We start from the raw sequence: 57671 nt of genomic DNA on the forward strand, positions 1-57671 counted from the left end.
ATGATGGATAGAAAAGGCGATATCGTTTTCTTGTAATTTCATTTCTAATTCTAAAGGTAAAATTAATTGATTCATGTTATAATCTTTAAACATAAGGACCCTTCTTTCTGGTTGAATTTGTTGTGGTGACTATATTTTATCAGAAGTGGTCCTTATTTTTATGGAAAAAATAAAACAAAGCCGTGAAATTTTACTCATCGTAAAATTTCACGGCTTTTTTCATCTCAGAGGAGGGTTTTGTCCCAGCCTCTTTCTTTGTTATCGTACCTCTACCCAGCCGTTTTTAATTGCTACAACAACTGCTTGCGTACGGTCGTTTACGTTCATCTTTTGTAAAATATTACTTACGTGGTTTTTAACTGTTTTTTCACTAATATATAGAGCTTCACCAATTCCACGGTTACTCTTTCCATCAGCTAAAAGTTGCAATACTTCACACTCACGACGAGTTAGTAAGTGAAGCGGGCGGCGAATCTCAATTGGCTCATGTGGATATGAAGATGATTGACCTTGAGCTGCAAGTCGACGGTATTCTTTTACTAGGCTATGCGTTACCTTCGGATGTAAGTAAGATCCACCCTCTGCTACTACTTTAACAGCTTCAATTAATGCATCTGCATCCATTTCTTTTAACAAGTAGCCTCGTGCTCCTGTTTGAAGTGCATGAGTCACATATGTTTCATCATCATGAATCGATAAGATGATAACTTTCGTATCTGGGTTCATCTCTACTAGCTGCTTTGTTGCTTCGACACCATTTACAGCTGGCATGTTGATATCCATGATTACAACGTCAGGCTGATGTTCTTCAACAAGACCAATCGCTTCGTTACCATCGTCACCTTCTGCTACTACTTCAAAATCTTTTTCAAAATCTAAAATACGTTTTACTCCTTCACGGAATAATTGATGGTCATCAATGATGACAATTCGTGTTTGCATATCTGGTTCCTCCCCAAATCCAACAATGAATAGTTTTTACTATATTAATTCGATGTTATTGTATTCTTATTATTTATTTAGAATCGGTACTTTAATCATAACAAGCGTACCTTGGTTTAATTTTGAATGAACAGAAATGCTTCCACCCAACAAATCTACTCTTTCTCTCATTCCAATTAAACCAAATGAGTTTTCTTTTTTTTGATTTTGATCAAAGCCACAGCCATCATCTTTTACAAGTAAAACTACTTGTTCATTATTAAACTCAATTTTCACTTGAACTTCCGAGGCATCCGCATGCTTTAAGGCATTCGTAACAGCTTCTTGTACAAGTCGAAATAGCGCTACTTCCAGCTTTGACGCAGTACGTTTTTCTTGTCCAATCGAAATGAAGGTAATGCGTGGTTTACCGTCATTATAGTCTTCAATTGTATCTAAATATTTTCGAAGCGTTGGAATTAATCCTAAATCATCCAATGCCATTGGTCTTAAGTCGTAAATAATTCTTCGCACTTCATAGAGTGCTGAACGCACCATTTTGCGCAAATCTCGAATTTCATCCATCGCTTCCTGAGCACTGCGCTCTCGGTAAATACGTTCAATTAATTCCGACCTCATCATCACGTTAGCTAGCATTTGCGCTGGACCATCATGAATTTCACGAGATAACCTTTTACGCTCTTCCTCTTGCGCTTCAATAATCCGAAAACCAAAATATTCTTTTTGAATAGCATCTTCAACAATTTCTCCAACCTGCTTCAAATCGCTGGTTAAATAGTTTAACACCACTGAAATCTGCCCCACCAGATGATCTGCTCGCTTGATGGTTTCTTCCAACGATATCAATCGACGTTCAAGTTCATCTCGCCTGCTTCTAAGCTGATGTTCTGACTGCTGATTCATTAAAAGTTTTGTCTGTAATTCATGAGCTTTTTCGTAGGCATCTTTTACCTCTGGCTCAGAATAAATTTGAAAATGCTTGCTTACCTCAGCTAAGCGCTTTCGTGCTAAACGCGCCTGAGCCTCTAGGCGATCTCCTTGCTCAATAACCTGCAAAACTTTGGCTTTTAAGCCTTCTAATTCTTCTTTTATCTCTTCGTATTCCTGTCGTGCACTTTCAGATAAGCGATATACTTCATCTTTACTATTTCCAACTGTGCCAATGATTTTGTCTAATATTTCATCTAACATTTTACTTGTTAATTTATGTTTTGACATTTATTCACCTCAAGCTTACACTCACATTCGAAGAAATGCCAATACGTTATTACGCTTTCTCGTACGACTTACTTGAATTGCGAGGAAATCTGGATCTGCTCCAGTTTACATGATTAAGACAGCATCTATAGAGACAGCATGGCTATAGAAAAACATATGAGATACCTTCTTGTTTTTCTTATATTAGAATAGGATAAGTTCTTTTGGTGTACATCTTTGCTCACTACTTTTCTCATGCATGATATACACTCTACTCCAAAAGACTACCATTTCTATCTCACCATTAACAGGGACAAACATCCTGTTTCGTTTAACAATTACATGTCATTCGTAACATTTATGTGATTATTTTTTTAAAACTTTTGGTTTAGTTAGCTTGTCCATTATCATTGATAAATACTTTACAACACTGTAACAATTCAAGGCTCCAAATTGATGTATCAGTTTTGAAGCTTTATAATAAGTGAGATAAGAAAAAATTGCTTTTATTCTTAATTTTAATTACCTATTACCCACTTTTTTAAAATAAACACATAAAATCATATAAACAGGAGGCATTTTATTACATTGTTACCTCAATATTATACTGTAAAACAGTCTGGTGCACATGAAATTGTGATTCAAAAATCACGCTTTATCTGTCATGCAAAGCGTGCAACAACAGAAAAAGAAGCACAGGACTTTATTCAAAAGATAAAGAAAGAACATTGGAGCGCAAACCACAACTGTTCTGCTTATTTAATTGGAGAGCGCGATCAGTTTCAAAAAGCCAATGATGATGGTGAACCTAGCGGTACTGCCGGTGTACCAATGCTTGAAGTGCTGAAGCGAAAAGAACTAAAGGATACTGTTGTGGTAGTAACGCGTTATTTCGGCGGTATTAAGCTTGGGGCTGGCGGACTCGTTCGTGCATATAGCAACTCAGTATCTGAAGGGCTCACAAACATTGGTATCGTAAAGCGTACACTTATGCAAATCATGCATACAAAAGTTGATTATACGTGGCTTGGCAAGCTGGAAAATGAATTACGCAATTCACCTTACGTCTTGAAAGAAATTCATTATGCAGATAACGTAATCGTGGATACGTTTGTGGAAGAGAGTCAAAAAGATGCGTTTACAGCTTGGATGACGGAACTTACAAACGGCCAAGCAGACATTTCAGCAGGCGAAGTGACCTATTTAGAAGAAGAGATATAATGAATTATTTACTGTGAATTAAAAACATTGTAAAATAAAAGACAGCGCACTGATGCCACAGTGCGTCGTTCTTTTCCTCACTAAAATATAAGGTAATATTGAACGCATTCCGTTTAATTTGAATTCCAATAACAAACAATAAAAATATGTAAAAACTTACTAAACTAAAGGAGAACGTATATGGCTCAGCATAGGCGTTTTGAAAAACGAGTAAATCGAAAAAAGCGGAAAAGAAGATTGCTTTCTTTTTTTCTTCTGCCAATCTTAATCATTGGATTATCCGCTACGGCGTACGGCTCTTATTTGTTCGCTAAAGCAAAAAGCGTTGCATCTGATTCATTTCAAAGCTTAGGAGATCGTGACTCTTCACCGATGCGCGATCGAAAAATCGATCCTAAGAAAGATAACATCTCCATTTTATTTATGGGTGTTGATGACAGCGAATCGCGAAATTTCGGGAAATCGGCTCGTACAGATGCACTAATTTTAGCGACGCTAAACGAAAAAGAGAAAACGGTGAAGCTTGTGAGTATCCCTCGTGACTCTCGCGTATATATTCCAGAAGTCAGCAAAAAAGATAAAATTACGCATGCTCATGCATACGGTGGACCGAAAGCCACGGTCGAAACGGTTGAAGAGCTATTCGATGTTCCCGTAGACTACTATGTAAAGCTTAATTTCCAAGCTTTCACTGAGATTGTTGACTCTTTAGGAGGCATCGAATTTGATGTACCTTACGACTTAAAAGAAAAAGATTCTAGTGATCATCATGAAGGCATTGTACTAAAAGCTGGTAAACAACACTTAAACGGTGAAGAAGCACTAGCAATTGCACGGACAAGAAAACAAGATAGTGACATTGAACGAGGTAAGCGACAGCAGCAGCTTATGCAAGCCATCGCTAAGGAAGCATCGTCAATTGGCTCTATGACAAAGTATGGTAACTTAATCGAAGCTGTTGGTGACAACATGAAAACAAACTTAATGTTTGGCGAAATGCTTTCGTTCTATGATTACGCTTCGAAGAATATTGATATTGAAACATTAAATCTTGCTGGGACAGATGATACAATTAACGGCGTTTATTATTATGAATTGGATGATATAGCCGTTCAAGAAGTAAGCGATACGCTACACGAACATTTAGGTCTAGACAAAGAAAGCACGGAGTAGAAAAAGCCTGTCGACTTCAGAGCCGACAGGCTTTTTTATTTATATCGTAGCGCTTGAAACATATTGAGTAGTGGTCGATATGTTTTATCTACCAGACCAATTTTCTCCACAATGATTTCAATTGCAAAAATTAAAATGGCGAGAACTAGGAACGAACCCCACATGGTTTGTACCTGAGAAAAGATAACGGCTGCTAAACCAAAAATCGCACTCATACCGTAAATAATTAGCACCGTTTGGCGATGGCTGTATCCTAAGCGCAACAGGCAGTGATGCAGATGCGACTTGTCAGGAGCCGAAAGCGGCTGATTTTTAACGATACGGCGAATAATTGCAAAGAACGTATCTGAAATTGGTACACCGAGGATAATAACCGGAACGATTAATGAAATTAACGTAACATTTTTAAATCCTAACAGAGATAAAACCGAAATCATGTACCCTAAGAAAAGTGCTCCTGTATCTCCCATAAAGATTTTGGCTGGATGAAAATTATAAAGCAAGAACCCAAGCGTACTTCCTAACAGGATAAAGCCCATACTCGTTACGAACACGTCGTTCATCATAATGGCCATTCCTGAAATTGTAATTAATACAATTGAGGAAACTCCTGCTGCAAGACCATCTAATCCGTCAATTAAGTTGATGGCATTTGTGATCCCCACAATCCAAATAATTGTAAGAGGAATACTCAAAACGCCAAGTTCAAGACTACCATTAAAAGGAAGGTTGATATACTGAACTTGTACACCGCCATATACCACCACGATTAACGCTGCAAGCAATTGACCGCTTAGCTTAATTTTTGCTGAAAGCTCCATCATATCATCTAACACACCCGTAATAATGATAATGAAACTTCCGATGATAATTGCTAAAGCGTAAGGGCTAGTTGGTTGTAAAAGAAAATAACCGATTAAAAAACTAATAAATATTGCTAATCCTCCAAGACGAGGCATAATTTTTTGATGAACTTTTCGTTGATTTGGCTTATCTGTTGCACCTATTTTAAATGCTAATTTTTTAACAAGCGGAGTGACTAAAATAGACGAAATAAAACAAATAAACAAGGTCAAATATAACATGTAGACCCTCCTCAGGTTTATGTTAACCAAAATCGCAGTAAATGTTACTGTTATTTAGATTTGGATAATATTACATATGAGCGAGCTATTGGACAAAATTTTTTGACTAGTTTTCTCCTAAACTGGATTATACCATATTGATTTTACTACTTAAATAAGAATTTGTCTTCATAAACCTTAAACTAACTCTCTCTATGTATCTATCATTTAATATACATCTAATTATGTTTTTCTTCTATCTTTCTCTTACTAACCAACACCCTACCTATTGTATTTAACAGTCTTTGCAAATATACGAACATTCGAATGGATGAATTAATCAACTGCCTATTTACTGCAGCATCTAAAGATAAAAGATGAAAAAATATTATTATTTTTATAAAAAATGAAACTTTTCTATTTTCTGAGCGTATTACCTTTTATAAGAATCAAATGAAGGGAGGTTTTCAAATTGGAACTGCTCTCGGTGCCTATTCAGACAATTTATCTTTACACACTAATTGGTTTTGGTACCCTTACCTTTTTATACATTCTATTCGGTGACGTACTGGATGCATTATTTGAAGGTATCCCTGGATTAAATCCTACGCTCATTTTTTCCTTTTTTACAATCTTCAGTGCAAGCGGCTATATCTTGGAACAACTACAGCTATTTTCCAGTATTTTAAATCTGATTGTCTCTGCAATTATTGCCCTATTACTTGTAACACTACTCAATATCTTTGTTCTTATTCCTTTATCATCTGCTGAAGAATCAATTGCTTTTACAGAGTCATCTCTTCAAGGTCGAATTGGCGAACTCATCATTCCTATTCCCATTGATGGATACGGTGAAGTTGTTGTTAAAGACGTAAGTGGCACTATTTCAAAGCCAGCCATTAGCTTAAAAAATCAAGAAATTTTGTCAGGTACCAAAGTATTGATTGTTGAAATCAAAAACGGAAATGCGGTTGTTGTTACTTACGAACCGACCAACTACACACTACCAAATTCATAATCAAGAGGAGGATATTTATGTCCATTTTTATTATTGCTGGAATCGTTGTCTTTTTATTAATTGTATTGATTGGAGTATTTATTACCAAATATCGTACTGCAGGTCCTGATGAAGCACTGATTGTCACAGGTAGCTATTTAGGATCAAAGAATGTTCACGTTGACGAATCTGGAAACAAAATTAAAATTGTGCGAGGCGGAGGTACATTTGTATTACCCGTATTTCAACAAGCTGAACCATTAAGCTTATTATCAAGTAAATTAGAAGTATCAACACCTGAAGTATATACAGAACAAGGTGTACCCGTGATGGCCGATGGTGTATCTATTATTAAAATAGGCGGTTCTATATCAGAAATTGCTACAGCAGCTGAACAGTTCTTAGGTAAAGCCAAAGAAGATCGTGAAACGGAAGCGCGTGAAGTTCTTGAAGGACATTTACGCTCGATTTTGGGATCAATGACTGTAGAAGAAATTTATAAAAACCGCGAGAAATTTTCACAAGAAGTACAGCGCGTTGCGTCTCAAGACTTAGCGAAAATGGGGCTTATTATCGTCTCGTTTACAATCAAAGATGTACGTGATAAAAACGGATACTTAGAGTCGCTTGGTAAGCCTCGTATTGCTCAGGTAAAACGTGATGCTGACATCGCTACTGCCGAGGCTGAAAAAGAAACGAGAATCAAGCGCGCAGAAGCACATAAGGATGCTCAAAAAGCTGAGCTAGAGAGAAATACCGAAATTGCGGAAGCGGAAAAAGCGAACCAATTAAAAACGGCTGAATACCGCCGTGAACAAGATATTGCAAAAGCTCGTGCTGACCAAGCATACGACTTAGAAACAGCTCGTGCAAAACAAGAAGTAACAGAACATGAAATGCAAATTCGTATTATTGAGCGTCAAAAACAAATTGAATTAGAAGAAAAAGAAATTCTTCGTCGTGAACGCCAATACGATTCTGAAGTTAAAAAGAAAGCCGACGCGGACCGCTACGCAGTTGAGCAGGCTGCTGCTGCTGAAAAAGCCAAACAGCTTGCAGAAGCGGATGCAAATAAGTATCGTGTTGAAACAATGGCTAAAGCAGAAGCAGAACGCGTTCGTGTTGATGGTCTTGCAAAAGCCGATGCTGAGCGTGCTCAGGGTGAATCAGAAGCTGAAATCATTCGCTTAAAAGGTCTTGCAGAAGCGGAAGCAAAACAAAAAGTAGCAGAAGCATTTGAACAGTTCGGTCAAGCAGCTATCTTGGATATGATTATCAAAATGCTTCCAGAATATGCGAAGCAAGTTGCTGCACCTTTATCTAATATTGATAAGATTACAGTTGTCGATACAGGTAGCTCGGGTGAAAGTGGAGGCGCCAATAAAGTAACTGGCTATGCTACCAACCTAATGTCTACTTTACAGGAATCGTTAAAAGCTTCATCCGGTTTAGATGTTAAAGAACTGATTGAAAACTTTTCTGGTAAAGGAAACGTTCGTCACAGCTTAGATCAGTTAACAGAAGAAATCAAAGATAAAAAAGAAGCGTAACAAAAAGGAGAGCCTCCCGTTGCAGGGGGCTCTCCTTTTTGTTATCCTTTTAGCGCTTTAAGTAAGAACTTTGGTAGTGCTAGTTGTCTTTTCAAACGCCATGGCTCTTTTATTAAACGATACAACCATTCTAACCCAAATCGTTGAAAAACTTCTGGAGCACGGTTTAAACGACCAGAAATCACATCAAACGATCCTCCTACTCCTTGGTACACTGAAGGGTATAGATGATCTTTGTTCGCTAGAATCCAGTTTTCTTGAGCTGGACTTCCTAATGCAACAAAAACGATATCTGCTTTTGATTCATTAATAGTTGTTTCAATTACCTGCTTGTCTTTTTCATATCCATCAAGCACGCCAACAATTTGAATACCAGGAAACTTCTCTTCTAACTTGACTTTCGCCTCTCTGGCTATGCCTGGCTTGGCACCATACAAGAAGATTCGCTTCCCTTCTACAGTAGCTGTTTCACAAAGCTTCATCATCATATCAATTCCCGTTACACGCTCGCGTATTTTGCCTTTACGAAGCTTAGAAGCCAAAATAACACCGATACCGTCTGGAATTTGGTATGTTGCTTTATTTAACAACGTACGTAGCTCCTCGTCTTCTTGAGCTTTCATAATTTTTTCTGGATTAATGGCTACAATAAACGAAGTGTTCCGTTGATTAATATCTTCCATTAGCTTTGCTGCTAATTCATCATACGTGTCGTGACACACATCTACACCTAAGATATTTTCTTTCATCAAATCACCTATTTAAAGATACTAAAATTTTGTGTTCGTTCGTAATGAAAGACAGGCTACAGCCCGTCTTTCATTATCATTACCCTTATTATACTTATATCGTAGAAACTTTAGAATCACCTAATAACACAACGTCAAATCCTGCTTTTTTCCATGCATCACGTTGAATACAATTTTTTGTATCAAAGATAGCTTTGGTACGCATTTTGTCTTCAACTGCAGATGGAAGCATTTCTTTAAATTCGTTGTGGTCTGTTAGGATTAAGATTAAGTCTGCATGAGTTACAGCTTCTTCTAAGTCCTGTGTTTGCTTTTCAATTTTATTTTCTTTAATATGTGGATCGAACGCTGTGTAATCAACATTTAGCTTATCTAAATGTGCTAATACATCCGTTGATGGACTTTCACGCATATCATCAATGTTTCCTTTAAACGCTAGACCTAATACCGCAACGCGACCGTGCTGAATGCCTTTTGCATCAAGAATACTTTTTGCTTTTAGCGCCGTGTATTCTGGCATTGAATCATTTGTTTGACGAGAAAGAGAGATAATTTTCGCCAGCTCAGGCTGTAGCTCTGTTAAGAACCATGGATCAACTGCGATACAGTGTCCTCCTACACCTGGCCCTGGTAAATGAATATTTACACGTGGATGATAGTTCGCTAACTTAATCGCTTCCCAAGCATTGACACCGAGCTTTTCACTAATTTTAGCTAACTCATTTGCGAAAGCAATGTTCACATCACGGTACGTGTTTTCGATAACCTTGACCATTTCAGCCGTTGTAGCATCCGTTACGTGAATATTTCCTTTTACGAATACTTTATATAATTCTACTGTTAAACGACTTGATTCTTCGTTAATTCCACCCACAATACGATCGTTATTTACCAGTTCTTCAAATACTTTACCTGGAATAACGCGCTCAGGTGAATGAGACACGAATAATTCTGTTCCAAACGCTAGTCCTGTTTCTTTTAAAACGGGTAGCATCACGTCCTCCACTGTACGAGGAGGAACCGTTGATTCTAAAATAACAAGATTCCCTTTACGAACATAAGGAACGATTGACTTTGTTGCTTCTCTTACATAGTTTAAATTAGCTGTTTTATCATTATTAATTGGCGAAGGCACTGCAATAATGAATACATCCGCTTCTTCAGGTGTTGTACTAACTGTGAATAAACCTTTATCGACTGCTTCTTCTAAGCGCTCTTGTAGTCCATTCTCTTCTATATGAAGCTGTTTATTTTTAATTAAGTTGACTGCATGCTCGTTTACGTCAACGCCGTGAACTTGTAAACCATGATTTGCAAACATAACGGCTGTCGGTAAACCAATATACCCTAAGCCAACTACACATAATTTTTTTGCCATTACAGAAAATCTCCTTTATATGACATACTTTATAAATGAAACCTACATGATATTATATCGAAAATTGTTGCATCATGATAGCTTTTATATAAAAACACCATTCAAATTGTCTTCTTATTTATATTATGCATCAGTTTTGTTTTGTTCATCACCGAAAAAACGATTTATCTTTTTCAGTTTTTTTCTAAACCAAAAGAACTAACGCACTAGTTGCAGTGCGCTAGTTCTTCTACTATAATTATTTATCTTTTACAATTGTTTGAAAGTAGTCCATTAGTTTTTCTTTCAGCTCATCTCTTTGTAAACCAAAGTCCACTGTAGCCTTAATAAAGCCAAACTTATCTCCTACATCATAGCGGTTACCTTGGAAATAGTGAGCTAGTACACGTTGAGATTCGTTTAGTTGTAAAATCGCATCTGTCAACTGTACTTCTCCGCCAGCACCAATTTTTTCTTGACTTAAAATATCAAAGATTTCAGGTGTTAAAATGTATCTTCCCATAATTGCGTACGTAGAAGGTGCATCAGCCGGATTTGGCTTTTCTACTAACGTATTCACTTCAAATACATCGTCCTGTATTGACTCTTCAATCCCAATAATTCCATATTTATTCGTTTCTTGACGAGGCACTTCCTGCACACCTACTACCGTACACTGGTGCTCTTCATAAACATCCATAAGCTGCTTTAAGCAAGGCTTGTCTGATTGTACAATATCATCACCCAGTAAAACAGCAAAAGGTTCATTACCTATAAAGCTTCTTGCACAGTTAATCGCGTGCCCTAACCCCTTTGGTTCCTTTTGGCGAATGTAATGAATATTGGCTAGGCTTGAAATCTCTTGGATTTCTTTAAGCATATCCCATTTTTCTTTAGCCGCTAACGTTTCTTCTAGCTCATATGATTTATCAAAGTGATCTTCAATTGCACGTTTGCCGCGACCGCTAATAATTAAAATATCTTCAATACCAGAAGCTACTGCTTCTTCAATGATATATTGAATCGTTGGCTTATCAACAATCGGTAACATTTCTTTTGGTTGCGCTTTCGTTGCAGGTAAAAATCGTGTTCCTAATCCCGCAGCTGGTATGATTGCTTTACGTACTGTCATTTCATTTACCTCCCATTAAATCCATGGTTGTTACAATTCATATAAATGTATTTTATAATAACCTTATTATAACTGTCACGAAATTCTACATCGCTTCCATTTTGAAAGGATGAGTCAAATGACCGAATTTATTTATAAATTAAAATCAAATTTTATTTCTACTCTTCCCTACAACAATTCAATTTATAAAGCAAAAGCTGCTGATGGGCTCCAATTATATAGACAGATTTCAATCGATGACCTAAAGCAAGACGCAGAGACCATCTCTAACCGCGTAGATGGATTTACCACAACAATTGATAAAAATAACTTACTCAACAGCTCGTGTACATGCAATGACGCTGATTTTTGCCAACATCAATTTGCTTTGGTTTTCTTTCTCTATGCCCAATATGAGCCGCTAACAACGCTATTTGAAGAATGGAGAAGCGCAGAGGCAGAAAACTTATTTATCCAGCAAAAAAAGCGGTCTTCTCTTTCTAACCACTATTCTTTTAAAGCGTGGATCGATCAACTTGATACAGCATACGAGCAATTTTCGCAAGCACAATCCACCAAGAACCTGTCTATTTTTCAAAATCTATACGATGAATTTTTTATATCATTACCAAAAATAGCTCCAGCTGAACCGACCTTACGAAACCTTTTTCTTTTATATGGCGGTCTATATGCTATCTTACAATTTAATAATGAGCTAAAGCACATTCAGCTCTCAGCTAATACGAAAGAATCCTTTTTATATGTCCACCTTTATAAGCTAACCAATAAAGTAAGTGAATTAGCTAAAATCAAGGTGCTAAGTTCCATTCCTCCTACTACGAAGACCCTTATTGAAAGTAGCTTACCGTTTATTCGCTTATTATTAGATGAAAGTGACTCATTACAATATGAACTGATGAAGTTATATGAAGTGGTATGGGCAAATGTATTAAATGATGAAGAATGGATTGGAAAAGAATTAAGGGCTCTTGAATCTGTTACCTCTGTTCATACAGCAATCGCTCGCAGCTATTTATTATTTTTAAAAAAGAAAGATGAAGAAGCGATTTCTGCTCTAAAGCCAGATGATTTAGCAAAGCTTCCTTACTTTATATCGTGGATAAAGGAGCTTCTTTCTCAAAAAGATACAAAGCGCTTATCAATATGGATAAACTACCTTTCAGCTATGATGGGTGAATACGTACGAACCGTTCCGTCTACTTATCAAGGAAGTCGAAACATGGTTTCAATCTTAGTTAACCTGTTTAAACAATATGCACTGCTCATTAAAGAGGAGGGCCCTTATATCAAGTGCCTTCAGCTGTTACTACCGTATAGCTTTATTGAATATAGCCAGTACCTACATAACAAGGGGCATTTAAAAGAATGGATGGAGCTTCAAGTACTGTTAGACTTTGATGACGCCGAACAAGCAAGCGAAATAGCTGAATATGTTATTCAACAGCGTGCAGATTATGCGATTCCAATCCTACATCAAATTATTCGTCACTTTATTTTAGAACGTAAAAAAACGAGCTACGCACTTGCATGCGATTATTTACTAAAGCTAAAAGAAATTTACATAAAAATAAGTAAAGAAGAGCTGTTTCATCGTTATATGCACTATTTACATGGTGAAACAAAATCACTATCCTTATTTCAAAAGCTACTAAAAGAAAGAGGGCTTCATGCTGATGTTTGATTTATTTGAACTAACGCTCCATATTGACGAATACGAAGATAAGCTGTTTGTATACTGCACCGACAGAAACCAAAAGCTCCTACAGCCAACTAAATGGAAAAATTCATTGTTTTTATGGCATTCTTCTTCTTATTACGGTACAACTCTATCTCCTTTTGAGTTGGACAGCAAGAGTGGTATTTTATTGTCAGCATGGGATGGTTTCACATTCTTTTTGTCCATTGAAAAAGGACACTTATTAAAGCCAACGTTTTCAAAAGAAGCGCGGGAATACCTTGATAAAGCTTTAAAGCTAAAAGAGAATCTACTAACAGTCGATACATTAAAACAATCTTTATTAGAAAATAACGATTCAACTTGGGAAAAAAACGTGCTTGAATTTCTCTTTCTCAATCATACTTACCAGCTGCTCGAGGAAGCTAATATCCCTTATCCTCAAAGTGACTATACCGTATCCGTACGATTTGAAGAGCCATTATCTGAAGGTTCTGTTTGGGAAATTCAGCTAGTAGCAATTCCGACAGATAGCGATCAAGACCCTTTTCTTATTCGAGATGAAATGATCCATGAATATAAAAATGGAAAAACAATTTTATATGAGGTTCAACGAATTAAACACTTATCACCTACTTTACGAAATGCTTTATCAAGAAAGTTACCTACGTTATCTGATGAAGAGCTATGGAGCTTTTTAACCAAGGAAAGCAATGAATTACTTCAAAAAGGTGTACATATGCAGCTACCTAGCTGGTGGAAAGAAATTAAAAAAGGCCAAATTCAAGTGCAAGCTGTCCATGAAGATAATCAAACTTCCGCATTTGGCATTGAAGCTCTAACAAACTTTAAATGGTCTGTTTCCATCGATTCACATACGTTAACGGAAAAAGAACTAAACGAGCTAATTAAAAAGAAAAAACAGCTGCTAAAATTAGATGGGCAATGGATACATGTAGACAGTATGCTCATCAAGAAAGCGAAAAAACTGTTAAAAGAAGCGCAGCAGCGAGGCGTTAGTATATATCAAGTATTACGCGCTCACCTAAACCAGCCATTTTCATTTGATAGTGATTGCAATAACGTTTCTATTGAATATCATTTAAATTCATACTCTCAATCAATTGTAAGTCAATTAAAACAAGCTCACACGCTTCCATCTATAAGGCTTTCTTCTGCATTTAACGGAAGACTGCGCCAGTATCAGCAGGTAGGATTAAACTGGCTATTACACCTGCGTAAAATAGGACTAGGCGGCTTACTAGCAGACGACATGGGGCTTGGTAAGACGATTCAATTAATTAGTTATTTTACAAAGGCAAATGAACTAAGCTCTGCACAAAAACCATTTTTACTTATTTGTCCAACCTCACTGATTGGGAATTGGGAGAAAGAACTCGATAAATTTGCACCTTATCTAAAAGTGTATACTCACTATGGTAGAAATCGACTATCGGCAGAAAATACAACAAGCCTAGATGAAGCAAGTGCTTATGATCTAATCATTACAACTTATCAACTGGTTGCTCAAGAACCTGAGCTTTTTCAAACGAGAGCGTGGGATACGATATGTTTAGACGAAGCTCAACATATTAAAAACCCTCATACCAAACAGGCAAAAGCAGTTAAGAAACTGAATACAACTCATCGATTCGCTCTGACAGGTACACCAATTGAAAATCGATTAACAGAGCTGTGGTCTATTGTTGACTTCCTGAACCCTGGTTATTTAGATAGCTTAGACAGGTTCAAGAAAGAATTTGTTATTCCAATTGAAAAAGAACAAAATCTAAAAAAAGCAGAGCAGCTAAAAGCACTGCTTTCTCCCATTTTATTAAGGCGTACTAAATTAGATAAAAAAATTGCTTTAGACCTACCTGATAAACAAGAAGAGAAAGTGCATATTGAGTTGACAGCTGAACAAAAAGTGCTGTACGAAGAGCTTGTTCATTCGACTCTTAACAGCCTTAAAGAACAAAAAGGGATTGAGCGAAGCGGTCAAGTGCTTCAACTTCTAACAAAGCTCAAACTACTTTGTAACCACCCTGCTTTGTTGCTAAAAGAGCCCATTAATAAACAAACGATTACTCGATCACCTAAGCTTGAAAAGACAGTTGAGCTACTGAAGCAAATTAAACTACAAAACGAAAGCTGCTTAATATTTACTCAATACCTTGAAACAGGTAACATGCTAAAACGCATCTTGAAAAGAGCTTTAAAAGAAGACGTATTATTTTTACACGGTGGCTTATCAAAAGCAGAGCGTGACGACATGGTAGCATCCTTTCAATCTGGGCAACATTCCATTTTCATCCTATCATTGCGGTCAGGTGGAGTTGGTTTGAACCTAACGGCTGCAAATCATGTTATTCACTTTGACCGTTGGTGGAACCCAGCAGTCGAAAATCAAGCGACGGATCGCGTATATCGAATTGGCCAACAAAAATTTGTCCATATCCATAAGCTCCTTTCCTTAGGGACAATTGAAGAAAAAATTGATGATATGATGACGAAAAAATACGCGCTAAGTGAACAGTTGGTTCAAAACGACAAGTGGATCACAGAATTGTCACAGCAAGAACTCCAAGAATTGCTTCAATACAATTAATAATAAATAAAGAAAAAGCTATCTCCGTATTAAATTCAAGGCTTGAAGAAGAAAAAAAGGTGTTTTGCGTGACAAAATACCCTTTACTTCTTCTTTTTTTTTAGATTATGATAAAAGCAAGTCGAAAATAGTCTAAAAGATTCATATATTAAGGGGGACCTATTGGTGAAAAAAAAGCAAATCGTCCTGTCTCTAGGAACAATATTAGGAGGAATTGCACTCTTCCACACATCTGCTGACGCTGCTTCTACTTCTGTTCAGGTAAAGACAGGGGATACTTTGTGGTCGATAGCTACTAAATATCAAACAAGTGTACAAAACTTAAAGACTCAAAACAACCTAAAATCAGATGTTATTCATGTAGGACAAACACTCGTGATTTCGTCTAGTGCATCGCCTGCGAAGCCTGTTGACACAGCAAAGCCAACACCTGCTACGCCAAACACTGCTTCTACTTACACAGTACAAAGTGGGGATACGCTTTATAAAATTGCAGCTAAATTTAAAATGAGTGTTTCAGATTTAAAACGTTTGAACTCACTTTCATCAAACATTATTTATGTCAACCAAAAATTAAAGGTGAGTGGACAAGCTACACCTTCCAACCCTAAACCGGAAGTGACGAAGCCACAAACACCTACGGTTTCAACAAATGGTACATACAAAGTTCAGCAAGGTGACACGCTTTCTAAGATTGCAGCTCAGTTTAAGATGAGCGTCTCTGCTCTTAAAACAGCAAATAACTTAAAATCTGATATTATTTATGTAAATCAGGTCTTAAAAGTAACTACATCTGGGGCAGCACCATCTACACCAAATGCTGGAACTCCTCCAACTACAACGCCAACTAATGGACAGCTAAACATTTCTAAAATGATTACTGATGCGAAAAAATATATGGGTGTTCCTTATAAATGGGGTGGTACAACACCATCTGGCTTTGACTGCAGTGGATTTATTTACTATGTAATGAAACAACAAGTGTCAATGCCTCGCTATACAACAATGGGCTTTTGGAATGCTTCAAAGTCTGTGAGTCAGCCACAGCCTGGAGATTTGGTGTTCTTTACTACATATGCGCCGGGACCTTCACATTTAGGAATTTACTTAGGAAATCGCCAGTTCATTCATGCTGGTTCTTCAACAGGAGTAACTATTTCGAGCTTAGATAATAGCTATTGGAGCAAGCGTTATCTAGGAGCGAAGCGTTTCTCAAAATAAAAGTCAAACCCCCTCTATCTGTTATATGCAGCTAGAGGGGGTTTTTCACAAAAAAGAACCATTGATGGGAATTCAATGGTAAAGTGGGGATTATAATAAAGAGAGGAAAGTAAATTTTTCTGATCTAAGGTAAAAGAGATGATGAAACAATTACTCTTAGCGTATATTACCGAAAAGCATCATGGCTGATTTTCAGGTGAGGAAGGCTTACCGCTTAAAAACCGAACGTATTCTGCGATAATATCTGTCACATAAACACGCTGCTGCAAATTGTTTTCAAACGTACGCGTTTGCACACGTCCTACGACTCCTATAATCGATCCCTTATCGCAGTATTTCGTCATGTTTTCAGCATTTTTTCTCCATAACGTAATTGATACAAAATCAGCTTCCACTTCTCCTTCCTGGTTACGAAAGTTTCTGTTCACAGCTACTGTAATATGGGAAAAAGGAATTCCTTCGGATGTATATTTCAGTTCAGGAACTCGTGTCAAACGCCCTACTAGCACTACTTCATTAATCAATTGACCACCTCTTTCTTCGATTTCTACACAACCAAAAGGTTGAATAATAAGAATATTCTTATATCTCATGTTATAATAGTGATATACGAATAACATATTTGTTAAAGGAGGAAACTTTCGCATGAAAACATTTCGATTAGTCGGCCTACAACTAATTGATCATGAAGGAGAAAAACATAACTTAGAATTAAACAAAGGGTTAATTATTAATAAAGAAGACACAGACAACCATTGGATTCTCGAAGCTGTCATTGACCAGCAATTTACAAATTTATTTGAGCTTCCACTAAAAGATCACCAACCTGTACAAATTGAAGCGCTTATCTCAAAACCAACCAATGACCCCGCTTTGTTTTCTGTTCAAGTGGTTTCAGTAAAAGCAATTAACGATAAGCAAATAAGCGTATTAATGAAAGGTACATTAGTTGAAAGAAAACTACACTTTGCTGAAATGATTCTGGCTAACCTTATCGAACAAGGTTTAACAGGCTCTGATTTATTAACACAATTTAAATATCAGCTTCATAATAAAAACCGAAGTACAAAACCTCTTCCTGCTGATGAAAAAGAAAATATAAAAAATACGTGAAGAATAAAAAGTTTGTATTATTTAAAAGGGTGTTGAGTCATACGGTGAAGGTTATGGTTGGAGGGTAAAGGGTTAATAGGCTTAAACTCTCGCTTGCCCAGAAATAAAGGTAAATCATTTGTCCGGCCGCTCTTTCTTTTGCGATGATTAATTTGATTACGTTTCAAGTAATATTTCGTCATTTCTCTACTCCTTTCTCGTTTGTATTATGTATACTAATACATTTTTTACCATGATTCAACAACTTTTTCTTCACTTTTTTTCTTATCAGTTTTTCTTTATTTTTTTTCACCGCTTTTTCCTTCATAAATTTCTATCTTATTTCATTTAATTTAAAAATACACGAATATTATCTTGAATTTTCTGTAATTTTATTGTATTTTTTTAATTAAGTTCGAATATTACCCGTTTTTCATGCCTTTAGACCTAATTCCGAACATAATCTATATGAAGAAAGAAGTGGTACTTATGTTAGAAATTGCTGTTAAGATTAAGATGCTTCGTGCTAATGCAGGTTTGACTCAAGACCAGTTTGCAAAATTACTGAATATTTCTCGCTCCAAAGTTTCAAAATGGGAAACTTCCATTCAATACCCCGATATAGCAGACTGCCTTTTGCTTAAAAGTCATTTCAAAATCAATCTCGATGAGTTTTTGGAATCTACACCTCACCTTAAACAACCTCATAAACTCAACTCTTCACCTGCTACTTATCATGTGTACGACAGCGATGTTCACACTCTACTTATACTCTTTCAAAAATACCCTGATTTAAAAAAGGCTTTACAAAAGCTGCACGCTTTGCCAGAAGGACCTCAAAAAGAGCTATTAAATACCATCACCCCTTTATTTCGGTACCTATATACGCTTTCAAACAAAAAACAAACATGACAACGTGCGCTGACATGTTTGTTTACACTCATTCTATTCATCTTTACGATCTTTATCTTCCATATCCTCCATATCTTCTACTGGGTCTTCTTGGTCATTCTCGTTGTTTTCATCATCGTTTGGATTTTGGTTATCATCCATGTTGTTCATATCATTTTCGTCTTGCATCTCTTGCTCTTGCTCTTCCATTTGTTCTTCTTCTGGTGGCGGGTCTTGTGTATTACAAGCTCCTAATGTTGTAAGTGCAAACACAGCTGAGCCCAGGCCCATAAGTATTTTTTTCTTCATCGTAGCAACTCTCCTTTTACATAAATTAAGTTTACGTACTTAGAATGCCACGTGAAGGTATAGTCTATGACCAAATTTAAAGATAAGATAAAATTTACTAATTTATTCAAAAATAATACGAATAATCAACGTATACTGTTTACAAGTCCCATCATTTGGTCAGCAATTGAAATGGATTGGGAATTAAACTGATAAGCTCTTTGGGTCAATGTCATATCCGTTATTTCTTTGCTCATATCAACATTCGATTGTTCCAAAAACCCTTGTTGAATACCGGCTCCGGCACGTTCATCACCCTGTAAATTTTGTACGCCATTTTCTTGATTTAGGGCATTTGGAACCCTAAATAAAGATGAGCCCACTGCCTCTAGTGACTGGGGACGATTTACTCGAGTTAAGCCAAGAGCAAAGATCTCATTCCCTTCATTACTAACAACGGTTAATTCTCCAGCTTTATTGATTTGAAGCTCACGAAAATCCGTACTAAAGGAAATGGTATTACCTTCACTATCTAAGACTGGATTCCCATCTGTGTTCACTAACTGTACTTCTCCGTTTCCAAGTGGTGTAAGGTGAAAGGAACCGTTCTTTGTATAGTACGTTTCTACTGTACCATCATTATCCTTCTGCACTTGAAAGAAAGTATTTGGGTTGGTTAATGCAACATCTAATTGTCGCCCTGTTTCTTGAAGCGAGCCCTGTGTGGTAACAAGTTTCGTTTGACTAAGAAGCGCTCCTGCCCCTTGACGAATGCCAAGCGGTGTCTTTCTTCCTGGTTCGCTTGCTTCATCCGATTGATTATTAATTTGTTGATACAACATATCACTAAATGATGCATCACGCTTTTTGTAACCAACTGTATTTATGTTTGCTAAGTTGCTTCCAACTAAATCTAAACGCTGTTGTAATTGAGTCATTGTGTTTGTAGCATTAATCATCGAGCGATTCACATATTATTCCTCCAATTGTTTAGTACATTGCTTATCTTACTTTACCAATTTCGTTGGCTGCTTTTTCCATACTACGGTCGTAAGCTTGCATCACTTTTTGATTTGCTTCGAATGTACGATAAGCAGTAATTAGTTCCGTCATAGCTTGTGACATATTTACATTAGAGCGCTCCACAAAGCCTTGTTTAATGTCATAAGAAGCTTCACCGTTTCCAACAGCTGAAGGCAACGGCTGACCGTTTTCAGTTTGATATAGTCCGTTTCCTGTTTTAATTACTGTTTCCATTGAGTTAGCATAAACAATATTTAATTGCCCCGCTACTTCACCGTTAACCGTTACGTTGCCTTGATTATCTACTTTGAATTCCTCATTTTGGACGTTAATTGGTTCATTATTTGTATTGAGCACATATTCACCATTATTAGTGGTTAAGAATCCTGCCAGGTCTACTGTAAAGTTACCATTTCGGGTATAAGAAAGGTTACCTTCAGAGCTTTGTACTGCAAAAAATAAGCCACCTTCCTTGTCTGGCACGCTCGTTTGTAACAGAGCTAGATCTGTTTGGTAATCAGTTTGCTGGACATCTCCTTGCACAAAATTAGGAACCGTTTCTTGTAAGTATACTCCTGTATTTAAGCTCCCAATATTCTCTTGAGAGCGAGTTACGCTTTTTCCGTTTTGCTGCTCTTCGATACGCTGCAGTAACATCTCTGGAAACGCTCGAATGACTCCTTGATCTTCCTTAAAGCCGGGAGTATTTGCATTCGCAATATTATTTGTAAGCATATCCGTTCTTCGCTGCTGGGATAGCATCCCTGCTGTCGCTGTATAAAAGCCTTTAAACAACTTGTCCACCTCACACTTTTCGAAATAATAAAACTCCCCTTGTAATACTTTACAAAGAGGAGTTATCATCTTATTTATGCTTTTCAGAAAAAGCGTATGATAAGAGTTTCATTATTAAATAATACTTCGGCGAGAAAGTCGATCGATATTGTCTAGCATGATACCTGTACCAACTGCAACACAACCCATTGGATTCTCAGCAATCAGTACGGGAACTTTTAGTTCTTCTGCTAGCAGCTGATCTATACCGTGTAGTAAAGCTCCTCCGCCTGTTAAGATAACACCTCTATCTATAATATCGGCAGAAAGCTCTGGAGGTGTACGTTCTAAAACACTTTTTGATGCTTGTACAATGACGCTAACAGATTCTCTTAGCGCTTCCTCTACTTCATGAGATTTTACTGTAACCGTGCGAGGAAGGCCTGACACCATATCTCGACCTCTAATATCAAGTTCTTCTTCTCTTGAGTCAGGGAAAACCGTTCCAATTTTCACCTTAATTTCTTCAGCTGTTCTCTCACCAATTAACAGCTTATATTTGTTTTTTATATATTGTAAAATTTCAGCATCAAAACGATCTCCAGCCATTTTAATAGACGAAGCCGTTACAATATCACCCATTGATAAAACAGCCACATCAGTTGTTCCACCACCGATATCTACTACCATATTACCGCTTGGTTGAAAGATATCCATTCCCGCACCAATGGCTGCTACTTTTGGCTCTTCTTCTAAATAGATTGTTTTGCCGCCACTTTTCTCTGCTGCTTCACGTATTGCCTTTTGTTCTACAGATGTAATGTTCGTAGGACAGCAAATTAAAATACGAGGTTTTGATAAAAAACCTTTCACATTTAGTTTATTAATGAAGTATTTCAACATAGATTCTGTAATATCAAAATCTGCGATTACACCATCTTTAAGCGGACGAATTGCTACAATATTACTAGGTGTACGCCCAACCATTTGACGTGCTTCTTCTCCAACTGCTAACACTTTATTTGTATTTTTATCGATTGCTACAACCGACGGTTCATTCAATACGATTCCTTTGCCTTTTACATGAATTAAGACGTTAGCCGTACCAAGGTCGATACCGATGTCTTTTGCTAACATACCTTAAATCCTCCTTCAGTTTACATATAATTGCATGCATACCATTCTTTTTTCCTAATTTACTATTTTATCACAAATTGTATATGTATGTATTTATTAATAAAAAATTTTCTTTTTTTTACTTTTTTAACCAATATAAATTCCCCTTTCCTACCCTGTTTCTTTGATAGTAAAGGGGAATCGTGCTACTTTACAATTTCTTCTTCTTTTTTGTATTTTAATTTTGTTGCTTCCCCTCCACGCAGATGTCGAATTGATTTATGATAATCAAGTATTTCTTTTACTTCATTTGCTAGTTCAGGGTTTATTTCAGGTAATCTTTCTGTTAAATCTTTATGGACAGTACTTTTAGAAACTCCAAACTCTTTCGCAATTACACGAACGGTCTTTTTAGTTTCCACGATATACTTCCCAATCTTGATAGTTCTCTCTTTGATGTAATCGTGCACTCTACTCGCCCTCCCTAAATTGGATGTGAGATGATGAAAAAATTCTATATTTTTCCACCATTCTCTTTGTAGGTTTGTAACAGTGTATTAGCTTATATGAAGATATATGCTATAAAAGTCAAGAGGGACAAGTGATTTATTTTATTTTTTTAAAAATTTCATCTATTTTATTAAAAAATAGAGAAAAAACCTCCTTCTCTTAATCCAGAATTGAACTTAAGAGAAGGAAGGCTTCTAGTGGTTTATATTATGCATTTGATTTTGATTCATCTGCTGATTGCTCTTTATTTTCAGGAGCTTTAGGTGCTTCGTCACCAGTTTTATCTTCCTGCTTTGACTCTTCTTTATCCTTTGATGTTTCTTCATCTTTTAATGGCTCTTCAGCTGTAGTAGGTTGTTGTTCTGTAACCTCAGCAGCTTTCACTTCTTTAATAGAAGCGACTGATTTACCAAAGTAATCGCTAGGGTTTATAGCAACACCATCTTTGCGAATTTCAAAGTGAACATGGTTATTCGCTTCCTGGTTGTATAAGTTCTTTCCAGCTTTGGCAAGTACTTGACCTTGTTTCACAACATCTCCTACTTCAACAGTTGCTTCATCTAAAGATTGATATTGGGTAACAAGTCCATCTTTGTGATCCACTTCAATTACAAATCCAAGTAACGGGTCTTTTTCTGCTTTTATAACAGTTCCACTTGCTGCTGCTGTTACATCAAATGATTTATCACCTTCTATAGCTAAATCAACGCCTGTGTTTGGGTGATACGTATTATTATAAAATACGAGTGCTGCTTCTTGTTGTTTCTTTGATGCTTGATCATCGTAAAATGGTTTCTTTACAACAGCATCCTTATCATTTACAAGTGGCATTTTTAAATTCTCAAGCGATGCGTTTACTTCCATGGCATCTTCTGTATATGCAGTTCCATCTTGTCCATAACGATCTTTAGCATCTTCGCTTAGGTTATTATTTCCATTCGCTTGAAACCAAAGAACGGCTGTAAGAATAATTGCTGCGCTTGCCAGATAGATTGCTGGAAAAATCCAACGCTTTCTAAAAAGTTTGTGAACCTTTGATTGTTGAGAAGTACGTTTCTTTTCTTCCTCTCTCATGTATCATCACCTCAGCAATCAGTCTGAACACAATTTTAAGAATATATACACAACCTAAAAGTTTTTTTCGATTATTTTTCGACAAAGGTTTTAAAAATATACACACAGTGATTTATTTTCCCTAAAAAAAAGCTTACTCTAGATTTTTGCCTAAAGTAAACTTTACTGTTTATTTTTTAGCTGTTAACTGTGCAACATACTGGTCTGAACCTGCAATTGCTACTCCTGTATAATAATGTGTCACAATATCTTTATAAGATTTACCCTCCATAGCCATACCGTTAGCACCGTATTGACTCATACCAATCCCATGTCCATACCCCTTGGTTTCAATGACAATATGATCATTTTCACGTTTCCATGTAAAATCAGCTGAAGACAGGTTTAGTTTATTACGCACCACAGTCCCAGCTATCTTTTTATCGCCAACCTTCACATAGTCTACTCTTTTTCCAGGCGTTTTTGAAATAATATCACCTATATCAGTAGACTGTGAAATATTGACGCCTAGTTTCTGTTCAAACTCTGAAATAGACATCATCTTTTCATTTTTAAACTTAGGTGATTTCGTATCCCAATGACTCTCTACGCTCTTTAAATAAGGAATAGAATTTGACCACACCGACTCTGAGTTTTCTGTATAGCCATTGCTAGTTGAAAAGAACGTGGCATCAATGGGCTTATTGTTATACGTCAAGATTTGTCCTTGCGTTTTTTTAACCGCTTCTTTCACTTTTTTGATTTTCCACTCATATTCTTTTCCCCAATGCTTCTTTAATTCTTTTTCACTTAAATATACTTGATCGTTAACAGTATCTGTAATGTCTGCACCTTCTGGTAAGCCCGCATTTGCTCTATTCATAAGCTTTTGAACAGTGTAAGTGCGTGCTGCTAGACTTTGCGCTTTTAATGCTTCCAATTCAAATTCTGCAGGCATTTCAGCCGCTACCACGCCCACTAGGTACTCTTCTAGAGGTAGTGTCTCTACCTGCTCTGACTGAGAGCGGTATACGCCCACATCAACATCTAACTGTGAGCCAGGTGATTTCTGTACCTCAGACTGCTCCGCTTTTTTATTCTCTTCATTCGTTAATGGCTCGCTTTCCTTTTCAATAAAAGGTATCACCAATAAAGTTGGAATTAAAAGAATGACGAGAAAGAAGATCGCTGCGAGAATAATCATTGGCTTTATTTGCTTCATGTATACAGAGCCTCCATATCTATGAATTTATCAAGGAACTCAACAATCCTTATAGTTCATATTTATGGATAGGGACAAGCTTTTATGACACTCCAAAACCTTTTCTAAATTTGTCCATAAAAAAAAGTATCTCGACAAAGCGAGATACTTTTTTTTACATATTTACATCAGACACTTGTTGCGATATTTCAACTTGATGCGTTTTATCATTTACACGTTCAATATCAGCACCTAATCCTGCTAGCTTTTGGTGGAAGTTCACATAGCCACGATCTAGATGCTTTAATTCAGTAACGCGCGTATAGCCATCAGCTACTAAGCCAGCAAGCGTTAATGCTGCTGCTGCACGTAAATCCGTTGCTGCCACTTCTGCGCCTTGTAATTTTGAAGGACCATTAATAATAACAGAACGACCTTCAATTTTAATATCTGCATTCATACGACGAAACTCTTCGACATGCATAAAGCGATTTTCGAAAACTGTTTCTGTAATCATACTTGTGCCTTCAGCTGCTAATAATAATGCCATCATTTGAGATTGCATATCTGTTGGGAAGCCAGGATGTGGCATCGTTTTAATATCAACAGGCTTTAATTTCTCTGGCCCAATAACACGCAGTCCATCGCCTTCTTCAATAATCTTGACACCCATTTCTTCCATCTTCGCTATCAACGAGCTCAAATGTTCAGATACAGCACCGCGTACAAGCACATCTCCACCTGTAATTGCCGCTGCTACCATAAACGTACCCGCTTCAACGCGATCCGGAATAATTGAATGTTCGGCACCATATAATTTGTTAACACCTTCAATTCGGATTGTACCAGTTCCAGCCCCACGTACTTTCGCGCCCATCGCATTTAAGAAGTTTGCTAAATCCACAATTTCAGGCTCTTTTGCTACGTTTTCAATAATTGTTGTACCTTCAGCAAGCGTTGCTGCCATCATGATATTTTCAGTAGCACCTACACTTGGGAAATCTAAATAAATCTTTGCACCTTGTAATCTTCCTTCAACTTCAGCATAGATAAAGCCGTTTCCAACCGTAACTTTTGCGCCCATTGCTTCAAAGCCTTTAAGGTGCTGATCAATTGGACGAGAACCAATTGCACATCCACCTGGTAATGCAACACGCGCTTTACCAGTACGGGCTAATAAAGAACCCATTACTAATACAGATGCTCGCATTTTTCTTACATACTCAAAAGGTGCATCTGTTTCTAATTCTCTTGATGCATCTACAACTACACGATTTGTTTCAAAATCCACTTCTGCATTCAGATGTCTTAAAACTTCGCCAATCGTAAATACATCGGAGAGAGCTGGTACATCATTTAAAATGCTTTTTCCATCACTAGCTAATAATGTTGCAGTGATAATAGGTAAAACGGCATTCTTTGCACCTTCTACTTTTACTGTACCGTTTAATCTATTTCCACCGCGGACGATGATTTTTTCCAAGGTATTCCCCTCCGCGTCCATTTTCTATATATTAATATTCAGACGTAATAATAGGTGTGCCAACAACCAGGGTTGTTTGGCCGCCCATTCCTGTCTTGCGTAATGCAATTTGTAAGTTCATTTCCTGTTGTTGACTTGAAAGAGCTTCTTCCCACAGTCCAGTATATGCTGATACTGATACAAATGACTCTTCCATTAGCGATTCAATCTGCTGGGCATTGAATGCTGTTAGTAATTGCTTGACTTGTAAAGACAAAACACTTTTCATCTTATCATTTATTTCACCTTTTATACAAGAGAAAATTAATGGATTTGTTAGGAAAAGTTTCTCATAATTGTCTTTAAAAATCCCCTCGGCATCGCTGACATTTTGAGTCGTGAATTCTTGTCCTATTAACTCATATGAGATATATCCACCTGTGCTTTTTTTATCTCCCGTATAGGTTAACATAATCAATTCTTTCACAGATCCCGCTTGTCTTGTACCTTTAGCTTTCCATACACCGTTTTCCCTTTTAATGTCCCATTTAAAACCTTTATATTTAGTTTGAAGCTGTTTTGATTTCATTTGGAAGTTTACTAGACTAGTAACGTCTGTAGCTTCTTCACGTGCATACAATGACCATTCTTTCATCTCTACAGCTTCTTTATTTAAGACGTTAACCATTTTTTCAAGCGTTGAATTTGAAGCTTGTGCATTGGTCACGTAACTTCCATAATATACGATTACACCTACAATGAAAATAGCCAAAAAGACACTAATTTTTTTTCCCATTTCCTCACTCCCTCTTCTTACTATCAGCCTGTCCAAATTAACCAGATGAATACACCTGTTTCGTCGTCATTTTTAGACAGCCTTTTAAGAGGGAAGAACTATTTTCTATTGAAATAAGGAAGGAATTCGCTGCGACCAGAATAAGTAATCCAAAAAGAAATTACTAACCGTGGACGCGATTGTAATGGTAAGCAAGATTAACATGATTCTTGCTTGTACTACACGATTTGGCTTCATTAATTTCTCAATCTGAAAACCTTGAAGCGCATACCATGTAATTACAATAAAAATAAGGTGAGAAACCATCGCTAATAGCGCCTGCGGACCAATACCACCAATTAGCATGATCACACCTCCTTAGCATAATGATAAACAACAAAGAAGAGCCACTATCTCATTTAATCACAGTCGAGCGCAATGTGCAAAGATTTACCTCTATATAACTTAATTTACATATTTTAACTAAATTAACCCTCTTGTTTATATAAAAAGAGTTTGGGACATAACAAAATGATGGCTTCTAAAAGACGAACACTAGCTGTTCCTATCTCTTTGATTTGTCTGAACACGTTCGTTCCATTGCGCTACGGCCACTAGCTTTCCGCGGGGAGGAACCTGAGCTTCCTCGCTGCGCTGCGGGATCTCAGTTTTCCCTCTCTTTCCCGCAGGAGTCGAGTGTCCTACGCTCCATTCCACCCTGTTTCCAACATTGTTTTCACAATCAACCAGAAAAACCTGAACGATTAAAAGTTATGAACTCTCAATCGTTCAGGTATAGTAGAGGCTGAACTACTTATGTCTCAGTCTCTTTGTTATTACATTTTCTGTTTAGTAACTTCTATGCGATTTAAAGCACGCTTTAAAGCTAACTCAGCACGTTTAAAATCAACGTCATCCTGCTTGCTTTGCAGTCGTGTTTCCGCTCTATTTTTTGCTTCTTCTGCACGAGAAACATCAATCATATCTGACGTTTCTGCTGCCTGTGCTAAGATTGTTACTTTGTCAGGTCTTACTTCAAGAAAGCCTCCACTAACAGCTACAACTTCATCACTGCTGCTTCCTTTTTTCAAGCGGACGGCTCCAATTTGTAATGGAGCTACCATCGGAATATGTCCATGTAAGATACCGAGTTCACCACTTTGGGCTTTGGCACTGACCATTTCCACTTCCGAATCGTAAACTGGGCCATCAGGAGTGACTACACTGACATGGATTGTCTTCATTCAAAAAACCTCCTATGTCCCTATATTATACTTCTACTCCCATGCTTTTCGCTTTTTCAACTACTTCTTCAATACGTCCTACTAGACGGAAAGCATCTTCTGGTAAATGATCATATTTACCTTCAAGGATTTCTTTAAATCCTTGAACCGTTTCTTTAACTGGTACATATGAACCTTTCTGACCAGTAAATTGCTCCGCAACGTGGAAGTTTTGAGATAAGAAGAATTGAACACGACGAGCACGTTGGACAACAAGTTTATCTTCATCAGATAACTCGTCCATACCTAGGATTGCAATAATATCTTGTAATTCTTTATAGCGCTGTAATGTTTGCTGAACTTGACGTGCAACATTATAATGCTCTTCACCTACGATTTCAGGAGAAAGCGCACGAGAAGTCGAAGCTAATGGATCTACCGCTGGGTAAATACCCATTTCAGATAGCTTACGCTCTAGGTTAGTTGTTGCATCTAAGTGAGCAAACGTCGTTGCAGGAGCTGGATCCGTATAGTCATCGGCTGGTACATAAATCGCTTGGATTGATGTTACAGAACCAACGCTCGTAGATGTGATACGCTCTTGCAATTGACCCATTTCCGTTGCTAGTGTAGGTTGGTAACCTACCGCTGAAGGCATACGACCAAGTAGGGCTGATACTTCTGAACCGGCTTGTGTAAAGCGGAAGATGTTGTCGATAAAGAACAGAACGTCTTGTCCTTGCTCATCACGGAAATATTCAGCCATTGTTAAACCAGTTAATGCAACACGTTGACGTGCTCCAGGTGGTTCGTTCATTTGACCAAATACCATCGCCGTCTTTTTAATAACGCCAGAATCTGTCATTTCGTGGTATAGATCGTTCCCCTCACGAGTACGTTCACCTACACCTGCGAATACTGAGATACCGCCGTGCTCTTGTGCGATGTTATTGATTAACTCTTGGATAAGTACAGTTTTACCTACACCGGCTCCACCGAACAAACCGATTTTACCACCTTTAATATAAGGAGCTAAAAGGTCAACTACTTTAATTCCTGTTTCGAGAATTTCAGCTTGTGTAGATAAATTTTCAAATTTTGGTGCTTCGCGGTGAATGGGATCACGACGAACTCCCGCACTGATTGGTCCATCTAAATCGATATGCTCACCTAATACGTTAAACACACGACCTAAAGTTACATCACCAACTGGTACAGAAATTGGTGCTCCTGTATCTTCTACTTCTAGTCCACGAACTAATCCATCAGTTGAAGACATTGCTACTGCACGAACTGTATTATCACCTAAGTGAATCGCAACTTCTAATGTTAATTCGATTGCTACTTCACTTTCACTAACAGGTTTATGAGAAATTTTAAGGGCGTTATAGATTGCTGGAAGGTGTCCGCTGTCAAACTTTACGTCTACAACTGGACCCATGATTTGAGTAACGCGTCCTTTTGCCATCGTGTTCCCTCCTAACTTGCTTTTCAAGTCTTATTTCTATTCTAGAGCCGCTGCTCCACCAACAATCTCCGTAATTTCTTGCGTGATTGCTGCTTGACGAGCACGGTTATATGATAGGGTAAGATTATTAATAAGGTCTTTTGCATTATCCGTTGCATTTTTCATCGCTGTCATACGCGCTGCGTGCTCACTTGCTTTTCCATCCAGTAAGCCACCATAAATAAGGCTTTCTGCATATTGCGGCAATAGCACTTCTAATATCTCTTCTTGAGAAGGCTCGAATTCATAGGATACAAGCTTTCCTGTTGGAGCTAAGTCAGCTAACGGCAACAGCTTCTTTTCCGTTACTTCTTGAGAGATTGTATTAATAAAATGATTATAGTACAAATACAATTCATCAAATGTACCGTCCGCAAACATATGCACCGTTTGCGAAGTAATTCCTTGAATATCAGCAAAAGATGGTTGGTCGGATAGACCAGTAATTTCTAAAAACACTGGAATACCACGCTTTATAAAGAAGTCACGCCCGACTTTCCCAATTGCAATTACACCATACTCATCTGGAGATGTATGACGTTTTTCAATTGCTTGTGAGACAGCACGCAAAACGTTACTATTATAAGCTCCCGCTAAGCCACGATCCGAAGTAATGACAATGTATCCCGTTTTCTTAATAAGACGAGCCGTTAACATTGGATGTGCAGCGCCTTTACTGCCTCCTGCTACGCTTGCAACTACTTCTTGAATCTTTTCCATATAAGGAACAAAAGACTTAGCGTTCTGCTCGGCACGGTTTAACTTTGCAGCTGAAACCATTTCCATTGCTTTTGTAATTTGACTCGTTTTTTTCGTTGATGTAATTCTCGTTTGTATATCACGTAATGATGCCACAGGTTTCACCACCTTGTTTTAGAAGATCACGTGGTATGAAAGGTGAACATAAGTTCACCTTTACCTTAATAAAAGCTTGTCTTAACATACCATTTTGACAAAATTAACGATTACTCAGATGCTACAAATGTTTTCTTGAACACTTCAAGAGCAGACTCAAATGCACCATCTTCAGGCAGTCCACCAGTTGTACGAATTGTTTCAAGAACTTCTTTACGATTTGAATCTAACCATGCTAAGTACTCATCTTCGAAACGAGTGATATCAGCAACTGGCACATCATCTAAGAAGCCTTTTGTTAACGCATATAAAATCGCTACTTGTTTTTCTACACGAAGCGGCTTGTGTAAGCCTTGTTTTAATACTTCTACTGTACGTGCACCACGGTTAAGCTTGGCTTGTGTAGCTTGGTCAAGGTCTGATCCAAACTGAGCAAATGATTCAAGCTCACGATAAGATGCTAAATCCAAACGCAGCGTTCCAGCTACTTTCTTCATCGCTTTAATCTGAGCTGATCCACCTACACGTGATACTGAAAGACCTGCGTTAATCGCTGGGCGTACACCTGAGAAGAATAAGTCAGACTGCAAGAAAATCTGTCCATCCGTAATCGAGATTACGTTTGTTGGAATATAAGCAGATACGTCTCCTGCTTGTGTTTCGATAAATGGAAGAGCTGTTAATGACCCTCCACCTTTAGCGTCTGATAATTTTGCAGCACGCTCTAATAAACGAGAATGTAAGTAGAATACATCCCCTGGATATGCTTCACGACCTGGAGGACGACGAAGTAATAATGAAAGTTCACGGTATGCAGATGCTTGTTTTGTTAAATCATCATAGATAACAAGTACGTGTTTGCCGTTATACATGAACTCTTCACCCATTGTTACACCAGCATAAGGTGCTAAGAACAGCATTGGTGCTGGTTGAGAAGCAGATGCTGTTACAACAATTGTGTAATCAAGCGCTCCATGCTTACGCAATGTCTCTACTACGTTACGTACTGTTGACTCTTTTTGCCCAATAGCTACGTAAATACAAACCATATCTTGGTCTTTTTGATTTAAAATTGTATCAATTGCTACAGATGTTTTACCTGTTTGGCGGTCACCAATGATAAGCTCACGCTGACCTCGACCAATTGGTACAAGAGCGTCAATCGCTTTAATACCTGTTTGAAGTGGCTCATGTACAGATTTACGATCCATAACGCCAGGAGCTTGGCTTTCAATTGGACGTGTTTTTGTTGTTCCAATTGGGCCTAAGCCGTCTACAGGTTGACCTAATGAGTTTACAACACGACCAATTAATTGTTCCCCTACAGGAACTTCCATGATTCTTCCTGTACGACGTACCTCATCCCCTTCACGAATTCCAGTGTAAGGTCCTAAGATAACGATACCGACATTGTTTTCCTCTAAGTTTTGTGCCATACCCATGACACCATTTGAAAATTCAACTAACTCTCCAGCCATGACATTGTCGAGGCCATGAGCACGTGCGATACCATCCCCAACTTGGATAACAGTACCTACATCACTCACTTTAATCTCAGACTGATAGTTTTCAATTTGCTGTTTTATCAGCGCACTAATTTCTTCAGCTTTGATGCTCATGAATTTCACCCCTATCTACGATCTATGTGCAAGAAGTTCGCGATGTACCGATTCTAATTTTCCGGAAATACTTCCGTCATAAATACGGTTGCCGATGCGAAGCTTCACGCCGCCGATTAGGCTCTTATCGATTACATTTGAAATATATAATGAATGCTTTCCTACTTTTGGTGCAAATGTTTCAGAAATAGCACGCTCTTCATCTGAAGATAATGCTTTTACAGAGTATACTGTAGCTGCAGCTACACCTCGTGCTTCATTTGCAAGAGCACGATACTCACGAGTAATCTCCCCTACTACTTGGATGCGATGACGATCTAATAATAAAAGGAGCGTATTTTGAACCGTTTCTGTCAACGTTGAAAACGTTTGGCGAACTAAGTCTTTTTTTCGGTTGGTTGAAATTTTTGGATGCGTTAACACTTCAATTAAATCATCGTTTTGAGCGAAAACTGCTTCCACTACGTCTAACTCTTCTTGTAAAGCATCGATTGATTGCTTTTCAGAAGCTAATTGAAAAAGAGCTAATGCATAACGCTTCGCGACTGCCGACTGACTCATCGTACATCCCCTACTTCTTGAATGTACTCATTGATCAATTTCTCTTGATCTTGCTCTGACAATTCTTTTTCAATCACTTTCGACGCGATTAATACAGATAATGATGCAACTTGCTCACGAAGTGCAGTAACTGCTTGATCTTTTTCTTGCTGAATTTCTTGTTTTGCTAATGCTTTTAAACGCTCAGACTCTTCACGCGCAGCAGCAACAATTTCTTCTTTTTTCTCTTCAGCAGATTTTCTTGCGTTTTCCATTAAAACTTGAACCTCTTCACGAGACTGTTTTAACAGCTCGCGCTGCTCCTCAACAAGCTTCTGTGCTTGTTGATTCTGCTGTTCAGCTGAATCAATTTCACTTGCAATATGCTCTTCACGCTGTTTCATGATACCCATTACTGGACCAAACGCGAACTTACGTAACAATGCTAGCAAGATAAGGAACATTACTAATTGGAATAAAATATCTCCACCGTTAAAGCCTGATGCTCCTAATACAAACGTATTTGACACGGCTGCTTCACTCCCTTCAAAGACTTAACATCTATGATTTTGCTCATTAAAGACATAAAGCAATGGCGAAGGTTCTTTTCGAATGATCTTCGCCACTTTTAAACGTTTTAAGTTACTGATTATTGACCTTGAACCATGAACGCGATTACTACAGCGATAATAGGAATCGCCTCTACTAATGCAACCCCGATGAACATTGTCGTTGTTAATGTACCACGTGCTTCTGGTTGGCGAGCGATACCTTCTACTGTTTTTGATACGATAAGACCGTTACCGATACCAGCACCTAGTGCCGCTAAACCAATTGCAATTGCAGCTGCTAATAAACCCATTTTATAAAGTCCTCCCTTAGTGAAATAGAATTTTTTCAACATGTTTTAAACTCGCTCAACACGGGTAAAGCTTGAGCGAAGGTTTTATAAATTAATGGTCTTGACTCACTTTGTGTGCCAGGTAAACCATTGTTAACATTGTAAAGATAAAAGCTTGAATTGCACCTACGAAAATACTGAAGCCTTGCCATGCCAATGTTGGCACAACTGCCCCAAATAATCCAAGAGCAGTACCACTTGTAGCAAGCCCTGCTAATAAAGTTAACAGAATTTCTCCTGCATAGATATTCCCGAAAAGACGTAGACCAAGCGTTAGCGTATTTGCAAACTCTTCAATAATCTTTAATGGGAATAGAAAAGGCATTGGTTTGAAGTAATCTCGACCATATTCTGCAAATCCCTTCATCTTAATACCATAATAATGTGATAAGACAACGACCATTGCTGCTAGAGTCAATGTAATCGTCGGATCAGCAGTCGGTGATTTCCACCATAATTCGTGATCGACAACAACGGCAAATGGTAATCCTAACATATTGGCGACAAAGATATACATTAGTAGCGTTACACCTAATGTTAAGAAACGACCACCCGTCTTCCAATCCATTGTGCTGTTAATGAGGCCTTTCACAAAGTCTAATACCCATTCCAGGAAGTTTTGCATACCTGTAGGCTTCATTGCTAAAGTACGAGTACATAAAACTGCAATTAAAAACACAATGACTGACGCCACGGTAATCATCAACATGTTACTGAGATTAAACGTAAGACCAAAGAAATCTTGAGTTGGTGATTCATGACCCAACTATATTCACCTCTCTTCCCATCTCCTGCGTATATTTTGAACAACTAAATCTATGATAATGACAAGATAGGATGTCATTAATCCCATAACTACACCAATAATATGAAAAGTATTTGGATAAGAGATTGTAATTACAACTGCTAGAGCAGCGGTTGCAAACCTTGCAAATGTTCCTACTGAACGAGGTCGTTTTCCTTCATCCAGCGCTTGTCCAAACTGTTTAGCCCTTCTTACTAAAACCCAAAGGTTATACAAACTGAGTGCTGTACCTAAAATCAGGCCTAAAAACACGGTTTGATAAGGAGTAAATCCCCATCCGAGAACGTATAGTGCTAGTAAATAAAATATGTAGGATCGAAGTCTTGGAAATAAATGTTGCAATTCTTGCATGGATTATTAATCTCCTGAAAAAAATTGTCGGACTGTGCGCAGCATGGCATAGACGCCAACTGCAAGCCCTAAAAGAAGGCCTAAAACTAAAAAAAGTGGCTCAGTCCCAACTTTTCCATCAATCCATTTGCCACCAAATAGACCGATTAATACGGAACCTGCTAACTGAGAAAGAATGGTGGACATCAATGCAATCGCTTGTAATGAATGCCGTTTTTGCTTAGTCATTTAGAAAACCCCTTTTTGGTAAATTCTTTTTTTTCAAAAAAATCTACATACTCTACTCTAAAAATATGCGAGCTTATGTATAAATCACCAAAAAAGTTAAAAACAGTTAGTCAAAAACACAAGCGAACCTTGATTTTCAAGTGTTGAAAACCTTATCATTTATATCCATTGTTAGCATACAATAGCGCATATTTAATGTCAATGTGTTTAAGCTAAAAACTTCACAATCTAAAAAGGGATGTTCACATTTTTGCCACACATATTTCATATTTAAATAAGACCAATGTAAAAGGGCGTAAAACCTTGGTTTTACGCCCTTTTAATCAATTACTAGCCCTGCGTTTGCTACCTCTGTTTTACCATCTTTTTTAGCGTATGCGAACACTTTATACTCACCTTTGGGCAACTCTTCCTGCAGCTGAATTTTCCGTTTTAACATCCCTCTTTCTAGTTTTTTATCTACATCTAAATAAGAGACAAACCGAAGGGTGTCTATGTCATAAACAGCAATGCCAAATTCATCTGCTCCTTCAGGCAAAAACAATTCGTATAGATACGTTTTTTCGTCACTTCCCTGTACGGCCTGTAGTCCCATAACACGAGGATAATTTGGCTTTTCAACCATATACAAATAGGGTATTGATATTGTTTCACGTGAATCACGAATTTCTAAACGCCCATCATATATGCCTTTTTTCTTTTGATGGCTGTTTACCTGAAGATCAACTGCAATGGTCTTCGTTTCTTTCGGCTTCAATGTGAAAGAAAGCGGTACTCTCCAAATTTCTCCAAACGTTTTTGTTGGAGGCGTAACATGATAAACGTTTTTGTAATTCGCCTCATTAAAAATACGCATTTTAATCCTTTTGTTACTTTGTCCTTCAAAAACTCCAAACGACAGCGTGCTAGGTGATAACAGCGTTGTTGCCTTTACAGCACGTTCCACTTGAATTCTTCCTGCTCCTTGTTCATACGAGTGATAGAGCTCACCCTTTAAGTTACGAATTGGCTTTGCCGTACTCATAAGTGCCGCTTTTACTTGTTCTGGAGACCAATTGGGGTGAGCCTGTAAAAGTAACGCACAGGCTCCCGCTACGTGAGGTGCTGCCATGCTTGTTCCATTTAAAGGCTCATACCCGTTCGGTACCGTACTCCTAATTTGGTAACCTGGTGCTACCACATCAGGTTTGATATCCCAAGTGCTCGTAACTGGACCTCTGGAGCTAAAAGGAGTAATGATGTCTTCTACAGTTTTCATAGAAGCGAATGCATACGCGTTCCCTTTTTGAATTTCTTTCTTTATGGATTCTCCTACATCACTCGAAACCATAACTACTGGAATTGAAAACGATTCACTTACACTCTCGTCTACCACTCCATTAATAGCATGGTATACAATTACAGCTTTAGCTCCAGCTTTTTCAGCTTTACTGATTTTTTTAGACAGAGAGATTTCTCCTGTTTTCATAAGGACAACTTTGTTTCCAACATCTGCTACTTCCCTTCCGCTTCCTGCGTCCGTTAATACAATTGTCTGATCAATATCCCACTTCGCGGCATTTGGTAAAGGAGATAGAGAAATTTGCTGTGATAACTTTTCCATTTTTATAAATGGAATACGTGTCGGAGAAACTGAAGCACCAACCGAAATAGCTTGTTGAGCCGTTCCAGGAGAGCCTACGGTCCACAAACCAGGCCCTGAATTACCGCTAGAAGTTACTGCTACGATCCCTTTTTCAACAGCTTTATTTAACGCTAAGCTTGTAGGTAAATCTGGACCATTAATGTCATTTCCTAACGATAAGTTAATGACATCGACCCCATCTTGAATTGCTTTTTCAACAGCTAGAATAACATTTTCAGACGAGCCAGACCCACCCGGACCTAGGGCTCGGTAGGCATAAATTTCAGCTTCGGGTGCTACTCCGCGCATCTTCCCGTTTGCTCCTATAATACCGGCCACATGGGTACCATGAAGCGTAGGTTCTCCTTGCTTGCTTACTGTTTCCATTGGAGAATAATCTTGGTCCACAACGTCATAGCCACCTCGATAATTTGACTTTAAATCAGGATGATTAAAGTCAATTCCAGTATCAATTATTCCAACCTTTATCCCTCGACCCGTCAAGCGCTGGTTTTTCTTATCAAACATGCCCCTTACCTTTTCACTGCCAATGTAGGATACACTTCCTTCATTTTTTGCATGATACGAAACAGAAGCATGCGAACTATCAATATAAGGTTCTTCTCGAAGTCTTTGTAAGTCATATAAAGTCCCCGATACGGATAGCCCTGTAAATACCTCCCGAAACTCGTGGTTAATGCTCACATTTGGATACTTTTTTTTTATTTCTTGTTTGGCAATCGCTACATTCTGCTCGTTCAGCATGAGAATGTATGTTTTTTGCACCTGTTTTTCAAATGATTGAATATCTGGAAACTCTACACTTTCACCGTACGTGCTTGTGCTGTTTATTCCAAACATTGACAGTAATAAAATGGTTATTTTCCACATAAAAACACCTCTCTACATAGCGTGTCACAAAGAGACCGCATTCATGTGAGAGGTGTTAGATTTATTTTTTATAGTGGCTTAAATTCTTCAGGTCTTTCTTCACGATGTTTAAAGTAGTAGCTAATCGCATCGCAAATACGCTCAGAGGCATGGCCGTCTCCGTAAGGATTAGATGCTTTAGACATTGTTTCATAAACAGCTTTGTCGATTAATAACTCTTTAGCTAAGTTGTAAATAGTTTCTTCTTCTGTGCCAGCTAATTTTAACGTTCCTGCTTCAATGCCCTCTGGACGCTCCGTTGTATCACGCAATACTAATACGGGTACACCAAGAGAAGGTGCTTCCTCCTGAACGCCACCGGAATCCGTTAAAATGAGGTGTGCTCGATTCGCAAAGTTATGGAAGTCGATTACATCTAACGGTTCGATAAGATGAATGCGATCATCATCGCCCAATATATCATTAGCTGTTTCACGTACAACAGGATTTAGATGCACAGGATAGACAACTTGTACGTCATCATGTTCAGTTACAATACGCTTTACCGCTCTAAACATATTTTTCATTGGCTCACCTAAATTTTCACGACGGTGAGCGGTTAATAAGATAAGGCGATCGCTGCCAAGATTACGTAAGACTTCATGCTCATACGAATCTTTTACAGTTGTTTTTAGCGCATCAATAGCTGTGTTTCCTGTCACAAAAATGTTTTCTTCATTCTTGTTTTCTGTTTTCAAATTAACAGAAGACTTCGTTGTTGGAGCAAAGTGTAAATCTGCTAGTACACCCGTCAACTGGCGATTCATCTCTTCAGGATAAGGTGAATATTTATTCCATGTGCGAAGACCTGCTTCTACATGGCCTACAGGAATTTGGTTATAAAACGCTGCTAGTCCAGCAATAAATGTTGTTGTTGTATCTCCATGAACCAACACAATATCCGGCTTTACTTTTTGCATCACATCGTTTAAACCTTCTAATCCTCTAGTTGTTACATCCATTAATGTTTGACGGTCTTTCATAATATTTAAGTCATAATCTGGTTCGATATCAAAAATGGATAGCACTTGATCCAGCATTTGACGGTGCTGAGCAGTAACGGTCACAATTGCTTCAAATTCCTTGGGACGCTTCTTTAGCTCAAGAACAAGTGGCGCCATTTTAATAGCTTCCGGTCTAGTACCAAATATCGTCATTACTTTAACTGGTTGCTTCATTATTTATCACCCGTATCTGAGAAATTATTTTGTACCAAATAAACGGTCTCCCGCATCTCCTAAACCTGGAACGATATAACCATGGTCATTTAATTTTTCATCTAAAGCTGCGATATAAATATCAACATCTGGATGTGCTTCTTTTACGATTTCTACTCCTTCTGGAGAAGCGATTAAGCACATAAATTTAATGTTTTTTGCGCCACGCTTTTTCAATGAATTAATAGCTTCTACTGCTGAACCACCCGTTGCAAGCATCGGATCTACAACAATAAAATCACGCTCTTCTACATCATTTGGTAATTTAACATAGTATTCCACTGGTTGAAGTGTTTCTGGATCACGGTACAGGCCAACATGCCCTACTTTTGCTGCCGGCATTAATTTTAAGAAACCATCAACCATTCCGATACCTGCACGTAAAATTGGTACAATCCCTAGTTTTTTACCAGCGATTACTTTTGAAGTCGTTTTGCATACTGGCGTTTCAATTTCCACATCTTGTAAAGGTAAATCACGAGTTGCTTCAAAAGCCATTAAGCTTGCTACTTCGTCTACTAACTCACGGAATTCTTTTGTTCCCGTTTTTACATCACGTATGTATGTTAATTTGTGTTGAATAAGAGGATGATCGAATACGTATACTTTGCCCACTGAAATCTCTCCTTTGAATTTAAAAATGTCCACATTGAAATACCATTCAAGCGCTTGAATGGTACCTACTTTTTAAAAAAAACGATAACGTTAACATAACTTAAGCATTGCATCTATTTTACAGAAAATTATTTTTGAGTTCAAGCTTAATCCAAAAATAGATATTTTTCTATAACAATAGTGTAACCACATCATTCATCTTGAAACGTTGACACAAAAAGAAAAGCTGGGTAAATCCCCACCTTTTCTTTTCGCATTTTACTATTTCTTATAGATTATAAAGATGCATACATTTCAAACTTGCTTGTTAATGCTTCTACACGAGCTGTTGCTTCCGCTAACTTTTCTTCATTATCAATATTCTTTAGTGTTAAGCCAATGATAGCAGCAATTTCATCCATTTCTTCAGCACCGAATCCACGAGTTGTCACAGCAGCTGTTCCGATACGAATTCCACTTGTTACAAATGGACTTTGTTGGTCGTAAGGAATCGTGTTTTTATTCGTTGTAATTCCAACTTCATCTAACGCTTTTTCAGCAACTTTACCCGTTAATCCCATTGAACTTACATCAATTAGAACGAGGTGGTTATCTGTACCGCCAGAAACTAACTTAAAGCCTTCTTTTGTTAGCCCTTCTGCTAAGCGATTTGCATTGTCGATGATATTTTGTGCATACTGCTTAAATTCAGCTTGTAACGCTTCACCGAACGCTACTGCTTTAGCAGCAATAACGTGCATTAATGGTCCACCTTGGATTCCAGGAAAGATTGATTTATCAATTGCTTTTGCAAATTCTTCTTTACATAAAATCATTCCACCACGTGGCCCGCGTAATGTTTTATGCGTAGTTGTTGTAACGAAATGAGCATGTGGAACCGGGTTTGGATGAAGGCCAGCTGCTACAAGTCCAGCAATGTGAGCCATGTCTACCATTAAATATGCTCCCACTTCATCTGCAATTTCACGGAATTTCTTAAAGTCAATTTCACGAGGGTACGCACTAGCACCAGCAACGATCAGCTTTGGTTTATGAGTGCGTGCTTTTTCTAATACATCTTCATAGTTAATACGATGTGTGTCTGCATCTACACCATATTCAATGAAATTGTACTGCACACCGCTGAAGTTTACCGGACTACCGTGCGTTAAATGTCCACCGTGAGATAAGTTCATACCAAGAACCGTATCTCCTGTCTCTAAAATTGTAAAGTATACAGCCATGTTTGCTTGAGCACCTGAGTGAGGTTGAACGTTCACATGCTCCGCACCAAAGATTTCTTTTGCACGGTCACGAGCTAAGTCTTCCACTACGTCTACGTGCTCGCAGCCACCATAATAACGCTTTGCTGGATAACCTTCTGCATATTTATTTGTAAGTACAGAACCTTGAGCTTCCATTACTGCCGTTGTAACGAAGTTTTCTGATGCAATTAACTCAATTTTTGTGCGTTGACGCCCTAATTCATCTTGAATTGCATTATAAACTGCTGGATCTTGCTGCACTAACTTTTTCTCCATCGAAATCCTCTCCTCGTTTCGTTTCGTATGAACAATGTTCGTTTTTTATTAATTCATCTACATTGTAACATGGTTTATTTAGAATAAAAAACAAAAAATGTGCATTATATTAATATATTTATTTACAATCGTTCGTAAATAGCTCTAGGTCCACCAATTAGTTTTGGTCGAGTATAAGCAATAGTCATGTGCGCTTGACCAATTTGTTTAAGGGAACACCTAACAGGAACAGCCACATGCTTTAAGTGCATACCAATAAACGTATCCCCAATATCAATACCTGCATCGGCTTTAATAAATTCAACAATAACAGGGTCATTGAAATGATGATATGCGTACGTAGCCATTGCTCCACCTGCTTTTCGAACTGGGATAACCGTTACAAGATCTAAGTTTTGCTTTAACGCAGTTTTTCGTTCTACCACCAGCGCTCGATTTAAATGTTCACAGCATTGAAACGCTAAATCGATGCCTTTTTCCTTTGCAAACTCTTGAAGCTTACCATAGATTACCTCAGCTGCTTCTTCAGTTCCTGATGTTCCGATTCGCTCTCCAACAACTTCACTTGTACTGCAACCAACTACAAACAAACTATCTTGCTGAAGTGTTACCTGTTGTGAAAAATCTGCTAGCACAACTTCTAATTCCCGAGCCCAATCTTGAGCATTAGACATTCTAAAGCGCCTCCTTTACATCATTTACTTTTCATATGCTTTAATTTTGTTGACACGATTCTCATGACGTCCGCCTTCAAAATCCGTTGTTAACCATATCTTAGCAATATCTCTAGCTAAACCTGGGCCAATCACACGCTCACCCATCGCTAGTACATTTGTGTCATTATGTTCTCTGGTCGCCCTTGCGCTAAACATATCGTGGACAAGTGCACAGCGAACACCTTTTACTTTATTCGCAGCAATACTCATTCCAATTCCTGTTCCACAAATTAGAATTCCTTTATCAACCTCTCCACCTGCTACTTTTTCAGCAACTGGAATTGCATAGTCTGGATAATCTACTGAATCACTGCACTCACAGCCTAAGTCAACATACTCAACATTTAGTTCTTCCATTAACTGCATAATTTCTTTTCGAATATTTATACCACCGTGATCTGATGCAATCGCTACTTTCATAATGGATCCTCCTTATAAGCTATTAAAAGTAACTTTTATAGCTAGCATTTTTAATTTTCTAATTTTTTAATAGCTCGATTAATAAGCTGCTGCATTTCTTCAAATGTCATTTGGTAAACAGATAAATCGCCTCCGTAAGGGTCGACAACGTCTCCATTTTCACCTACAAATTCTTTTAGCGTAAACAGCTTGTCTATAGTATCTGGAGCTTGGTTTGCCAGCATCTGTTTATGACTACTTGTCATAGTAAAAATATGAGTTGCCCAATCTAACATTTCTCTTGTAATACTAGATGATGTATGCGATGAATCAATACCTTGCTGCGCTAAAACTGCTGCTGCATGCGCAGAAATCGGTTGACCGTCCATTGCAAATAAACCAGCTGATTTTACTTCTATTCCACGCTTTTTTTGACTGCTTAACCAAGCTGCCGCCATAGGACTTCGACATGTATTTCCTGTACAAACAAATAAGACTTTTTTCAATCTAAAATCTCTCCTTATCTTACTACTAATAATCCCTTTTTACATTGCCTTTATTTTATCCTTAATAGATAGAAGAGTTCAACACCCATGACCTATGATACTTTTCATTAAATGTAAGCATAAAAAAGCAAGCTCTATGCTAATAGAGCTTGCTTTTTTAGAGTATTAAATTAATAAGCTATTTATAATTGAAAAAGAAGCTTGATTCCAAATGCAAGGAGAATGCTTCCCCCTAGCGCTTCACTGTACGAACCTAACCAACCTTGAACACGTCTTCCAAGCAAAAGACCTAACCATGTTAACAGCATACTTACTACGCCGAAAATCATAATTGTTAAAAATGTTCTTGCTCCAAAAATCCCAAGGCTTAAGCCCACAGAAAAACTATCTAAGCTAACGCTCAATGCAAAGATCATTAATCCCCATCCTACAGGTTTAATAAACGGCTCTTCGTCACGCTTGAAGGATGAGTAAATCATTTGTATTCCTAATATGAGAAGTAATACGCCTCCACCATATGTAGCTAACATTCCCAGCTTATCAGACAACAGTTTTCCAATAAACATACCCAAAAGGGGCATCCATATATGGAAAAGACCTATTATTACTCCGATGTAAAAAATTTGGCGAAAGCGTAAACGGACTAGACCCATTCCAAGTCCGACCGAAAAGGCGTCCATTCCTAACGCAAATGCCATAATAACTAATGTAATCAGTTCACTAATTAATCCTGAAATATCCATCTTCAACCTCCTCGGACGTGCCTATTTCACCTTATGCACGCACGAAATGGTTTAGAAGATGAATCTAAAATTATTGAACAATAAACTGATGACCAGCCGCTTTCACTAACCGATTCATTAAAGCCTGACCTACTCCATGCTCAGGAAAGCTTTCACTTAAAATAACGTCTACGTCATAGTCGTTAAAAGAACGTAAAACATGATAAAGTTCACTCGCAACCGTTTCTAACTTATCTCGATAGCCGCAAGTTAAAATCTGATCTGCATGATAAGAGTTTTTATTTTCATGGGTTGTTAAAACTCCAACTTTCTTTCCTTGTTTTTGAAAATACTCAACTTGCTCCTGTAAAAATTTCTCTGAACCTTTCACAATGATGAGCGGCGCATTAGGAGCATAATGTGTATACTTCATTCCTGGAGATTTTGGCGCTTCCTTTTCATCTTTAAGAGCTTGGTCTACCCTTACTTCTCCAATTAAAGCTTCTAATTGTTCTTTTGTAACGCCACCAGGACGTAAAATGACTGGGATGTCTTCCGTACAATCCAGTACCGTAGATTCTAGACCAACTCCGGTCGTTCCACCATCAACAATTCCACTAATTCTACCTTCCAAATCGTTCATAACATGCTGAGCACTTGTTGGACTTGGCTTTCCGGATAGGTTTGCACTTGGTGCAGCTACTGGTACACTTGCTTTTTTTAATAAAGCTAGAGCTACGGGATGCGAAGGCATTCGGACGGCAACGCTATCCAAACCTGCCGTAACGTTCTCTGCTACAAATCCTTTTTTAGGAAAAATGAGCGTAATAGGTCCTGGCCAAAAAGCTTGCATTATTTCCCGAGCTGTTTCTGACACCTCGGCTACAATACTATCTAACTGTTCCACGTCACCAATGTGTACAATAAGCGGGTTATCACTCGGACGACCTTTCGCTTTGAAAATTTTATCCACAGCCTGTTCAGAGGTTGCATCTGCCCCTAACCCATAGACTGTTTCTGTAGGAAACGCAACGACTTCTTGGTTTCTTAACAACAAAGATGCTTCTTCTATCTGTGGATAACTATCTTGATTTTTCATTTCTTTATCCACAGACCAGATTTTTGTGTTCATTTCATTCACTCCTATTGGTACAACTATATATAGGTAAAAACATCTCTATTACCTACTATTTATACAAGATTTTAATTTATTTTATCAATAGACGGTTGCAACAAACAAGCTTTATCCACAAAATGTGGATAAAGCTTGTTTGTTTGTTAATAACTTTGTGGATGATCTTTATCCACATGTGTGAAATTCAATCTTGATAAGTCATTACATATACTTGCTCTAAGCTTGAAAGATTTCGTAGATAAGAATGATACTTCAAGCCATCTGGCAAATTTTCGTAACTGATTTGCTGAAAATTCATCATTGAAAAAAACTGTACGGACGAAGCCTTGTTCGTCACTAAATATAATTGATGAACATCATTTTTTTTAGCTAGCTGTACAATGCTTTTGAATAACAATAGAATGTCCGATCGCATGAGGGAAGGTGAAACAACAAGAGAACGTAATAACCCATACTCTCCATCTTTTTCAAATCCAACAGTTGCTAACAGCTCGTCATTCTCATCTTCCATAATAACAAAATGATGAATGCTTTCTGCTACACCTTCTGAACTAATACCTGCTTTTGTTAAGAATGATTGAATTCGCCCACAATCTTTCACTTCTGCTAACTTCAATTGTTCCTTCATTTCTCATCACCTCATTTTAGTTTCTAGTAACAAAACTATGAAATATGAGAAACAAATAGAACTATATACTTTTATTTTCTATCATTTGAATAAAGATGAAGCTAGTTCTACAATAAAGAATTTCACTTCTACTTCTTCTTCTTTCTCCTGTACTTTTTTACTAGACTGCTCCTGCTGCTTTTCTTTTCTCGCTTCTTTTACAGCTACTTCTTGTGCCAGATTTGAAGTTGATGCAACAAGGTTTGAATGGTCAGTGTGATTAGCATCTACTTTCTCTACTTCTTCAGCTACCGCTTTTATCATTTCTTTCTTTTCCACAGACTGCTCTTCTTCAGGCATTGGTGATTCAATAGCTTCCCCGTTTGAGAAATCTAAAAAGCACATAGGTGGAAACAGTACGCACCACCAGTTTGCTCCTTCACCTTCACCTAACGTAATTAAAACTGCTTCATATTCACCAGCTGGATAAAGCAATTGACCATATAGCTTGGTTGGAAAGCTCACCTTTCCAAAATCAACGTGTATAATCTGATCCATACCTTGTTCTTTCATAACTTTCTTAGCAATCGCTTCTAATGTGGGTAAGTTGCTTTTAATTACATCTCTTGCATCTTCCACTGACGTTAACTCTTGAACCCATGTAGTAATTTGTGCATTTACTTCATCTCTAATTAATCGTTTTACATGCTGGTCTTTCTTACTATCGCTATTTGCAAGAATACGTAAACGAATTGCTTCATCTGGAATAACCATCGGCTCAGTAGCCTCGACCTTTTGATTTGTATATAGAATTTGGATATTCGCTCCAATAATAAGTAAAAGAAAATAAATAATTGCTTGTTTTTTCATTATGTCCACCATCCCTTCACAAGATAGTATGGACAATGATTTTCTATCCTAAACTAGCAACTTATTAAAATCTATTATTTTTATAAAGAAGCAAATACCATTCGATCTTTTCCATTGATATCAAAAACAACTTCAACTTTTGCATTAGGGAACTGCTTTTTTAACATATCTGATACTGCATCAGCTTGTCCAAACCCTACTTCAAATGCAATAATTCCCTGTTTGTTAATAACAAGCGGGAGCTCTTCCATAAAACGTCGATAGAAATTCAAACCGTCTTGACCACCAAAAAGAGCTCGATTAGGCTCATAGTCCTTCACAACGGTTGATAGTTCGTCACTATCAGGAATGTATGGAGGGTTAGACACGACAACATCAAATCGCTGAGATGCCTCAATAAAAGGCTTTAATAAATCTCCATGTAAAAATTGAACCTTCGCACCCAAGCGTTTAGCATTTTCTTTGGCTATTGCTAGCGATTCTTCTGCAATATCTGTGCACGTCATTTTTATCGTTGGAACTTCTAAAGCAAGTGTAACACCTATTGCACCACTACCTGTTCCAATATCAACAGCCTGAATTGGAGCGTGTCCAAACTTTTGTTTCATACGATCAATTAAGCCTAATACAAGCTCTTCAGTTTCCGGACGCGGTATAAGCACTTCCTGATTTACTTGAAACGTTCTTCCATAGAACTCTTCCGAACCAATGAGATATTGTACTGGTATCCCAGCTACATGTTTTTTAACATCATGCTGAAATTTTTGCATGATTTCCGTTGGGACTTCTTCTTGCAATGAAGCAAGTAGGTAAGTTCGAGTCATGCCAAGGTGATGAAGCAACAACATCTCACCAGCATTTTCATCTCTTTGCGCTTCTTTTAAACAAGAAGAAGCCCATTTTAGGGCTTCAAAAACTTTCATTGTTAATTCGAATCTTCCATTCTTCTCGCTTGATCTTCCATGATTAATGCATCAATGATTTCATCTAGCTTACCTTCTAGAATTTGATCAAGCTTTTGAATTGTTAAACCAATACGATGATCCGTTACACGGTTTTGAGGGAAGTTATACGTACGAATACGCTCTGAACGATCCCCAGAACCTACTGCTTGCTTACGATTTGCATCGTATTCAGCTTGGGCTTCCTGCTGGAACTTATCATAAACACGTGCACGTAATACCTTCATTGCTTTTTCTTTATTCTTAATCTGTGACTTTTCATCTTGACACGATACAACTGTTCCCGTAGGTAAATGCGTTAAACGAACAGCTGACATGGTTGTATTTACGCTTTGTCCACCTGGTCCACTAGATGCGAACGTATCAACACGAATATCTTTTTCATGAATTTCTACCTCTACCTCTTCAGCTTCCGGTAGACATGCAACTGTTGCTGTTGAAGTATGAATACGTCCACCTGATTCCGTTTCAGGTACACGTTGAACACGGTGTGCGCCGTTTTCAAACTTCATTTTTGAATAAGCACCTTTACCGTTAATCATGAAAATAATTTCTTTATATCCACCAACACCTGTTGTATTAGCTTCCATTACGTCAATTTTCCAGCCTTGAGCCTCGGCAAAGCGTGAGTACATGCGGTATAGGTTACCCGCAAATAAGGCTGCCTCATCGCCTCCTGCAGCACCACGAACCTCCATAATAACGTTTTTGTCATCGTTTGGATCTTTCGGGATTAACAGAATGCGAAGTTTATCTTCTAATTCTTCTGCTTGCGGCTCTAGCTCTTGAATTTCTTCTTTAACCATCTCACGCATATCAGCATCAAGCTTTTCTTCGAGCATTGCTTTTGCATCTTGCAGCTGCTCTTTTACTTCTTTATACTCTCGATAACACGTAACGGTTTCTTGTATATCTGATTGTTCTTTTGAATACTCTCTTAATTTAGATGGGTCATTTACGATTTCAGGGTCGCTAAGAAGCTCATTCAACTTCTCATAGCGTGCCTCCACGGCTTCTAAACGATCAAACACGTCATTCACCTCATTTTTTATCCATAACGTTCTAATTATAGTATAGCTCATGGATTCAGTCAAAACAAAGTGAGTTTTACCAAGGATTATGGCTTGACGTTTACATGAAATTGAAGTCTAGGCAAACCTTCATATAAAACCTCATTGAGATCTTTTATAATCTTGTTTTTCTCTCGAGCGCTATATTCTTTTCCAACGTATACTGTCACCCACGCATCTTTTCCACTAATAACAATATTTCCAGCCTTATAAGGAGTTTTGACGTTAATAATTTCTTCAATTTTGGTAGCATCATCTTTTACTGCAGTTTGTTCATTGGTTGTATTTAAAAAATTAGGGTTTTGATCCGTAAATTCTTCATAATTTTCAAGCTCAGCTCGCTCTTTTTTTGATTGAGTGTCTTGGGGCTGGTCTCCTTGGTTACATGCGGCTAAAAGAAAAGCGGTAAACAGTATTGCAATTAAGTGTTTCATACTATCCCCTCCTATCTTGTTAGTTTTCCACATTCCTCCCTTTTCATCCAGTTCCATAAAAAAAAGAGTTTGGGACATAACAAAATGATTGCTTCTAAAAGACAAACACTAGCTGTTCCCATCTCTTTGATTTGTCTCAACACCTTCGTTCCATTGCGCTACGGTCACTCGCTTTCCGCGGGGAGGAACCTGAGCTTCCTCGCTGCGCTGCGGGATCTCAGTTTTCCGTCTCTTTCCCGCAGGAGTCGAGTGTCCTACGCTCCATTCCAGCCTGTTTCCAACATTGTTTTCACAATCAACCAAAAAAACCTGAACGATTAAAAGTTATGAACTCTCAATAGTTCAGGTATAGTAGAGGCTGAACTACTTATGTCCCAGTCTCTTTTTTATTTGGTTAGTTCTTGAAAGTTACTTGCTGCTTTTGAACTTTTCACCACATGACAATGGCGACAGCGAGGTTCGTAAGATTCTGATGCGCCCACTAGTATAATGGGATCATCATAAGAAGCTGGCTCTCCATTAATTAAACGTTGAGTACGACTTGCTGGAGATCCACATGATGCACAAACAGCTTGCAGTTTTGTAACCGATTCAGCTATTGCCATCAGCTGAGGTACATGTCCAAAAGGCTCACCACGAAAGTCTTGATCAAGTCCTGCTACAATGACACGAAACCCTTTATCTGCAAGAGCTTGTACAACTTCAACAATTTGATTATCAAAGAATTGAATCTCATCGATTGCCACTACATCTGTAGCTTCGCTAACTATATCTAAAATGTCAGTAGAAATAGATATAGGATGGGCAATAACTGATGTTCCATTATGTGATACAACCGCTTCTTCACTATATCGATCATCGATTGCTGGCTTAAACACCTGCACATTTTGCTTAGCAAACTGCGTGCGACGAACACGACGAATTAATTCTTCTGATTTCCCTGAGAACATACTTCCACAAATTACTTCAATCCAACCGCTTTGTTTCATTACGTACACCATGCGGGACTCTCCCTTCCTATCACTCCATTATGAGCGAACCGCTACTAACTTTATCTAGTCTACCTTTAATTATGTAGAACATGTATATAAAAAGATTTCTCCACCCAAAGTGGAAATATTTTACTTATTCAGTATTTTTAAAAGTAAAAAAACAGGCAAGAGATAAGCTACTTGCCTGTTTGCTTCGACAATCTTGATTATTTAAGACCGTATTTTTTGTTGAAACGATCAACACGGCCACCAGCTTCAGCGAATTTTTGACGGCCCGTATAGAATGGGTGACATTGTGAACAAGTCTCAACGCGCATCTCTTCTTTTACAGAACCAGTTTCAAACTCATTACCACAGCTGCATTTCACCATGATTTTGTTGTACTTTGGATGAATTCCTGTTTTCATTCTTTTCATCTCCTTCCGCCCTGAATCATTCTGAAACAGAGTTTATTGATAAGAAAAAATGATGAGCATAATCGCACCATCGTGTATCTTATCAACACACATGATGAAATTATAACAAGGGTTGTTTCGTTTTGCAACCACCTATTCAAAACATCTTTTTCCATCAACTGACACTTCATTTAAAATCTTTATAAAACCAATTACATATGTTTTCTGTTATCGTTTATTAGCTAATAGAGCTTTCTTCTCTTCAGTTAACAAAGCAAAAAACTCTTCATTTGATTTTGTTTGACGAAGACGCTTTAAGAACTTTTCAGCAAAATCAGGCGCATCAGCCATTGACTTACGAATAGCCCATAAATGATCAAGCTGCTCCTTTGGAATAAGAAGCTCCTCTTTACGTGTACCTGAACGACGAATATCAATTGCCGGGAAAATACGTTTTTCCGCAAGTGAACGATCAAGGTGAAGCTCCATATTTCCAGTTCCTTTAAACTCTTCATAGATTACATCGTCCATACGAGAGCCTGTATCAATTAAAGCTGTTGCAAGAATTGTTAAGCTTCCGCCATCTTCAATGTTTCTGGCAGCACCAAAGAATCGCTTTGGACGATGGAAAGCAGCTGGGTCAATACCACCTGACAATGTTCTTCCACTTGGCGGAATAACAAGGTTATAAGCACGAGCTAGACGAGTGATACTATCCATTAAAATGACAACGTCTTTTTTATGCTCCACTAATCTCATTGCACGCTCGAGCACAAGCTCAGCGACTTTAATATGGTTTTCTGGTACCTCATCAAACGTTGAACTTACAACATCCCCATCAACAGATCTTTCAATATCTGTTACTTCTTCAGGACGCTCATCGATTAAGAGAACAATGAGCTCTGCTTCTGGATGATTTGTTGTAATACTGTTTGCAATTTCTTTTAGAAGCATTGTTTTACCAGCTTTAGGTGGTGCAACAATTAATCCCCTTTGACCAAAACCAATCGGTGAGATAAGGTCAATAATTCGAGTTGAGAAACTTCTAGGCTGTGTTTCCAAACGCATTTGCTCATTTGGATAAATAGGCGTTAACGCTGGGAAATGCACGCGTTCTTTTGATGTCTCTGGATCTTCACCATTAACTGCTTCTACATGTAGTAAGCCATAGTAACGCTCGTTTTCTTTAGGGGGACGAACTTTACCAGATACTTTATCTCCGTTTCGTAAATCAAAACGGCGAATTTGAGACGCGGAAATATAAATATCCTCAGAGCTTGGAGAATAGTTGATTGGTCTTAAAAACCCAAACCCTTCCGATTGAATAATTTCAAGGACACCTTCCATGAAAAGCAGACCGTCTTGCTCTGCCTGTGCTTTTAAAATTGCAAAAACAAGTTCTTTTTTCGTTAGCTTGCTATAATAAGAAACTTTATATGCTTTCGCATGTTCATATAGCTCTTTTAATTTCATATTTTCTAAACTGGATAATGTTAAGTTCATTAGGACACCACGCTTTTAATGAATAATTTTTGAGTTTCCTTCCATATTAAGTTACTATCTATTAGAAAATGATACGGTCGGAACAATGTGTTAAAGATGGAGAAGGTAATCTAGAAGTATACATAAGTAGAATCAATTATAATTATACACTTATTAGAAGAAAAAACAGGTTACTTTCATAACGAAGTGGCAAAAACCACGAATTGTTTAATGTAGCAACTTATATTCTAACCTTTTTCTATCTTTTTAATCAATCTTTTTTTGACGCATAGCGTTCAACAAAAAAACATGTTATAGTTTACTAGCTTCTACTGAAAACCTTTTCAATTCATATTAAATAAGAAATGATAGCTACAAATACATTGCACACACCGATTTATTATTTATAACGAATAAATAATCAGTGAGGGATTTCCCTCACTGATTTTCAACTTACTCTATTATAGACGAAATTCACGTAATGTCTAGTAGATGACATGATGAGAAAATTTGTGATTAAGAATTTTGGAATTGTTCAATTTCTTCTTCAGTCATTTCTTCTCGCCAAATCATTGCGCCTAAACTTGATAGTTTGTCCACGAGGTGACTATATCCTCGATCAATATGTTCTAATCCGGTAACTTCAGTAATTCCTTTAGCCATTAAACCAGCTGTTACTAGAGCTGCTCCTGCTCGTAAATCAGAAGCCTTAACACGAGCACCTTGCAACTGTATTGGCCCATTAATAATTGCAGAGCGACCCTCTACTTTAACCGAAGCATTCATACGTCTTAGCTCATCAATATGCTTAAAACGAGCTCCATAAATTGTATCTGTTACTACACTTGTACCAGATGCTTTTGTTAATAAAGTAGTGAAAGGTTGCTGCAAATCTGTTGGGAATCCTGGATAAACCAATGTTTTGATGTCTACAGGCTTTAATAATTCTCTTGTAGCAACCAAAATTTGGTCTGAGCTTGTTTCAATATGAATACCCATTTCTCTCATTTTAGCTGTCAAAGATTCCAAGTGCTGTGGAATCACATTATCCACAATCACTTCTTTCCCCATACTAGCACCCATTACCATGTAAGTGCCCGCCTCAATACGATCTGGAATGATTGAATGACGGCATCCATGTAAAGTATCTACGCCATCAATGCGGATAACGTCTGTTCCAGCACCCTTAATTTTTGCTCCCATACTCGTTAGCAACGTCGCAACATCAATAATCTCAGGTTCTTTAGCTGCATTCTCAATAACAGTACGTCCCTTTGCTCTGACAGCAGCTAGCATGATATTAATGGTTGCACCAACGCTTACCACGTCTAAATAAATACGAGCTCCTCTTAATTCTTCAGCACGTAAATAAATAGCACCTTGTTCATTTGTAACAGTAGCACCTAGTGCCTCAAAACCTTTAATATGCTGATCAATTGGACGCGGTCCCAAATAACAGCCGCCTGGAAGACCAACAACAGCTTTTTTAAAACGTCCTAACATTGCTCCCATCAAATAATAAGAAGCACGCAGCTTTTTTACCTTTCCACTTGGTAAAGGCATGGCCGTCATATGAGTTGGGTTTACCGTTAATTCTTCATTATCACTTGTGACAGTGCCACCAATTTCTTCAATTAAATCACTCAGCAATTCAACATCTGATATACGAGGTAGCCCCTCTATTGTAACAGGTGACTCCGCTAAAATCGTAGCTGGAATCAGCGCCACAGCGCTATTTTTAGCACCGCTTACACGAACTGTTCCACTTAGAGTAAAGCCACCTTGTATTTTCAGCTTTTCCATTTATAGCTCCCTTCCAGCGAAAGAAAGTTTTCGACTCTGTAGTTAAGGAAAAAATTGGAACTACCACTATGTAGACTACTTGTATTTTTCCTCTTATCTACTAGTGTACACGAAAATCCAAAAATCATGTATAATTTCGACAATTTTAAAGAAAATATGGCATTTACTCAATTTATTCGCAAATGCCATACCATCTTATTTACATTATTTTTGTCGTTTTTCCCAATCTGCTAGAAACTGTTCGATTCCTGCTTCCGTTAAAGGATGCTTGAAAAGCTGCATAATTACTTTATAAGGAATTGTTGCAATATGAGCTCCTTGCTTAGCAGCCTCCGTTACATGCATTGGGTGACGAATAGAAGCAGCAATGATTTCAGTTGGAATATCGTGAATAGCAAAAATCTCTGCAATATCTGAAATTAAGTTCATACCATTAAATCCAATGTCATCAAGGCGACCTAAAAATGGTGAAACATATGTTGCACCAGCTCTTGCAGCTAATAATGCTTGATTAGCAGAAAAGATAAGCGTGACGTTGGTTTTGATTCCAAGACTCGTAAATTCGTTTACTGCTTTTAGACCATCAGGAGTCATCGGTACTTTAATCGTAATATTTGGTGCAAGGGCCGCTAACTCTTTACCTTCTCGAATCATTCCTTCTGCATCTAAAGAAATGACTTCGGCGCTCACTGACCCTTCAACTAGCTCTGTAATCTCACGAAGACGATCTTCAAATGTGATATTCTCTTTTGCTACCAAACTTGGATTTGTTGTAACACCAGCAATAACCCCTAATGAATGCGCTTCCTTTATTTCTGACAAGTTAGCTGTATCAATGAAAAATTTCATCTGTCCTATCCCCTTTTTTCTTAATTATATGAAAATTATAATTAAAATAAAGCCGCCTTACAACTATTGAGCAAGGCGGCTTTGCACCATCTCATCATTAATCACTTAATGTGGAATGGTAATTATGCTTTGTTTGAAGAACCAAACTCACGCATTTTCCCTTGAACTGTCGCTTGAATTGCATCGCGAGCCGGTCCTAAATATTTACGTGGGTCATATTGCTCAGGTTGCGCAGCTAGTACTTCGCGTACAGCTTTAGCTGAAGCAATTTGGTTTTCTGTATTTACGTTAATTTTAGCAGTTCCTAAAGAAACAGCTTTTTGAATGTCTTTTGTTGGGATACCAGTACCACCGTGTAATACTAATGGTAAACCAGTAATTTGACCGATTTCTTCCATTTCAGCAAAACCTAAGTTTGGCTCACCTTTGTAAGGACCATGAACTGAACCTAATGCTGGAGCAAGGCAGTCGATACCTGTACGTTTAACAAGCTCTTCACACTCTTTTGCATCAGCGTAGATAACACCATCAGCGATTACGTCATCTTCTTGTCCACCAACAGTTCCTAACTCAGCTTCTACAGATACACCGTGGAAGTGTGCTAGTTCAACTACTTTAGCAGTAGTTGCAATGTTTTCTTCAAATGGGTGGTGAGAAGCATCAATCATTACAGAAGTGAATCCTGCATGAATTGCTTTTGCACATGATTCAAAGCTTGAACCATGGTCTAAGTGAATTGCAACTGGCACTGTTACGTTGTAGTCTTCGATTAAACCTTTAACCATTGATACTACAGTTTTGAAACCGCCCATGTAACGTGCTGCACCTTCAGATACACCTAGGATAACTGGAGAGTTTTCTTCTTGAGCTGCTTTTAAGATAGCTTGAGTGAACTCTAAGTTGTTTAGGTTAAATTGGCCTACTGCGTAGCCTTCCTCTTTTGCTTTGATAAGCATGTCTTTCATTGATACTAAAGGCATGTTGAAATCCTCCTTAATAATCTATGTGAGTTAGATACTAACCAAAAGCCTACCTAAAGTAGTATGCTCTTGAATCTGACATTCCATGTAGAAATGCGGTGTATCTGCACACAATATGTTGTCGAATGATTAATACAGTAATTAGGATACCAACTTAAAAACAAAACAGCAAGATTTTTAGGTTAATATTGAAAATTTCTTAGAAACACGCCTAATTGTAAGCACTTACTTAGACTTTAATGGTATATATTCCCTAACAACCTGTCTAATTTCATCAATATCAAACGGTTTTGCAAAATGCGTTAACGCACCTAAATCTTTTGCTTCTTGGATCATATCTAATTCACCATAAGCAGTCATTATAATTACTTTTATTGTCTTATCATACCCTTTTAATCGTTTTAAAATTTCAATTCCGTCCATCCCTGGAATCTTCATATCGAGCAAGACAAGATCAAGTTGTTGTTCTTTTGCAATGTCAATCGCTTGAAACCCATTCGCTGCTTGAAAAGTTTGATACCCTTCCTTTTGCAATACTTCTGTTAGTAAAATACGAATTCCGTACTGGTCATCTACAATTAAGATTTTTTCAGTCAACATAATCCCACCTTCTATACAGCCTCTTGTTGAGACAAAACTAACATATGTATTTCGTTATAAAGCGACAAATCCCTGCTCATTTAAGGAAATCTTACAAAATACAGGAATTTTAGTCATTATTCTTACTTTGTTTTTCCATACTTTTTTATTATAACTTGTTTTACACTAGAATATGGATATATTTTTTCGATATAATGATTAGCAAACACTCTTGAGAAAGAGAAAGGTGACTTTATCATGCTTAAAATTTTCACAACACAATTGTCTAGCTATTTTAAACGCATAGGCGAAAAAGAAGAATTCAACTTGGAAGATGGTGCTCGTATTTTAGCTCAAGCAGCCATTGGAGAAGGAAACATTTATATTTATGGAGTAAATGAAATGCAAGCCGTGATGTACGAAGCGACGCAGAGTGCAGAGCCGTTAGCTCATGCAAAATCTCTAGAGCTCAATGACATTAGCAGCTTAACATCCGTAGATCGAGTACTCATTGTTACAAGGTTTTCTACAGACGAAAAAGCAGTTCAAGTAGCACATACTCTACTGGAACAAGGAATTCCGTTTGTTAGCATTGGAGCTATTCCCAAAGAGGTTCAAGGTGAAAGTATTCATGAACTAGCAGATGTGCATATTAATACGTATCTTTTACAGCCACTTATCCCTGATGATAGCGGGGAACGCTTTGGATTTCCAGCTCTTATGACTACTCTTTATGCGTATTATGGCTTATCCTTTACATTAAAAGAAATCATGGATGAAAATGAGTAACAACAAAAAAGACGCTGTCTGTCACAGCGTCTTTTTTGTTGTTTTTTATTGTTGTTGTCCTAATTCAATTGATGCACGAATAAATTCTCTAAATAGAGGTTGTGGACGATTTGGACGAGACGTGAACTCTGGGTGGAATTGAGCTGCTAAGAACCATGGATGGTCTTTTAACTCAACGATTTCCACTAAACGACCGTCTGGGCTTGTACCTGAGAAGATAAAGCCTTTCTTCTCCATCTCTTGACGGTATTCGTTGTTGAACTCGTAACGGTGACGATGACGCTCGTAAACAACTTCATCTTGGTATGCTTGATGAGCTAATGTACCTTCTGTTAACTTACAAGGATACAATCCTAAGCGAAGTGTTCCACCTAAATCTTCAACATCCTTTTGTTCTGGTAATAGGTCAATGATTGGATAGTTTGTGCTTGGAGCAATTTCAGCAGAGTGCGCTCCGTCTAAACCTAATACGTTGCGAGCAAACTCTACAGATGCAAGTTGCATACCTAAGCAAATACCTAAGAATGGAACTTTTTGCTCACGAGCATATTGAGTAGCTACAATCTTACCTTCGATACCGCGGTCACCAAATCCACCTGGTACTAAGATACCGTCAACATTACCTAATAGTTCACTTACGTTTTCTTGCGTAACGTGCTCTGAGTTAACCCATTGAATGTTTACATCTGCATCAAATGCATAACCAGCATGGCGCATTGCTTCAACAACTGAGATGTAAGCATCTTGAAGCTCTACATATTTACCAACAAGAGCAATTTTCGTTGTTTTAGATAAGCCTTTTACTTTAGCTACAAGCTCTTTCCACTCCGTCATATCGGCTTCTTTACAATCTAATTTTAAGTGATCGCACGTGATTTGATCTAAGTGCTGGTCTTGTAGCGATAGTGGAATTTCGTATAATGTCTCCGCATCTGCACATTCAATAACTGCTTTTTTATCGATATCACAGAATAGAGCTAGCTTTTCTTTCATATCTTCAGAAATTGGCATTTCTGTACGTACAACAATAACGTTTGGTTGAATTCCTAAACTACGAAGTTCTTTAACGCTATGCTGTGTTGGCTTTGTTTTCATCTCGCCTGCAGCCTTTAAGTATGGCACTAATGTACAATGAATGTACATTACATTATCGCGACCGATATCGCTTTTAATTTGACGAATAGCTTCTAAGAATGGCAGAGATTCGATATCTCCTACCGTTCCTCCGATTTCCGTAATAACAACGTCTGCGTTTGTCTCTTTACCTGCACGGAATACTTTTTCTTTAATTTCATTTGTAATATGAGGGATTACCTGAACTGTTCCACCTAAGTAGTCACCGCGACGCTCTTTTTTCAATACAGTTGAGTAAACT

The 57671-nt window shown here is 37.8% G+C and carries 59 protein-coding genes (1 of these 59 running past the window's edge); 10 read left to right on the forward strand and 49 right to left on the reverse strand.

The features are described 5' to 3' along the window. Positions 1–258: 258 nt before the first annotated feature. Positions 259–942, reverse strand: coding sequence for a response regulator (locus A2U94_RS05665; RefSeq protein ID WP_025908789.1), 684 nt, complete (start codon positions 940–942; stop codon positions 259–261). 69 nt (positions 943–1011) lie between these two features. Then, positions 1012–2160 (reverse strand): sensor histidine kinase, encoded by a 1149-nt coding sequence (locus tag A2U94_RS05670; protein WP_025908788.1) that lies wholly within the window; start codon positions 2158–2160, stop codon positions 1012–1014. A 567-nt stretch (positions 2161–2727) separates the two neighbouring features. Between A2U94_RS05670 and A2U94_RS05675 the strand changes: the two genes are divergently transcribed. Together A2U94_RS05675 and A2U94_RS05680 are read left to right on the forward strand one after the other, a co-directional pair. Then, the gene (locus tag A2U94_RS05675; RefSeq protein ID WP_025908787.1) at positions 2728–3360 is read left to right on the forward strand and encodes a YigZ family protein; all 633 of its coding nucleotides are present in this window, start codon (positions 2728–2730) and stop codon (positions 3358–3360) included. 180 nt (positions 3361–3540) lie between these two features. After that, complete coding sequence (locus A2U94_RS05680; protein ID WP_025908786.1) at positions 3541–4533, forward strand: LCP family protein; 993 nt, start codon at positions 3541–3543, stop codon at positions 4531–4533. 35 nt (positions 4534–4568) lie between these two features. On the opposite strand, the gene A2U94_RS05685 is transcribed toward A2U94_RS05680, so the two are convergent. After that, entirely contained in the window at positions 4569–5618 is a 1050-nt protein-coding gene (locus tag A2U94_RS05685; RefSeq protein ID WP_025908785.1) for a glycosyltransferase family 4 protein, read from the reverse strand. A 451-nt stretch (positions 5619–6069) separates the two neighbouring features. Here A2U94_RS05685 and A2U94_RS05690 point away from each other — a divergent pair, with 451 nt between their 5' ends. Both A2U94_RS05690 and floT read left to right on the forward strand, forming a co-directional pair. After that, a complete protein-coding gene (locus A2U94_RS05690; RefSeq protein ID WP_025908784.1) occupies positions 6070–6615 on the forward strand; it encodes an NfeD family membrane protein in 546 nt (181 codons plus the stop codon). 17 nt (positions 6616–6632) lie between these two features. Beyond that, positions 6633–8144, forward strand: a complete 1512-nt coding sequence (floT, locus tag A2U94_RS05695) for a flotillin lipid rafts scaffold protein FloT (RefSeq protein ID WP_261392440.1) — start codon at positions 6633–6635, stop codon at positions 8142–8144. 41 nt (positions 8145–8185) lie between these two features. Here the strand turns inward: floT and A2U94_RS05700 are convergent, their stop codons facing one another. The 3 genes from A2U94_RS05700 to galU form a co-directional block, all read right to left on the reverse strand. Beyond that, the gene (locus A2U94_RS05700) at positions 8186–8893 is read right to left on the reverse strand and encodes a WecB/TagA/CpsF family glycosyltransferase (protein WP_025908782.1); all 708 of its coding nucleotides are present in this window, start codon (positions 8891–8893) and stop codon (positions 8186–8188) included. A gap of 94 nt (positions 8894–8987) precedes the next feature. Beyond that, on the reverse strand, positions 8988–10271 hold the full coding sequence (locus tag A2U94_RS05705; protein ID WP_025908781.1) for a nucleotide sugar dehydrogenase: 1284 nt from the start codon (positions 10269–10271) through the stop codon (positions 8988–8990). Positions 10272–10509: 238 nt separating this feature from the next. Next, positions 10510–11382 (reverse strand): UTP--glucose-1-phosphate uridylyltransferase GalU, encoded by an 873-nt coding sequence (gene galU, locus A2U94_RS05710; RefSeq protein WP_025908780.1) that lies wholly within the window; start codon positions 11380–11382, stop codon positions 10510–10512. Between the two features lie 118 nt (positions 11383–11500). Between galU and A2U94_RS05715 the strand changes: the two genes are divergently transcribed. The 3 genes from A2U94_RS05715 (at position 11501) to A2U94_RS05725 (ending at position 16886) form a co-directional block, all read left to right on the forward strand. Next, positions 11501–13063, forward strand: a complete 1563-nt coding sequence (locus A2U94_RS05715) for a hypothetical protein (protein ID WP_025908779.1) — start codon at positions 11501–11503, stop codon at positions 13061–13063. Next, the gene (locus A2U94_RS05720) at positions 13050–15665 is read left to right on the forward strand and encodes a DEAD/DEAH box helicase (RefSeq protein ID WP_062686533.1); all 2616 of its coding nucleotides are present in this window, start codon (positions 13050–13052) and stop codon (positions 15663–15665) included. Before A2U94_RS05715 ends, A2U94_RS05720 begins: the two co-directional genes overlap by 14 nt. A gap of 165 nt (positions 15666–15830) precedes the next feature. Further along, entirely contained in the window at positions 15831–16886 is a 1056-nt protein-coding gene (locus A2U94_RS05725) for a C40 family peptidase (protein ID WP_025908777.1), read from the forward strand. A 179-nt stretch (positions 16887–17065) separates the two neighbouring features. Here the strand turns inward: A2U94_RS05725 and ssb are convergent, their stop codons facing one another. Then, on the reverse strand, positions 17066–17410 hold the full coding sequence (gene ssb, locus A2U94_RS05730) for a single-stranded DNA-binding protein (RefSeq protein WP_025908776.1): 345 nt from the start codon (positions 17408–17410) through the stop codon (positions 17066–17068). 121 nt (positions 17411–17531) lie between these two features. Here ssb and A2U94_RS05735 point away from each other — a divergent pair, with 121 nt between their 5' ends. Both A2U94_RS05735 and A2U94_RS05740 read left to right on the forward strand, forming a co-directional pair. Then, positions 17532–17999, forward strand: a complete 468-nt coding sequence (locus A2U94_RS05735) for a YwpF family protein (RefSeq protein WP_025908775.1) — start codon at positions 17532–17534, stop codon at positions 17997–17999. Positions 18000–18467: 468 nt separating this feature from the next. Continuing rightward, entirely contained in the window at positions 18468–18890 is a 423-nt protein-coding gene (locus A2U94_RS05740; protein ID WP_025908774.1) for a helix-turn-helix transcriptional regulator, read from the forward strand. 33 nt (positions 18891–18923) lie between these two features. Here the strand turns inward: A2U94_RS05740 and A2U94_RS05745 are convergent, their stop codons facing one another. From A2U94_RS05745 to A2U94_RS05945, 41 genes are all read right to left on the reverse strand, one after another. Then, the gene (locus A2U94_RS05745) at positions 18924–19178 is read right to left on the reverse strand and encodes a hypothetical protein (protein ID WP_025908773.1); all 255 of its coding nucleotides are present in this window, start codon (positions 19176–19178) and stop codon (positions 18924–18926) included. A gap of 125 nt (positions 19179–19303) precedes the next feature. Beyond that, on the reverse strand, positions 19304–20128 hold the full coding sequence (locus A2U94_RS05750) for a flagellar hook-basal body protein (RefSeq protein WP_025908772.1): 825 nt from the start codon (positions 20126–20128) through the stop codon (positions 19304–19306). Between the two features lie 31 nt (positions 20129–20159). Beyond that, positions 20160–20975, reverse strand: coding sequence for a flagellar hook-basal body protein (locus A2U94_RS05755; RefSeq protein ID WP_025908771.1), 816 nt, complete (start codon positions 20973–20975; stop codon positions 20160–20162). Positions 20976–21089: 114 nt separating this feature from the next. After that, on the reverse strand, positions 21090–22091 hold the full coding sequence (locus A2U94_RS05760; RefSeq protein ID WP_025908770.1) for a rod shape-determining protein: 1002 nt from the start codon (positions 22089–22091) through the stop codon (positions 21090–21092). Positions 22092–22276: 185 nt separating this feature from the next. Further along, positions 22277–22540 carry a sporulation transcriptional regulator SpoIIID gene (gene spoIIID, locus A2U94_RS05765; protein WP_025908769.1) on the reverse strand — a complete coding sequence of 88 codons (264 nt, stop codon included), beginning with the start codon at positions 22538–22540 and terminating at the stop codon, positions 22277–22279. 247 nt (positions 22541–22787) lie between these two features. After that, positions 22788–23654, reverse strand: coding sequence for a stage II sporulation protein SpoIIQ (gene spoIIQ / locus A2U94_RS05770; protein WP_025908768.1), 867 nt, complete (start codon positions 23652–23654; stop codon positions 22788–22790). A gap of 169 nt (positions 23655–23823) precedes the next feature. Beyond that, positions 23824–24855: a stage II sporulation protein D gene (spoIID, locus tag A2U94_RS05775; protein ID WP_025908767.1), complete on the reverse strand. Its 1032-nt coding sequence runs from the start codon at positions 24853–24855 to the stop codon at positions 23824–23826. 154 nt (positions 24856–25009) lie between these two features. Further along, a complete protein-coding gene (murA, locus tag A2U94_RS05780) occupies positions 25010–26317 on the reverse strand; it encodes a UDP-N-acetylglucosamine 1-carboxyvinyltransferase (protein WP_025908766.1) in 1308 nt (435 codons plus the stop codon). A 31-nt stretch (positions 26318–26348) separates the two neighbouring features. Continuing rightward, positions 26349–27092: a YwmB family TATA-box binding protein gene (locus tag A2U94_RS05785; RefSeq protein WP_025908765.1), complete on the reverse strand. Its 744-nt coding sequence runs from the start codon at positions 27090–27092 to the stop codon at positions 26349–26351. Positions 27093–27197: 105 nt separating this feature from the next. After that, positions 27198–27437: a DUF1146 family protein gene (locus tag A2U94_RS05790; protein ID WP_025908764.1), complete on the reverse strand. Its 240-nt coding sequence runs from the start codon at positions 27435–27437 to the stop codon at positions 27198–27200. A gap of 470 nt (positions 27438–27907) precedes the next feature. Then, complete coding sequence (locus A2U94_RS05795; RefSeq protein ID WP_025908763.1) at positions 27908–28315, reverse strand: F0F1 ATP synthase subunit epsilon; 408 nt, start codon at positions 28313–28315, stop codon at positions 27908–27910. A gap of 25 nt (positions 28316–28340) precedes the next feature. Then, on the reverse strand, positions 28341–29762 hold the full coding sequence (atpD, locus tag A2U94_RS05800; RefSeq protein WP_025908762.1) for a F0F1 ATP synthase subunit beta: 1422 nt from the start codon (positions 29760–29762) through the stop codon (positions 28341–28343). Between the two features lie 36 nt (positions 29763–29798). Further along, a complete protein-coding gene (locus tag A2U94_RS05805) occupies positions 29799–30656 on the reverse strand; it encodes a F0F1 ATP synthase subunit gamma (protein WP_025908761.1) in 858 nt (285 codons plus the stop codon). Between the two features lie 110 nt (positions 30657–30766). Beyond that, a complete protein-coding gene (atpA, locus tag A2U94_RS05810) occupies positions 30767–32275 on the reverse strand; it encodes a F0F1 ATP synthase subunit alpha (RefSeq protein ID WP_025908760.1) in 1509 nt (502 codons plus the stop codon). Positions 32276–32290: 15 nt separating this feature from the next. Beyond that, entirely contained in the window at positions 32291–32836 is a 546-nt protein-coding gene (locus A2U94_RS05815; RefSeq protein ID WP_025908759.1) for a F0F1 ATP synthase subunit delta, read from the reverse strand. After that, entirely contained in the window at positions 32833–33345 is a 513-nt protein-coding gene (gene atpF, locus A2U94_RS05820) for a F0F1 ATP synthase subunit B (RefSeq protein WP_025908758.1), read from the reverse strand. Before atpF ends, A2U94_RS05815 begins: the two co-directional genes overlap by 4 nt. Positions 33346–33464: 119 nt before the next feature. Next, positions 33465–33677 (reverse strand): F0F1 ATP synthase subunit C, encoded by a 213-nt coding sequence (gene atpE, locus A2U94_RS05825; protein WP_025908757.1) that lies wholly within the window; start codon positions 33675–33677, stop codon positions 33465–33467. A gap of 91 nt (positions 33678–33768) precedes the next feature. Then, positions 33769–34482, reverse strand: a complete 714-nt coding sequence (gene atpB, locus A2U94_RS05830) for a F0F1 ATP synthase subunit A (RefSeq protein ID WP_025908756.1) — start codon at positions 34480–34482, stop codon at positions 33769–33771. 6 nt (positions 34483–34488) lie between these two features. Next, the gene (locus A2U94_RS05835) at positions 34489–34872 is read right to left on the reverse strand and encodes an ATP synthase subunit I (RefSeq protein ID WP_025908755.1); all 384 of its coding nucleotides are present in this window, start codon (positions 34870–34872) and stop codon (positions 34489–34491) included. Between the two features lie 6 nt (positions 34873–34878). Beyond that, positions 34879–35100, reverse strand: coding sequence for an AtpZ/AtpI family protein (locus A2U94_RS05840; protein WP_025908754.1), 222 nt, complete (start codon positions 35098–35100; stop codon positions 34879–34881). 319 nt (positions 35101–35419) lie between these two features. After that, positions 35420–37615 carry a S8 family serine peptidase gene (locus A2U94_RS05845; protein WP_025908753.1) on the reverse strand — a complete coding sequence of 732 codons (2196 nt, stop codon included), beginning with the start codon at positions 37613–37615 and terminating at the stop codon, positions 35420–35422. Positions 37616–37683: 68 nt separating this feature from the next. Continuing rightward, positions 37684–38832 (reverse strand): non-hydrolyzing UDP-N-acetylglucosamine 2-epimerase, encoded by a 1149-nt coding sequence (gene wecB / locus A2U94_RS05850; protein WP_025908752.1) that lies wholly within the window; start codon positions 38830–38832, stop codon positions 37684–37686. A 24-nt stretch (positions 38833–38856) separates the two neighbouring features. Then, positions 38857–39486: a uracil phosphoribosyltransferase gene (gene upp / locus A2U94_RS05855; RefSeq protein ID WP_025908751.1), complete on the reverse strand. Its 630-nt coding sequence runs from the start codon at positions 39484–39486 to the stop codon at positions 38857–38859. 275 nt (positions 39487–39761) lie between these two features. After that, positions 39762–41006: a serine hydroxymethyltransferase gene (gene glyA / locus A2U94_RS05860; protein WP_025908750.1), complete on the reverse strand. Its 1245-nt coding sequence runs from the start codon at positions 41004–41006 to the stop codon at positions 39762–39764. A 122-nt stretch (positions 41007–41128) separates the two neighbouring features. Further along, positions 41129–41680 (reverse strand): TIGR01440 family protein, encoded by a 552-nt coding sequence (locus tag A2U94_RS05865; RefSeq protein ID WP_025908749.1) that lies wholly within the window; start codon positions 41678–41680, stop codon positions 41129–41131. A gap of 24 nt (positions 41681–41704) precedes the next feature. Beyond that, complete coding sequence (gene rpiB / locus A2U94_RS05870; RefSeq protein ID WP_025908748.1) at positions 41705–42142, reverse strand: ribose 5-phosphate isomerase B; 438 nt, start codon at positions 42140–42142, stop codon at positions 41705–41707. A gap of 50 nt (positions 42143–42192) precedes the next feature. Next, a complete protein-coding gene (locus A2U94_RS05875) occupies positions 42193–42627 on the reverse strand; it encodes a low molecular weight protein arginine phosphatase (RefSeq protein ID WP_025908747.1) in 435 nt (144 codons plus the stop codon). Between the two features lie 182 nt (positions 42628–42809). After that, positions 42810–43370, reverse strand: coding sequence for a manganese efflux pump MntP (locus tag A2U94_RS05880; protein ID WP_035320296.1), 561 nt, complete (start codon positions 43368–43370; stop codon positions 42810–42812). A 70-nt stretch (positions 43371–43440) separates the two neighbouring features. Next, a complete protein-coding gene (locus A2U94_RS05885; protein ID WP_025908745.1) occupies positions 43441–44481 on the reverse strand; it encodes an L-threonylcarbamoyladenylate synthase in 1041 nt (346 codons plus the stop codon). Positions 44482–44668: 187 nt separating this feature from the next. Continuing rightward, the gene (locus A2U94_RS05890) at positions 44669–45112 is read right to left on the reverse strand and encodes a GNAT family N-acetyltransferase (RefSeq protein WP_025908744.1); all 444 of its coding nucleotides are present in this window, start codon (positions 45110–45112) and stop codon (positions 44669–44671) included. A gap of 81 nt (positions 45113–45193) precedes the next feature. Then, positions 45194–45961 (reverse strand): stage II sporulation protein R, encoded by a 768-nt coding sequence (gene spoIIR, locus A2U94_RS05895; protein ID WP_025908743.1) that lies wholly within the window; start codon positions 45959–45961, stop codon positions 45194–45196. A gap of 80 nt (positions 45962–46041) precedes the next feature. Further along, positions 46042–46884, reverse strand: coding sequence for a peptide chain release factor N(5)-glutamine methyltransferase (gene prmC, locus A2U94_RS05900; protein WP_025908742.1), 843 nt, complete (start codon positions 46882–46884; stop codon positions 46042–46044). Positions 46885–46886: 2 nt separating this feature from the next. Further along, positions 46887–47954, reverse strand: coding sequence for a peptide chain release factor 1 (gene prfA / locus A2U94_RS05905; protein ID WP_025908741.1), 1068 nt, complete (start codon positions 47952–47954; stop codon positions 46887–46889). Positions 47955–48040: 86 nt separating this feature from the next. Next, positions 48041–48427: a hypothetical protein gene (locus A2U94_RS05910; protein WP_025908740.1), complete on the reverse strand. Its 387-nt coding sequence runs from the start codon at positions 48425–48427 to the stop codon at positions 48041–48043. Positions 48428–48813: 386 nt separating this feature from the next. Further along, complete coding sequence (locus A2U94_RS05915; RefSeq protein ID WP_025908739.1) at positions 48814–49425, reverse strand: thymidine kinase; 612 nt, start codon at positions 49423–49425, stop codon at positions 48814–48816. A gap of 200 nt (positions 49426–49625) precedes the next feature. Continuing rightward, positions 49626–49826 carry a 50S ribosomal protein L31 gene (rpmE, locus tag A2U94_RS05920; RefSeq protein WP_025908738.1) on the reverse strand — a complete coding sequence of 67 codons (201 nt, stop codon included), beginning with the start codon at positions 49824–49826 and terminating at the stop codon, positions 49626–49628. A 216-nt stretch (positions 49827–50042) separates the two neighbouring features. Beyond that, positions 50043–51317: a transcription termination factor Rho gene (rho, locus tag A2U94_RS05925; RefSeq protein ID WP_025908737.1), complete on the reverse strand. Its 1275-nt coding sequence runs from the start codon at positions 51315–51317 to the stop codon at positions 50043–50045. A gap of 495 nt (positions 51318–51812) precedes the next feature. After that, positions 51813–53099, reverse strand: a complete 1287-nt coding sequence (gene murA / locus A2U94_RS05930) for a UDP-N-acetylglucosamine 1-carboxyvinyltransferase (RefSeq protein WP_025908736.1) — start codon at positions 53097–53099, stop codon at positions 51813–51815. A gap of 204 nt (positions 53100–53303) precedes the next feature. Then, a complete protein-coding gene (fsa, locus tag A2U94_RS05935; RefSeq protein ID WP_025908735.1) occupies positions 53304–53948 on the reverse strand; it encodes a fructose-6-phosphate aldolase in 645 nt (214 codons plus the stop codon). Positions 53949–54070: 122 nt separating this feature from the next. Further along, positions 54071–54928, reverse strand: a complete 858-nt coding sequence (locus A2U94_RS05940) for a class II fructose-bisphosphate aldolase (protein ID WP_025908734.1) — start codon at positions 54926–54928, stop codon at positions 54071–54073. Positions 54929–55153: 225 nt separating this feature from the next. Beyond that, positions 55154–55528 carry a response regulator gene (locus tag A2U94_RS05945; protein ID WP_090752722.1) on the reverse strand — a complete coding sequence of 125 codons (375 nt, stop codon included), beginning with the start codon at positions 55526–55528 and terminating at the stop codon, positions 55154–55156. A gap of 237 nt (positions 55529–55765) precedes the next feature. Between A2U94_RS05945 and A2U94_RS05950 the strand changes: the two genes are divergently transcribed. Further along, positions 55766–56296 carry a DUF2529 domain-containing protein gene (locus A2U94_RS05950; protein ID WP_025908732.1) on the forward strand — a complete coding sequence of 177 codons (531 nt, stop codon included), beginning with the start codon at positions 55766–55768 and terminating at the stop codon, positions 56294–56296. Between the two features lie 45 nt (positions 56297–56341). Here A2U94_RS05950 and pyrG read toward each other — a convergent pair whose 3' ends face one another. Continuing rightward, positions 56342–57671, reverse strand: the 3' portion of a protein-coding gene (pyrG, locus tag A2U94_RS05955) for a CTP synthase (protein WP_025908731.1). The gene runs 278 nt beyond the window's last position; the window shows 1330 of its 1608 coding nt (coding positions 279–1608); its start codon lies beyond the right edge, outside the window; the stop codon is at positions 56342–56344.

The sequence above is a fragment of the Bacillus sp. VT 712 genome (genome assembly GCF_001614195.1).
Lineage (GTDB): Bacteria > Bacillota > Bacilli > Bacillales > Bacillaceae_H > Priestia > Priestia flexa.

Coding starts and splice junctions, on each gene's coding strand:
- rpiB (WP_025908748.1), bottom strand. CDS start 42,142: ATGAAAGTAGCGATTGCATCAGATCACGGTGGTATAAATATTCGAAAA.
- A2U94_RS05790 (WP_025908764.1), bottom strand. CDS start 27,437: ATGCTAATTGGTGGTATTGGTCCGCAGGCGCTATTAGCGATGGTTTCT.
- A2U94_RS05940 (WP_025908734.1), bottom strand. CDS start 54,928: ATGCCTTTAGTATCAATGAAAGACATGCTTATCAAAGCAAAAGAGGAA.
- galU (WP_025908780.1), bottom strand. CDS start 11,382: ATGACAGTACGTAAAGCAATCATACCAGCTGCGGGATTAGGAACACGA.
- rpmE (WP_025908738.1), bottom strand. CDS start 49,826: ATGAAAACAGGAATTCATCCAAAGTACAACAAAATCATGGTGAAATGC.
- wecB (WP_025908752.1), bottom strand. CDS start 38,832: ATGAAGCAACCAGTTAAAGTAATGACGATATTTGGTACTAGACCGGAA.
- glyA (WP_025908750.1), bottom strand. CDS start 41,006: ATGGAGAAAAAGTTAGTGCAGCAAGATCCAGCAGTTTATAATGCAATT.
- spoIIR (WP_025908743.1), bottom strand. CDS start 45,961: ATGAAAAAACAAGCAATTATTTATTTTCTTTTACTTATTATTGGAGCG.
- atpD (WP_025908762.1), bottom strand. CDS start 29,762: ATGGCAAAAGGACGCGTTACTCAAATCATGGGTCCAGTTGTAGACGTA.
- A2U94_RS05880 (WP_035320296.1), bottom strand. CDS start 43,370: ATGGATATTTCAGGATTAATTAGTGAACTGATTACATTAGTTATTATG.
- A2U94_RS05680 (WP_025908786.1), top strand. CDS start 3,541: ATGGCTCAGCATAGGCGTTTTGAAAAACGAGTAAATCGAAAAAAGCGG.
- A2U94_RS05685 (WP_025908785.1), bottom strand. CDS start 5,618: ATGTTATATTTGACCTTGTTTATTTGTTTTATTTCGTCTATTTTAGTC.
- A2U94_RS05720 (WP_062686533.1), top strand. CDS start 13,050: ATGCTGATGTTTGATTTATTTGAACTAACGCTCCATATTGACGAATAC.
- A2U94_RS05760 (WP_025908770.1), bottom strand. CDS start 22,091: ATGTTAGCAAAAGACATCGGTATCGACCTTGGTACGGCTAACGTCTTA.
- A2U94_RS05890 (WP_025908744.1), bottom strand. CDS start 45,112: ATGAAGGAACAATTGAAGTTAGCAGAAGTGAAAGATTGTGGGCGAATT.
- atpA (WP_025908760.1), bottom strand. CDS start 32,275: ATGAGCATCAAAGCTGAAGAAATTAGTGCGCTGATAAAACAGCAAATT.
- atpE (WP_025908757.1), bottom strand. CDS start 33,677: ATGGGTTTATTAGCAGCTGCAATTGCAATTGGTTTAGCGGCACTAGGT.
- A2U94_RS05845 (WP_025908753.1), bottom strand. CDS start 37,615: ATGTGGAAAATAACCATTTTATTACTGTCAATGTTTGGAATAAACAGC.
- A2U94_RS05700 (WP_025908782.1), bottom strand. CDS start 8,893: ATGAAAGAAAATATCTTAGGTGTAGATGTGTGTCACGACACGTATGAT.
- A2U94_RS05885 (WP_025908745.1), bottom strand. CDS start 44,481: ATGAACACAAAAATCTGGTCTGTGGATAAAGAAATGAAAAATCAAGAT.
- A2U94_RS05950 (WP_025908732.1), top strand. CDS start 55,766: ATGCTTAAAATTTTCACAACACAATTGTCTAGCTATTTTAAACGCATA.
- A2U94_RS05910 (WP_025908740.1), bottom strand. CDS start 48,427: ATGAAACACTTAATTGCAATACTGTTTACCGCTTTTCTTTTAGCCGCA.
- prmC (WP_025908742.1), bottom strand. CDS start 46,884: ATGAAAGTTTTTGAAGCCCTAAAATGGGCTTCTTCTTGTTTAAAAGAA.
- A2U94_RS05665 (WP_025908789.1), bottom strand. CDS start 942: ATGCAAACACGAATTGTCATCATTGATGACCATCAATTATTCCGTGAA.
- fsa (WP_025908735.1), bottom strand. CDS start 53,948: ATGAAATTTTTCATTGATACAGCTAACTTGTCAGAAATAAAGGAAGCG.
- A2U94_RS05815 (WP_025908759.1), bottom strand. CDS start 32,836: ATGAGTCAGTCGGCAGTCGCGAAGCGTTATGCATTAGCTCTTTTTCAA.
- A2U94_RS05785 (WP_025908765.1), bottom strand. CDS start 27,092: ATGGGAAAAAAAATTAGTGTCTTTTTGGCTATTTTCATTGTAGGTGTA.
- A2U94_RS05745 (WP_025908773.1), bottom strand. CDS start 19,178: ATGAAGAAAAAAATACTTATGGGCCTGGGCTCAGCTGTGTTTGCACTT.
- A2U94_RS05865 (WP_025908749.1), bottom strand. CDS start 41,680: ATGTCTAATGCTCAAGATTGGGCTCGGGAATTAGAAGTTGTGCTAGCA.
- A2U94_RS05705 (WP_025908781.1), bottom strand. CDS start 10,271: ATGGCAAAAAAATTATGTGTAGTTGGCTTAGGGTATATTGGTTTACCG.
- rho (WP_025908737.1), bottom strand. CDS start 51,317: ATGAACTTAACATTATCCAGTTTAGAAAATATGAAATTAAAAGAGCTA.
- floT (WP_261392440.1), top strand. CDS start 6,633: ATGTCCATTTTTATTATTGCTGGAATCGTTGTCTTTTTATTAATTGTA.
- A2U94_RS05840 (WP_025908754.1), bottom strand. CDS start 35,100: ATGACTAAGCAAAAACGGCATTCATTACAAGCGATTGCATTGATGTCC.
- murA (WP_025908736.1), bottom strand. CDS start 53,099: ATGGAAAAGCTGAAAATACAAGGTGGCTTTACTCTAAGTGGAACAGTT.
- A2U94_RS05715 (WP_025908779.1), top strand. CDS start 11,501: ATGACCGAATTTATTTATAAATTAAAATCAAATTTTATTTCTACTCTT.
- spoIID (WP_025908767.1), bottom strand. CDS start 24,855: ATGAAGCAAATAAAGCCAATGATTATTCTCGCAGCGATCTTCTTTCTC.
- A2U94_RS05670 (WP_025908788.1), bottom strand. CDS start 2,160: ATGTCAAAACATAAATTAACAAGTAAAATGTTAGATGAAATATTAGAC.
- spoIIQ (WP_025908768.1), bottom strand. CDS start 23,654: ATGAGAGAGGAAGAAAAGAAACGTACTTCTCAACAATCAAAGGTTCAC.
- A2U94_RS05735 (WP_025908775.1), top strand. CDS start 17,532: ATGAAAACATTTCGATTAGTCGGCCTACAACTAATTGATCATGAAGGA.
- A2U94_RS05835 (WP_025908755.1), bottom strand. CDS start 34,872: ATGCAAGAATTGCAACATTTATTTCCAAGACTTCGATCCTACATATTT.
- A2U94_RS05945 (WP_090752722.1), bottom strand. CDS start 55,528: ATGTTGACTGAAAAAATCTTAATTGTAGATGACCAGTACGGAATTCGT.
- A2U94_RS05740 (WP_025908774.1), top strand. CDS start 18,468: ATGTTAGAAATTGCTGTTAAGATTAAGATGCTTCGTGCTAATGCAGGT.
- A2U94_RS05795 (WP_025908763.1), bottom strand. CDS start 28,315: ATGAAGACAATCCATGTCAGTGTAGTCACTCCTGATGGCCCAGTTTAC.